Genomic DNA, 57,671 nt, shown 5'->3' with positions numbered 1-57,671 from the left:
ATCAGGCGCGCACAGGCGCAGCACGGGCGAACCGTTAGTGGTCAGCGCACTGGCCGTTGCGGTCGGCAGCAGCAGTAACGTTCCGGATTGCGCGTAGCGCGACACGGCGGCCTGCGCCGCATCCGACGACATATGGCCGATGACGATGCGCGCGCCGGCCCGCTCGAAATGCTCGGCCGCGCGCAACGCCCCTTCGCGCGTGCCGAGGTCGTCGGCAAACACAAAGCGCAACGCGGCGATCCGCGGATACTCGTTTCTCGCCAGCGCCAGCGTGCGAAAGAACGTGCGTGCATGCGGCGCAGCCTGCAAGTCGTAGCGAACGGCCACGCCGATCGTCGGCGAAACACGCTTCATCTAGACGCCCTCCGCCTGGCCGATCACGCGGATTGCCGAGAAACGGTCCGGCGCGAACGGTGCAAGCAAATCTGGGGGCGCCGAGATCCCGTGGCGAAGCCGCTGCGCGATCTGCTGCGCGATCAGCTGCGACAGCGACGATGCAAGCTTGTAGCCGATCCCGTTCATCGCAGTGGCCGCATAGCGCGTCGCGGCGGCATCGACGAACCCGACGATCGGTCGTCCATCAGGCGAGTAGCAATCGTGCCCACGCAGGATGTCGATCACGGGGCCACGCTCCCGCACGCCGGTCATGACGCTCAATCGATGCAGCGCGTCTTTCTTGATCGCATCGCCGAACCGCCATTGGAGCTGCTCAGGCAGGCGCGCGCCCTCCCTGACGCGCGAGCCGGCATGAATCAGACCGCCGCTCAACGGCACTGCGTAGCTGTCCGCGATCGCATCGATCACGGGCAGTTCGAGCGGCTTGGACGCAGCCACCCGCATCAGCGGAATCGAGCGCGCGGTCAACGGCAGATCGCCTAGCAACGAAGCCGACGACGCACCGCACGCAATCACCGCGACACGGGCAAACAGCGTCGCGCCGTCAGTTTCCACGCACACGCTGTCGCTGCTCGAGTGAACGCTGCTGACGCCGAGGTTTTCAAGCAACACGCCGTGATCCTTGACGTAGTTCGCAAGCCCTCCCGCAGCTGCCCGAACATTGCCGATTCCCGCATTCGGCTCATACAGTACGGCCTCGTCCGAACGCGGCTGCGGAAACGACGAGATCGCGGACACCTCACTTCGCGTCAGCAGCCGCATCGGATATTCCGCGCTCGCATGCGCCGCAATACAGCGGCGCAGCGACGGATCGGACTCGTTCAGGCCGAGATACAGCATGCCGGTCTTGCGGCGGGTCGCGGCAATCGTGCGCGCGACGACCGAATCGGCGCACCGGAATTCATGGGCCGCGAGCGAAGAGATAGCCGGATCGCGGTCGTAGATGCGCGAAATACCGCCGGAGTATCGGCTCGCGCCGTGGCTACCGGCACTGCCTTCATCGATCAGCGCGGTGTGAATGCCTTGCTCGACCAATGCGGCGGCAATCGCCGAACCGATGATGCCGGCCCCGAGCACAGCGGCTTCCACGCGCAACATGACGTCGTTCGCTTGCAATTGGCGGTCCTCGTTCAGGCTGTCAGATCGAATATTCGGCGGCCGTGCCGTCCACCAGATAGGCAGTCGCATCGCGCTCGCCAACCCCATAGGCGTCGAAAACCCGCGCGGCGAACTTCGGCATCAGCGGCTTGCCGAACGCGGCAATCGCGACGATCAGGTCGATGTCTAGACGATGCGCCGCATGCCGCTCACGCGCGACGGCAATCAAATCCAGCACGACGTGAGCGAGTTGCCGCATCGAGAACCGCTCGGACGATGTCGCACTCAGCCAGCGCTGCCGGAATCCGGCGATCAACAACGCAACGTCCGGTGGCGCGCTCGGCGTCCACAGCTCGGTCGCGCGTTCGGACGGCAGCGGCAACGTCTCGAGAAATTCCGTGAATACGGATTGCCGCCAATCCCGAAAGCCCTGCCGGCTGAAATCACCCTCGCCTTCCTCCGGCGAGATCGACGCGAGGTAGAGCCGCGCGCTGTCCGAGCACGATTCGGCGACCAAATCGCGCATCCAGATCGCGTGATTGCGGCTCGTCGACAAGTTCAGGCCGTCGAGCGTCAGAAATTGGTTCGGATAGAAGTGCTGACGAATCCGCAATTCCGGCATATTCGCAAGCAGCGTTGGATAAACGATCGCGTGGCTGAATGCGCAGTCGAAACCGAGAAAATGCACGAGGCGGCTGTCGTCCGAATGCCAGTACCGCTCGAACAAGCCGGGGTCGTGCTGATGAACTTCCGCGTATTCGCGAAATGCCGCCATGTATCCGGCCAGCCCCATGAACCACGTATGAACGCGGCGGCTGCCGTCGGCTGCCAAGTCGAGACCGCCATCCTCGGGACGCGTTACGCCCCAGTCGTGCAGCTTCGTGTCGATCGTGTCCGCGATCCAGTCGCCCATTGGGCGGCGCAACGGCATCTGTCGAAACGTCGAGCGCAAGAGCGACTGGAATTTCGGCAAGCGCAAAAAGACGCGCTCAACGGGCCGCCACGTGTGCTGGCCACCGCAGAGCTTGCAACGAAAGTTGGCCATCCGCTTCGAATCGGGCTCCTGCGCACAACTTTCGCATTGGCTTGCATCCGAATCCGCGCCGCAGTAGTTGCAATTTCCGCGCCCAAATGCTTCGTATCCCCAAACATTACATGACGGACAATAGGGTTCGTCCGAAACCCTGACGTCGAACGCCTGCTTGTCTTGCGCCGCCCGATAGACGCGGCGCACGGCTTCGGCGAAATACGCGTTCTCATAGGGCTGGTGCAAATGGTCGATCTGTACGTCCGCAGCCGCCAACGTCGCGTTGATCTTCTCGGTATTGGCGCGCGCCAGCGCAACCGGGTCGGTTGCCAGCTCGCGGCCCTTGCGCAGCATGTACGACTGGTAGTCGTCCGAATACGAGATCAGCACGCACTCGTGCCCGCGTTGGCGCTGCGCCCTCGCGAATACGTCGGCGGCCAAGAACGGGCCGGCGAGATGGCCGATGTGGAGATCGCCGTTCGGCGTCGGCGGCGTGATCGTGACGACGAATTTAGTCATTCAGGCACCCCGTCTCGTCATTGAGTTCGTTCATGTAGCGCTTGACATGTGCTTCGTCCCACCAGATCACGTAAAAATGAAAGTCTTCGTCCGAATCGTTGATCACGTAATGGTTTGTATGCTTAGGAATCACGACGATGTCGCCGATCTCGAACGGATAGGTCGTCTCGCCGATCACTACGGAACCTTTACCCTTGATCGCGATGAACAGTTCCTGGTCGATCTGCGTGTGCGGCTCGCTGATCGTATGGGGACGCACAACGCACCAACCGCCGCCGAACGGCATCGAATATCCGTCCCACGGCAACAGGCGTTGGCCGTCGAGCCCGTATTCGTGCACCAGTGCGTGCCATCTGATTTTTCGATAAAGATCGAATTTCGGCATGATGTTCATCCACCCTATTTGTGTTGAAGATGAGCTGCCGATTCTGAGCGGGCGCCTCTGCGCTAACAACCGATTGCGCTAATAACTCATTTCCAAGCATCAATGGAAATGCTTGATATGCCGGTTTTAATCGTGGGAATATGCAGGCACAACCTGATTTGGCGTGCTTATTACGCGTGAGCAAACCCGTTTTGTGCAGGGCGGGAATTCCTGATATGCTGCCCATCGCCTCAATGCCACATCCGACCCCGGCGATGCGTTACCCGGATCGCCAGGCACGCACGTTTTTTCAACACCTCGATAACAAAGGAGAAGCCGATGCTGGAACTCAGACCGGGATGTGAATGCTGCGACAAGGATCTGCCGCCGGATGCCGATGCGCGGATCTGTTCTTTCGAGTGTACGTTTTGCGCGGACTGCGCAACCAACGTGCTGAAAGGCAAATGCCCGAACTGCGGCGGCGAGTTGGTGGCCCGGCCGCGTCGTCCGGCGAACAAGCTGGCAAACAATCCGCCGTCGACCAAGCGAGTGTTCAATCCAGCGTGCGCTCAGCAGCAGCCTTGAGCGCACGCTTCGGTCAAACTCACGCGCGATGAGCCGCACGCATGCCCATGCAGCGGCTGCGGCGGCGAAACCACACCGCGCTCACGCCGCCAGTTCGATCACCTGACGCCGATAGGCCGACGTCTTGCGCAGCGTCGGCTTGTCGCAAATGAAATCCAGCACCGTGCGGGCCGCGTGGCTCAGCATCGAATAGGGTCGACTCAACACGACCAGTTCGCGTTCAATCAACTGCGGCAGCACGGCAATCCGGTACGTCTTCGGATTCTCCGGCAGTGCCAGTTGCGGCACGATCGAAAAACCCACCCCGTTCTCCACCATCGACAAAATGCTATCGACACTGGCAATCTTGTAGAAGCTTCGCAAATGCACGCCATAATTGCGCAGGCTCGCCACCGCCTGAATGCTATGCGGGTTGTTCTGCTGAATGAAGTTTAGTGACTGCAATTGATCCCAACGCAGCGTACCTTGCATTGCGATATCGGGTGGCAACACTGCGACGTATCGGTCCTTGACGAACGCGCGCGAGATGTACTTCTCTGCCTCCATGTTTGTGATGATCGCGATATCGGCACCAAGCTCGTTGAGCACATCGAGCACGGATTCCTCTCGCTCGGTGTCGTCGAGGATTTCCACCCGGATGTCCGCACGCACCTTACTCAAATCGGACATCAACTGCGCGAGCAATCCGGTTCCGACGCTGCGTAGCGTCGAAATGCGCACCGGCCGCGACGACAGCGTCTTACCAAGCATGTCGTTGACGATATCGAGCAAATTGCCCGTCTTGATGATTAGCTCCGCACCCGCGTCAGTCAGCACGCAACCAGCCCGGGAGCGCACGAACAGGCGCTCGCCGACGAATTTCTCGACTTCAGATATCGCATGACTGATATTGGATTGCGTACAGCCTAATTCAGCCGCCGCCGAACTGAAGCTGCCCGTTTCCGCTACTGCCCTGAACGCATTAAAATGACTTATTCTCATAAATTCGTCAAATCTCTGGCGTAATTTCTTAGATACTGGGGTTATTCGCACTGATTCTTACGCCCAGGAGAAACCGGGCTTTTTCGTAACCAGTACGAAAAGCCGTTTGCGACAGGAATCGGATGCGCGGTCACTTACGCAATCGAATTCCGTGTATCGCGATAGCCTCGCCTCGGCCCGGCGCAGGCATCAAAACATCCCTCGAACGATTTCCAAACGATGACGGAAAAAAGCGGTGCCGCCGGCCGGCGAGCGGAGCGCCGGCGCGGCCACGGACGGATCAGAGCACGCCGTCCAATGCGCAATCCAGCAATCGACGGTAATAGTCGGTCGACACCGCTACCGGATTCGTATTCGAACAACCGTCGGCCACGGCCATCCGGCAAATCAAATCGGCCTGCGAACCATCTATGCCCAGCGTGCGCAGCGTGTGCGGGATGCCGCCTTCGCGGCGCAGCGTCAGCACCCATTGCAGGATCGCCTCGAGCCCCGTGCCAGGCAGATCCAAATAACGGGCCAATCGCTCGAGCGGCTCCTGTGGCATCGCCGCATTCGCACGAAGCACATACGGCAGCAACACCGCATTGAGCAAACCGTGATGCGCGTCATACAACGCGCCCAACGTCTGCGCCAACGCATGCACTGCGCCCAGCCCTCGCTGGAACGATGCAGCGCCAAGCGCCGACGCAACCAGCATCTGCTGGCGCGCATGCACGTCGCCGCCATCGCTCAGCACCGCAGGTAGTGCATATCGAATCAGCCGCATGCCTTCGGCGGCAATGCCTTCGGCCATCGGGTGATACACCGGCGAGCACCACGCTTCGAGGCAGTGGGTCAACGCATCCATGCCAGTAGCGGCAGTCAGCCCGGGCGGCAAACCCAGTGTCAGTTCCGCATCCAGAATCGCGACGCGTGGCATCATCTTCAAGTGCAACATGGTGCGCTTCACGCGCGCCTGCTCGTCGGTGATGACCGCTGCGCGGCCCGTTTCCGAGCCCGTGCCCGCCGTGGTCGGAATCGCGATCATCGGCGCAATACCGGCGGCGTTGATCGTCGCCTCGGGATTGCCGACGTCCTCGTAGTCCCACAGCTGCCCCGTCTGCCCCGTCATCAATGCGATAGCCTTGGCGGCGTCAATCGGCGATCCGCCTCCGAGCGCAACCACGCCGTTGCGCTCACTACGCCGATATACGTCCAACCCTGCTGCGACGTTGCCCCCAGTAGGGTTGCCCTTGATCTGATCGAACAGTTGCACATCGATCCCGGCAACGCGAAATCTCTCGATCAGCGTGCCGGTATACGGCTGCTTCGCGATGAACGGGTCCGTCACCAGCAGCGGCCGGGTGATGCCGTGCTGAAGGCACCAGTGCGGGGTTTCGCGTATACGGCCTGGACCGACCTTGATTGCGGTGGGATAGTGCCAGTCGATACACGGTACTTCTTGATATGTCATGGTTCGCGCTCCTTGATTGCGACGACGAAATGGTCAGGCATGCAAATGAATCGGCAGCACGCTGACGAGACCCCAGATCAGCTTGACGCCGAATACCGCCAAGCATGCGGCGGTGATCTGATCGATACGTGTCTTTGCGAGGCGATAGACGTGCTGCACGCGGTTCACCGAGAACAGCGTCGCAAGCGTGACGAACCACGATGACGCCAGCACGGCGATCAATGCGATCGCGGCCGGCTTGGTCCATGGCGCGAGACCTGGAATCAACAGGCTGGTGAATACGCTGGTGTAGAAAACCAGTGCTTTCGGATTGGTCAGGTTGGTGGCCAGGCCGAAGCGATACGCCTTGAACAACGATTGATATGCAGACTTATCGACTTTCTTCTGCCCCAACGGCTGATGCGCGTTACGCCATATTTTCAGCCCCACATGCACGAGATAGGCTCCTCCCAATAATTGCAGCACTGGTTGAGTCAAAGGCCACCGCGCAAATACCAGACCGAGTCCGGCGGCTGCGGCGCTTGCCCATAGCACGCTGCCGGACGCGACGCCCAATCCTGTGCAAATCGCATGAAGGCGGGATTCATTAATAGCGATTTGGGTGATGACGAGAAAATTGGGTCCTGGGCTCGCAATGAGCACGAAAAATACTGCAGCAAGGCTGCATAACACCGCGATTTCCTGCATGACGACGAAGCTCCTTGGAAGAATGGTTTTGATAGAGCTGACGGCGTCAGCTCCGTTGCTCATGTTTGCCGCTCGTCAGCATCGCAACAACTCATTCCATGCATACTTTCTCGCCAGCTATCGATTCTTTTTATGTTGATTTCAGGTGCATAAATGCAGCCAAAAAAATGGTATCGCGCATGCAGCCGCTGACTTACGCATCCCTTTCATCAATTCGCATTGAGTCGCCAAAATCACGCACGGTGCCCTTTTGCACAAGTTCCAAACGCGGTGGCATGCGCCGTCGATACGCAACGGTTTTTGGGCACGTTTACCGCGCCATAGAGAAACCCGGAGGAAATGTTCGGTTCGGTTAGCAAGCGTTCGACGATTTCGCGTGCGCGCTCCGGCGCACGGCCGGATCAGCGCGTCCCCTCGCGATTCGAGCAAAGCGGATGACGGCTGGCCTCCTGCGCGCATATCCGGCACGATAGCCTGCGCACACCAGACGCCATGAGCCCATCTGTCGATCTCGATCGATCCACAGTGGTTTTCCCTATGTATCCGCCAACAAACACAGCTCGGCGCGGAGCCAGGCTCGGGATTGCCCGAGCGCTTGCGGCCTGCTTTTTTGCACATCAACCGAATGTGAATGGGCGCGCACGATCGTCGAATCGATCAAACTATTTCCGATTCCTTCGATTGCCCTCACAGGAAAATCAATTGATTCGTCAGTTAATTGTTTATTTAATGAATCTCAGAATTCGAGACCGTCTCCCCCAGAAATAGGGCACCGCGAATTCGAATCGGCTCATGCTACCGGCGTCAATTTTAATGAGCAAGCCGGTTCTTATTAAAAAATTAGAATGACTAAACGCTATCGCTCGCTAAAGCAAACAGCGGCAATACAAGCAGGTCCGCTAGGTGGGCGCGCTGATCGCGGCAGGCGATCAATCAGGTAAATATCCGATGATTCGTGGAGAGTCCGGCGGCGTCGCAAATAGGCACGGCGCCGTGTAAAGCGAGCAGCCTGCGATGAATAGCTTTTGATTCATCCGCGCCATGCGGTGAATATCGGGACCGAAGCCATATGTCCGCGGCGCCGGTCACCGAAACGATTCGGCATGCCGGCCGCCGCTGCGGACCGACGGCGCATCGGGCGCCGGCCCCACGGTTTCCCATGCGCCGGCGCCATTCCATATCATGATGGCTCGCGCTGCGGCAGCACAGCGCCGCCCGCGTTCGAACCGGCCGCCTGCGGCGTCGGCTTCACATAGCGATCGAACCAGTCCAGCATATCGGCAACCAACTGCTCGTTCGATTCGAACGCCGTATACCAGTGCGGCTCATGCGGCAACATCACTAGACGCGCCGTGCCGCCGTTGCCGCGAATAGCTTCGTACAGCAGCGTCGCCTGCAGCGGTGTCGTGCCAGGATTCGCGTCGTCCGCGCCATGCACGATCAGCAGCGGCGTTTTCAGCTTGTCCGCATAAAAGAACGGCGACACCTTCAGGTAAACATCCTGCGCCTGCCACACGGTTCGCCTTTCGTTTTGGAATCCAAACGGTGTCAGCGTTTTGTTGTACGAGCCGCTGGTCGCGGCGCCGGCGCGGAACAGATCGGAATGCGCGAGCAGGTTGACGGTCATCAGCGCGCCATGGCTGTGGCCGGTGACACCGATGCGCTGCGGATCGACTACGCCGAGCCGAACCGCCTCGTCGACGGCCGCCTTCGCATCGGCGACGAGCTGCTCGTTATAGGTGTCGTAGGCCCGCTTGGGATCGCCGATGATCGGGAACGACACGTTGTCGATCACGGCATAACCAGCAAGCAGCAGAAGCTGATAGCCATGCAGCCGCGTAAACGTTTCCTGCGAACCGCTGACCTGCCCGGCCGTCGCGGCGTCCGCATAATCGAGCGGATAGGCTGACAGCACCGCAGGCACTCGCGTACCTTCCCGATAGCCGGGCGGCGTGTATAGCGTAAACGAGAGCTCGAGTCCGTCGGCACGCTTGTATCGAACGAGACGTTTATGAATTTGCCGCACGATCGGCGTCGGATCGCTCAGATGTGTGACAGGCGTGCGGTTCGATGCATAGATCGCCTCGCCCGCGGGCGCGTCGATACGCTCGCCCAGCGAACGCAAAAACAGATTCGGCGGCTCGACCGACGACTGGCGCCAAGTCAGCAGTGTATGCAGATCATGCGGTGCGAATGCGACGAACCACTCGTATGCAGCTTTCTCGCTGCGGAACAAACGCTCCGTTTTCAGCGTGCCGAGGTCGAGCCGATCGAGAAACGGGCGGCTGCCGTCCGGCGACGCGCCCGCGCCACGCAGGAAAATCGCGCCGTCAGCGACGCGGGCAACGCGAAACCCGTTCGGCAACACGCGGCTGACCGGATTGCCGGGGTCCGCGTACCGCTCATTGACGGACATATCCCACAACAGGCGCGGCGCGGGACTCGGCGTATCGACATCGACGATGAAGCTGCGCTGCCATTGGCGGTTCTCGTCGTATTCAGTCAGCAGCGCGAGATCCGGCCGTTCGGTCCACGCGAAGCCCGCATAACGCTGCCGCAACCGCAGCACTTCACGCGGCGCACCATCGAACGGCGCTTTCAGCATCATCACCTTGTCGCGCTCGGGCACGTTGACGTTCCAATCGCCGCTGTCGAGCGCTTCCGCCCAGACCAACGTTGCCGGCTCGGTCGGTCGCCACGAGAAATCGCGCGGCCCGGTCGGCACGCCGCGAATCGGCACGCGGTCCGCGAGCGGGCGCGCCGCGATCCTGCGTGTCACGATCTTGGCGCGATCCGCGATATCCCAGACTGTATAGTCGTGCGGAAAGCGGCTGGCCGTCGTGATGTACGAATAGGGGCGGCGAATCGTCGACACCAGGAGGTGGCGACCATCCGGCGCCGAAGAAAGCCCGTCGTAAAGCGCCGGTTCGCCGAGCAGCGTGACCGCGCCGCTGCGCGCATCGACGAGTGCGAGTTGCGACGTGCCGTAATAATCGAACAGCGCCTCGTCGCGCGCGCTCTTCAGCGTGTCACGCGCTTCATACGTGCTGCTCTGGCCGGAGCGGCCGTCGGACTCCTGCACGCTCGGGCCGGCCAGCGCATCGCCGGCCGCTGGTGCGGGCCCCTGCCCCGGCGGCACGAGCTTGACGAGCAGCGTCTTTTGATCAGGCATCCAAAAGACGTCTCCACCGAACATCGGGTTGAGTTTGACGCCGCGAACCTGATGCACCGCGCCCGTCTCACCGTCGCCGATCCATAGCTCAACCGCGTTCGTCGTCACGTTCGAGAACGCGAACGATCGGCCGTTCGCATTCCATAACGGCTCGCTCGCGCAGCCGTTCGCCGGCAAGTTGACGGGACGCGAGTCCCCGCCGGGGATACGAGCAAGCGAATAAGCCGTCGCGCATTTCGGGATGCCATAGCCGCCTGGCGTATCGTGCCGACTGCGATTGCCCGGCTCGATGCGCACGCCCGCCAGCGGCAGGAACGGTGTTGCGACGCGCGTGATCGACGGATATTCCTGCACCGACACCAGCAACATCCGGTCGGTAGTCGGGCTGATCACGGGCACGGGCGGAAGCGGCGCGCGCATCACGTCCAGGATCGCCTTCGGCGGCTGCCGATAGCCGGACGGCGGCGATGCATTGCCGTTGGACTGAGGCGGAGTTTGCGCACACACCCATGCTGTCGCGAGCGACAGCACGCATCCGGCAAGCGCGGTGCGAATGGAGGGAACGTATCGGTTCATCGTCTGCAATCGCCAATAGTCAGAAAAAAACGGTCAGCCTGCGAGCCCGCGCGCGAGATCGCCGCGGATGTCCACCGGGTCCTCGAGGCCGACTGCAAGCCGGATCAGCCCTTCGGTGATGCCGGCCGCTTCGCGCGCTTGCGGCGTGATCCGGCTATGCGTGGTCGTCGCGGGATGCGTGATCGTCGTGCGAGTGTCGCCCAGGTTCGCGGTAATCGACACGATCGTCGTGCCGTCGATCACGCGCCAAGCGTTCGCGCGCTGCTGCTCGGGCGTGTCGCCCTTCAGTTCGAACGACACCACCGAGCCGCCGGATTTCTGCTGGCGTTTCGCGAGCGCATATTGCGGATGCGACTCGAGCCCCGGATAGAACACGCGCTTGACGGCAGGATGCGCTTCGAGCCATCGAGCAATGTCGAGTGCGTTTTCCGACTGCTTGTTCACACGCAGCGACAGCGTCTCCATTCCCTTGAGCAACACCCACGCATTGAACGCGGAAAGCGTCGGCCCCGCAGTGCGCACGAACGGAAACACTTTTTCCATGATGAACGCCTTCGAGCCGACAAGCGCGCCGCCGAGCACGCGGCCCTGACCATCGAGGAACTTGGTTGCCGAGTGCATCACGACGTCGGCGCCGAGCTTCAGCGGCTGTTGCAGCACCGGGCTGCAGAAGCAGTTGTCGACAACAAACAGCGCGCCCGCTTCCTTCGCGATCTTGCCGATCGCCTCGATGTCGGCGAGTTCGGTAAGCGGATTCGACGGCGTCTCGACGAACAACAGCTTCGTCTCGGGCCGCACGGCGGCGCGCCACGCGCCGAGATCGGCCGGATCGACGAAAGTCGTTTGGATACCGAACTTGCTGAAGATCTGCCCGAACAGGCCGAGCGTCGAGCCGAACAAGCTGCGCGAGCTGACGATGTGATCGCCCGCCTGCAATGCAGCCATGACGACCGACGTAATCGCCGCCATTCCGGAAGCCGTCGCAATGCACGCCTCGCCGCCTTCGAGCGCCGCAAGCCGCTCCTGAAACATCGTGACGGTCGGGTTCGTGAAGCGCGAATACGTGTAGTAGTCCTCGGAGTGTTTGAACCGCTCGGCCGCCTCGGCGGCGTTCGCGTAACAGAAGCTCGATGTCAGAAAGAGCGCTTCCGAATGCTCGTTGAATTCGCTGCGCAGCGTACCCGAGCGGACGGCCAGCGTATCGAAGTTCAGGGAGTCGTGCATGTTTCGTTTTCCGTTTTCGAGCGCATTTGCGTCGCGCGCCGCGCGCGGCGGGCAAAGACGAAATGCGCGGACCCAACAAAAAGCCCGCTAATGCGTCGGCATCAGCGGGCTTGGTGCGGTACGACAGCTTATCGACTCAGGCCGGCGGAATACTGCCGGCCTTCGCTTTAGCTGTTTCGGGTCGCCCCGCGTCCGCAAGCTGAAATCAAATCGACGCAAAGTGTCATCGTATCACGCCTTTCCGGTACGCGCGGCCAGCCGCTCATTGCGCCGATAATTGCAGGTTCATCTGCGAACGCGCACCGTCGCTGCTCGAATCGCGGTCGGCTTGCGACGCCGGTGTCAAACGCGCCCGCTCGATCGAATCGAGATACTCGGGAGTGACATCGCCGGTGATGTACACGCCGTCGAAGCACGACGCCTCGAAACTCTCGAGCTTCGGATTGATATCGCGCACCGCGCGGCGCAAATCGCCGACGTCCTGATAGATCAGATAATCCGCGCCGATGATCCGCGCGACTTCGTCGTCGCCGCGGCCATGCGCGACGAGTTCGCCACGCGTCGGCATATCGATCCCGTAGACGTTAGGAAACTTCACAGGCGGCGCGGCCGACGCGAAGATCACTGATTTCGCGCCCGCGTCGCGTGCCATCTGCACGATCTCGTGCGACGTGGTGCCGCGCACAATCGAATCGTCGACGATCAGCACATGCTTGTCCTTGAACTCGATGCTCATCGCGTTCAACTTCTGGCGCACCGATTTCTTGCGTACCGCCTGGCCCGGCATGATAAAGGTGCGGCCGACATAGCGGTTCTTGAAGAAGCCCTCGCGATACTCGACGCCGAGCTTCGCCGCCACCTGCATCGCGGCCGGCCGCGACGAGTCGGGGATCGGCATTACGACATCGATCGGCACGTTCGGCAACTCGCGCATGATCTTCTCCGCGAGATAGTCACCCATGCGCAGCCGCACGTTGTAGACGGGCACGCCGTCGAGGCACGAATCGGGCCGCGCGAGATACACGTACTCGAACATGCACGGGTTCAGGCTCGGGCGCTCCGCGCACTGACGGCTATGGAACTTGCCGTCGTTGTCGATGAACACTGCCTCGCCCGGCTGCACGTCGCGGACGAACTCGAAGCCGATACCTTCCACCGCGACCGATTCCGACGCGACCATCCATTCGGTGCCGCGCTCGCTCTCGAGCTTGCCGATGCAAAGCGGGCGGATGCCGAACGGATCGCGAACCGCGAGCAGCCCGTAGCCGGCAATCAGCGCGACGATCGCATACGAGCCGTGCGCGCGGCGGTGCACGCCCGCAACTGCCTTGAACAACGAATCCGGATCGAGTTCGAGGCCCGTCGTCGACAGTTGCAGCTCGTGCGCGAGCACGTTCAGCAGCACTTCGCTATCGGAATTCGTATTGATGTGCCGGCGATCGATCCGGAACATCTCGTCCTTCAACTGTTCCCAGTTCGTCAGGTTGCCGTTGTGCGACAGCACGATGCCGAACGGCGCGTTCACGTAGAACGGCTGCGCCTCAGCCTCACTCGACGCGGAACCCGCCGTCGGATAACGGACTTGACCGATCCCGGCCGTGCCGGGCAGGCTGCGCATGTTGCGCGTGCGGAACACGTCGCGCACCATGCCGTTCGCCTTGTACATATGGAAATTACTGCCGTCCGCCGTAGCGATGCCCGCCGCGTCCTGACCGCGATGCTGCAACAGCAGCAGGCTGTCATAAATGAGTTGGTTGACCGGAGACTGGGAGATAACGCCTACGATGCCGCACATGGCATGTCCTTCAAGGATACAAAAATCGGTTCGGCTTGCCGCGTATCAAACATGGATGTACGTGGCGAGCCCGTCGGGCAAGAACGGCTTCAGCTCTCGCACGCCTTGCTCGGCGTAGGGGCGCAACAACGCGTCGCGCCAGAAATCCTGTTTCGGCAATTCGGTCAGCCCGCCGGCGGCAACGAGCAGCAGTACCAGCAGCACGCCGCGCACGACGCCGAACATCATGCCGAGCGAGCGGTCGACGCCGCCCAGGCCCGTCGCCTGCGCAATGCGCGACAGCAGCGCATTCGCGACGCTCGCCACGAGCACGACCCCGATCACGATCAGCGCAAACGCGACGACCCATTGTGTCAACGCGCCACCCGGCCAGTTCGCCGGAATATACGGCACCACCGCGCCGACGAAGCGGCATGCGATCAAAAACGCGGCGATCCAGCCCACCAAGCCGAACACCTCGCCGACGAAGCCGCGCCAAGCGCCGCGCAACGCCGACAACGCAACCACCAGCAAAACAGCGTAATCGAAAGCGGTCAGCATCGTCCCGTCGTCCGTGACTGCCGGCCGTTACTGCGTCAAGCCCGCGTCGCGGACCTTGGCGATCGCGGCGGATGCGGCTGCGCGATCGGCGAACGGCCCCGCGCGCAACAGTGTAGCCGTACTGCCGTCGGCCTGCTTGCGATGCTCGACGTAGGCGGGCACGCCCGCGGCCTTGAGCTTTGTCGCCCAGTCACGGGCGGCCGTATCGTCGCGGAATGTGCCGAGCTGCACCGCGAAGCGCGCACCAGATGCCGGCGTGGACGGCTTGGACTCGCCGTTCGCGTCCGCGCTCGCGCGCGCTGCCGGCTCGGCGGGCTTCGGCGCAGCGGCCGGCGCGTTGACGGCGGCATCGGCCTGCTTCGCGGCAGGTTTCGCTGATTTCGCCTTCGCGGGGGCAGCCGGCGCCGGCGCGGCTTCCGCAGGCGCGATTGTCTCGGACGCCGCAGGCTCGTCCTGCGCGACGCCGGACTGCGCGTCGGACGCGTCTTCGTCGTTCGCGGCGGCCGCCTGATGCGACGGGCGATTCGGGATATCGATCGCGACATCGTCGGTCACGGGCTTCGGGTGCGAGTCGAGCACCAAAGGCAGCACGACCACCGCGGCGATCACCAGCGCGATCGCGCCGACGAGCCGCCGGCGCGCGCGCTGTTTTTCAGGGAGGGTCGGATCGAGCATCAGCGCATCGGTGTCGGGCCGCTCGGTGCGGCGCGCACGACGCTCGACGCGTTCGACACGTTCACTGCGAACGCTCCGAGAGCCGGTTCGCGAGCCGCGCCGTTGCGGCGCGTCATCATCCTTCTTGCCGAACGAGAAAATTCCCATGAATGGCTGAATCCGAAACGACGACCCGTGCGTCAAGCCGGGTCATGGCGGCGGTCCACGACGGGCATCACACCCGCTACCGTGTAGAAGCTGCCGAAAACCACGATTCTATCATTGTCGGATGCACTTTTTAGCGCGCCGACGAACGCTTCGGCCGGCGTCGCGTAGCGCTTGACGCGGTGCTGCTCGCCGTCGTCGATGCCCGCGCCGTGCAGCACGCGTTCGAGCACGTCGGCCGCTGCCGCGCGCGGCAGCGGCAGGTCGGTCAGGTGCCAGTGATCGATCACGCCTTTCAGGCGTGCGACGATGCCCGGCAGATCCTTGTCGGCCATCGCGCCGAACACCGCATGCGTGTATGGGTAGTAGCCCATGCTGTCGAGGTTTTGCGCGAGCACAGCGGCCGCATGCGGGTTGTGCGCGACGTCGAGCAGCACGAGCGGCTTGCCGGCCAAAACCTGGAAACGCCCCGGCAGCTCGACGTTCGCGAGCCCGAGCCGGATATCCTGCGCGGACACCGGCAGCACCCCGCGCAGCGCCTCGAGCGCGGCAAGCGCAGCCGACGCGTTGAGCAGCTGGTTCGCGCCGCGCAGCGCCGGGTAAGCGAGCGACGGATAGCGTCTGTCGCGCCCGACGTAAGACCATTGCTGACGCTCGCTGCCGGGCTGCGTGACGAAGCGGAAGTCGCGCCCGACGAGCCACAGGTCTGCGCCGATCGCCTGCGCATGATCGACGAGCGTGGACGGCACGGCCGGATCGCCGCAGATCGCGGGCTTGCCCGGCCGGAAAATGCCCGCTTTCTCGAACGCGATTTGCTCGCGGGTGCCGCCGAGATATTCGATGTGGTCGATATCGATGCTCGTGACGATCGCGCAATCGGTGTCGATCACGTTCACCGCATCCAGACGGCCGCCGAGCCCGACTTCGAGGATGACCGCGTCGAGCCCGCGCGACGCGAACAGGTGCATGATCGCCAGCGTCGTGAATTCGAAGTATGTGAGCGACACCGGCTCCGGCAGGCTCGCGCGCGCGGCCTCGACCGCATTGAAGTGCGGCAGCAGTTCATCGTCCTCGACGATCCTGCCGTCGATCCGCACGCGCTCGTTGAAGCGCAACAGATGCGGCGACGTATGGCAGCCAACCTTGTAGCCCGCGCGCACGAGAATCGTCTCGAGAAACGCGCAGGTCGAACCCTTGCCGTTGGTGCCGCCGACCGTGATCACCGGGCACGCGAACGCGAGTTTCAGCGCGTCCTTTACCTTGCCGATGCGGGTCAGGCCCATGTCGATGCCGACGGGATGCGCGCTTTCGAGATGCGAAAGCCACGCGTCTAGGGTGGGAAAAGTGCTCATCGTTTCAGCCGGGAATCAGAGTGGCATCGCGGGCGGCGGCAACAAGCTCGAGCGCGACCACGTTGAGAAGAACGCGCACTGCGCCCGTGTCGGCGCAGCGGCAGCCAAACCGCGCCGCCGCCGGGAACCGGTCCGGCGCGCACGCGCCAAAAGCAAACGCGCCGCCCGGCGCGAACCGGGCGGCGCGCGAGCGCCGTCGCGTCATGCGCGACGGCATTTGCGTCACGCAAGCGCGTCGGCTGGCTGACGCTGCAGCAGCGCGAGCAACTGCGCGATCTCGTCGCGCATCTTGCGGCGATCGACGATCATGTCGATCGCGCCCGATTTCAGCAGGAATTCGGCGCGCTGGAAGCCTTCCGGCAGCTTCTCGCGAACCGTCTGCTCGATCACGCGCGGGCCGGCGAAACCAATCAGCGCCTTCGGCTCGGCGATCACGACATCGCCCAGAAATGCGAAGCTGGCGGACACTCCCCCCATCGTCGGATCGGTCAGCACCGAGATGAAAGGCAGTTTCGCGTCGGCGAGCTTGGTCAGCATCGCGGTGGTCTTGGCCATCTGCATCAGCGACAGCAGGCTTTCCTGCATCCGCGCGCCGCCCGAAGCGGCAAAGCAGATGAACGGCACCTGCTGCTCGAGCGCGTTCTGCACGCCGCGCACGAAACGCTCGCCGACGACCGAGCCCATCGAGCCGCCCATGAACGAAAACTCGAAACACGCAGCCACGACGGGCAGCGTATGAATCGCGCCGCCCATCACGACGAGCGCGTCGGTCTCGCCCGTGTCGTCCATCGCTTCCTTCAGACGATCCGGATACTTGCGGCTGTCCTTGAACTTCAGCGTGTCGACTGGGAGGATTTCCTGGCCGATCTCGTAGCGGCCTTCCGGATCGAGCAACGAATCGAGACGCTCGCGCGCGCCGATGCGCATGTGATGATCGCACTTCGGGCACACGTGCTGATTCGCGTCGACATCGTTGCGGTACAGCACCGCCTCGCACGACGGGCATTTGACCCACAAGCCCTCGGGAATCCCCTTGCGGCTTTTCGGATCGGTCTGCTTGATCTTCGGCGGCAACAGTTTGTCGAGCCAGCTCATCGTATGGTTTCCTGTTCGGTGACGGGCCGGACGAACGGCGTCCGGGCCCGCGATTCTTTTGCTATCGGTTGGCGCCGCGCACACGCCGCGCCGTTCGCCGCGACTACGCGGCCGGCGTGTCCGCACGGTCGAGCGCCGCACGCACGCTGGCGATGAACGCCTTCAGCTCGCCGGCGGCGCGCGCCGGCTCGGCCTGCTCGAGCAACTGGACGAGGCGGCTGCCGATCACGACGGCATCCGCGACGCCCGCCACCGCCCGCGCGGTTTCGGCATCGCGAATTCCGAAACCGACCCCAACCGGCAGCGGCACGCGCGACTTGATGGCCGGGATTTTACCCGCAATGCTGGAAACATCCAGATTTGCGGCGCCCGTCACCCCTTTGAGCGATACGTAATAGACATAGCCGCTTGCCACCTTGCCGAGCGCGGCGATCCGCTCGTCGGTCGATGTAGGCGCGAGCAGGAAGATCGGATCGATGCCCGCCGCGCGCATCGACGCGGCGAAATCGGCCGATTCCTCAGGCGGATAGTCGACGACCAGCACGCCATCGACGCCTGCGTCGCGCGCGGCGGCGGCGAATGCCGCCGAGCCCATCCGCTCGATCGGATTCGCATAGCCCATCAGCACGACGGGCGTGTTCGCATCGCGCTCGCGAAAGCGCTTCACGTCGGCAAGCACGCTGCGCAGCGTCACGCCCTTCGCGAGCGCACGCTCGGACGAACGCTGGATCACGGGGCCGTCGGCCATCGGATCGGAAAACGGCACGCCAAGCTCGATCAAGTCGGCGCCGCCGTCGGCCAGCGCGTGCATCAGCTCGACCGTCAGCGCTGGATCGGGATCGCCCGCGGTGATGAACGGAATCAGCCCTTTGCGGCCTTGGGCGGCGAGTGCGGCGAAGGTGTTCTGAATACGGGACATGAAAAGTTCCTGTGTCGATTCGGAGCGAGCGCGCCAGCGCGCCGCGCTCACATGCAAAGCGATCGTGCGCGCGTTTCGCACGGCGCATCGCCGCTCATGCGCCTACCGGCGCGACAAGCGACGCGACGCGCGCGCGCGCGATCTCGCAATAGCTTTCGTTGATCTCATAGCCGATGAAGTCGCGCCGCTGCCGTGCGCAGGCCACCGCGGTCGTGCCGCTGCCCATGAACGGATCGAGCACGCGGCCGCCCGGCGGGCAGCTCGCGAGCACCATTCGCTCGATGATTTCCAGCGGCTTTTGGGTCGGATGATCGACACGCTCGGCATGCTGCCGGTGCAGGCGCGAAACCGACCAGACGTCCTTCGGGTTGTAGCCCAGCTCGAGCCACTTGCTACCTTCAAACAGCTTGCGCGAGCGCGCCTTCTTCGTTTCGGCGTCGTATGGGATGCGGACCGGATCGAGATCGAAATAATAGCTTTTCGATACCGCGAAAAAACCTATGTTGTCGTGCACCGACGTGAAGCGGCGCGTCGTGCCGCCCATGCTCGGCACGCGCCGGTCCCAAATGATCTCGTTGACCATCGTGAGCTTCGTCTTCAGGAAGCTGAAGATCTCCGGCGCGTACTGCCATGTGCAGAACACGTACAGCGACCCGCTCGGCTTGAGCTTCGGAATCGCCAGCCCCAGCCACTCGCGGGTCCACGCAAGATGCGCGTCGGCCGAGCGCTTGTCGGAGTCGTTGCCGTAGTCCTTGCCGAGCCCGTATGGCGGATCGGCAACAATCAGGTCGATCGACGCGTCCGGCAGCCGCGCGGCATCGGTTAGGAAATCGCAGTTGTAAAGTTCGATGCCGGCGGGCAGCACGCGCTCGGACATGGCGGCAAGCGTCGCCTGCGCTTCGCTCACCGCGCCGCCAGCCGGGTCTTCGATCAGATCACGCATCGTTCGGATTCAGCTCAAAGCGCGATGCCCGATCGCTCGGCGACCGTGTGCATGTCCTTGTCGCCACGCCCGGACAAGTTCACCAGCAGAATCTTGTCCTTCGGCAGCGTCGGCGCGAGCTTGGTCGCATACGCGAGTGCGTGGCTCGATTCGAGCGCCGGGATGATTCCTTCGATATGGCAGCAGTCGTGGAACGCCTTGAGCGCCTCGTCGTCGGTGATGCTCACGTACTGCGCGCGGCCGCTGTCCTTCAGCCACGCGTGCTCGGGGCCGACGCCCGGATAATCGAGGCCCGCCGACACCGAGTGCGTCTCGATGATCTGGCCGTTCTCGTCCTGCAGCAGATACGTGCGGTTGCCATGCAGCACGCCCGGCGAGCCCGCGAGCAGCGACGCCGAATGGCGGCCGGTATCGATCCCGTCGCCGGCAGCCTCGACGCCGATCAGCCGGACCGATTCGTCCTCGATATACGGATAGAAAATTCCCATCGCATTCGAACCGCCGCCGATGCACGCGATCACCGCGTCCGGCTGGCGGCCGACCAGCTCGGGCATCTGCACGCGGCACTCGTCGCCGATCACGCGCTGGAAGTCGCGCACCATCATCGGATACGGATGCGGGCCCGCGACCGTGCCGATGATGTAGAACGTGTTCTCGATGTTCGTGACCCAGTCGCGCATCGCTTCGTTCAGCGCGTCCTTCAACGTGCGCGAGCCGGATTCGACCGGCACGACGGTCGCGCCGAGCAGCTTCATCCGGTATACGTTTGCCGCCTGCCGGCGCACGTCCTCGGCGCCCATATAGACGACGCACTCCATCCCGAAGCGCGCGCAGATCGTCGCGGTCGCAACGCCGTGCTGGCCCGCGCCTGTCTCCGCGATCACGCGCGGCTTGCCCATGCGTTTCGCGAGCAGCGCCTGGCCGATCACGTTGTTCACCTTGTGCGCGCCGGTGTGGTTCAGATCCTCGCGTTTCAGGTAGATCTGCGCGCCGCCGAGCTGCTCGCTCCAGCGCTGCGCGTGATAGACCGGCGACGGCCGGCCGACGAAATGCTTCAGCTCACGGTTATATTCGGCGACGAACTCGGGGTCGCCCTTGAACTTCTCGTAGGCAGCGCGCAGCTCGTCGAGCGCGTGAATCAGCGTTTCGGCGACGAACACGCCGCCATAAGGGCCGAAATGGCCTCGGTCATCAGGAAGGTTGTACATGACGTCATTCTCGTTCAGCGCGCGGCAACCGGCCGGATTCCGGCTTCCGGCGTGCCGCGCGAGCTGGGATCACTTGGCGTCCGCTTCGCGCACCGCGCGCACGAACGCCGCCATCCGGGCGCGATCCTTCACGCCCTTCGCGCCCGGCGTTTCGATGCCGCTCGAGACATCGACCGCAAACGGACGCACCTGATGAATCGCGTCACCGACGTTTTGCGCGTTCAACCCACCACTCAAAACGGCCCGACGCGCGAGCTCTGCTGGAATAAGTGACCAATCGAAGACTTTGCCGCTGCCGCCATAGTGTTCGACGAGCGTGTCGAACAACAGGCCGCGGGCTGCCGAATAGTGAAGTGCCGATTCTACCAAATCGGCCGGACGCGCCGACGCGCCGACGCGCAGCGCGCGCAGCCACGGCAGCCGCGCTGCGGCGGCCAACGCCGCGCATTGCGCCGGCGTTTCGTCGCCGTGGAATTGCAGCAGCGACAGCGGCACGGCTTGCGCGATACGCGCCACCTCGTCGGCGCTCGAATTGACGAACAATCCGACGACGGACACGAACGGCGGCACCCGCTTCGCCAATTCGGCCGCCTGCTCGAGTGTCACCGCGCGCGGGCTCTTCTCATAGAACACCAAGCCGATCGCATCGGCGCCGAGTTCGACTGCCCATTCGACGTCGCCCGGCTGCGACAGCCCGCAGAGCTTGATGCGCGTGCGGCGCGACAGTCCGGCGGCACCCGTCAGGCCGGCGTCGGACTCGGCTTTGGCCGCGGCTGCCGCTCCGGTGCCGGCACGCGCGGGCGGGCAATGACGGACGGACGGCGTCGAATCCGGCGTCGGCCCGCCCTGCGGCGCTTCGTTTGGCGCTTCGTCGCTTAGCGCGCCGTTTAGTACGCCGTTTAGCGCCCCGTTCGGCGCGCGTCGCCGCGCGTCTTGCGCAACGCTGTCCGCCGCGCTGCGTGCCGGGCCGGCGCGGTCAATCGCGTCGTGCATCGCAGCGCGTGTGCCATGTTTCGTATCCGAGTCGCTCATCATGGTCGTCCGTCAAGATCAGCCCACACGCCGCTCCACGGCACGCTGCCGAGTTGCGCGGGGGGCACGGCGAATTCCGCAGGATAGCCGACCTGCGCCAGGTACAGCCCATCGGGCATGAAAGTCGGCGCAGCGCAATTACGGTCACGGCTTTCGAGCACCTCGGCCAGCCACGACGGCGGATAGCGGCCGCGCCCCACCGCGACGAGGCAGCCCATCAGGTTGCGCACCATATGATGCAGGAATGCGTTCGCGCGAAAGCGGAAATGGATGAAATCGCCGTCGGGCCGGATGCCGATCTGATACAGATGTTTGACGGGCGACTTCGCCTGGCATTCGGACGAGCGGAAAGCCGAAAAATCGTGCTCGCCGACGAGGCAAGCCGCCGCTTCGCGCATGGCGTCGACATTGAGCGGCGCATGCACCCAGCCCGCACGCGCGGCGAGCATCGGCGAGCGCACCGGGTGAACGTACAACGCGTAGTAATAGGTGCGCTCGAATGCGGCAAAACGCGCGTGGAACGTATCCGGCATCGGCTTGGCCCATTGCACGGCGACCGTCGAAGGCAGAAACGCATTCGTGCCGCGCACCCACGAAAAATCCGCGCGATCGAGGTCCGTATCGAAATGGACGACTTGGCCGAGCCCGTGCACGCCCGTATCGGTGCGGCCCGCGACCGTCGTGGCGAGCGCCGTCTGCGCGAATTCGGCAAGCGCGCGTTCGAGCGTGTCCTGCACCGTCTTGCCGTGCGGCTGCGATTGCCAGCCGCAAAACGCTGCGCCGTCGTACTGGATACCGAGCGCGATCCTCATCGCGACAGTTCGTCCAGCTTCGCGAGCATCGCCCGCGCTTCGTCGCGCGTGCCGGCGTGATTCGCTTCGATCACTTCCTGCAGCAACGTGCGCGCGCCCGCCAGATCGCCCAACTCGACATATTCGGCCGCAAGTTCGAGTTTGTTGCGCGCGATTTTCGCGAGCGCCTCCGGCGTGAACGCCGGCAACGACGCGCTTGGGCCAGCCGGCAGTTCGAGGTCGAAATCGAGGTTCAGCGGGCCGAACTGCGCGACGCCGAGCGACGCGGGAGCCGGTGACGGCGCGGGCGGTTCAGGCTTCGGTGCGGGGGCCGGTTCGGGGCTCGGTTCGGACGGCTCAATCGGCAAAGCCGACGCCATCGTGCTGGCCGACATCACGCCGGATTGCGGTGTGAGCCGATGCGGGAGCGCACCGGTATCAACCGGCGCAGCCGGGGCCGAAGGTGCCGCCTGCGCCTGCCCGACCGCCGATCCGGCGTCGGATTCGCGCCGCTCGCCGCCGTTGGGCATTTCGACGGGCCGCGACGGCAGGTTCGCATCAGGCACTGCCTGCCGCAGCGCCGTCGGCGACGGCTGCGCGCCAGATTCTCCATCGGACGCCAGCGACGGGCCGCGCCGATGCGATTCGCCCCTTTGCGCCCCCCCCGGTTGCCCCGCCTCTTGCCGCCCTGCTGCTCGTTGCGGCTGTGACTCATGCGGGCCGGCCGTGCCAGTTGGCTGAGGTGCGGCGGGTTGACCGTTAGTTGCATTTTGATGAATCAGAGAAAGACTCGGATCGACGGGTTTCGATTGCGACACATGATTCGCATCGGCCGCAGCAGACATGCGCGGCGGCAACGGCATATCAAGGCTATCGAGCGCTGCGATCGCATCACGCGGAAACACTGGTCGCCATGCATGCGCCGGCTGCTGCGCCGCGTCCGGGGACGCGCCGGAATGTTCGTTGTGGGCGTCGGGCGCGAGCGCCCCGCCGCCTTGCTCGTTCGGCTCCGGCGTAACTAGGCGCGCCGCAGCGAGCGGCGGCGCATCGTGCGATTCGCGCGCCGCTGTGGCCTCCGGCTCGGACGCCGCATGCGCGGCGGACGTCCCGACGGCCCACTCCCGGCGGGCCGCGACCGAATCGTTACCGGCTTTTTCCGCTCCGCGTGCGCTGCCGGCAGCATCCGGCACGGCAGCAGATTCCGGGGCCAGCGCGGAAGCGGGCTTCAAGACGCTCGGCCCGGCAGCCTCATCGGCCGACAAACGCTTGCCACGCCGGCGCAGCGCAAGACCGACAATTAGCGCAAGCGCGGCAGCGCCGGCAGCCGCGGCAACGCCAATATCGAACGGCAGTCGATGCACCACGGCCGCCCGCGGCGGCGCCGCGGGCGCGGGCGCAACGGTCGGCGGCGCGGATGCATCGCTCGACGCCGACGCCAGCGTCGCCGTCGCCGCACCGGAACTCGCGACCGCGGACGCTGCCGCCGGACCAACCGTGTCCCGCGCCGGCTTGCGAGCGCCGTCGGCATCGGCCATCGCCGCCGGCTCCACATCCCCCGGCTTGCCGATCCCGTGCTTTTGCAGTTCCATCAGCACGCGATTCTTCAACGCGAGCAGTTGCTGCAAACTCGATGGACGCGTCTGCGACGCGCCCACGGCAGCCGAACCGGCGAGCGGCGGATTTGCCGCAACCACCCCGTCCGCGCCGGCCGCCGAAGTGCCGTTCGGCGCGGGCGTTGGTTGAATCGAACCGTTCCACACATGCGGGCCGCTCGCGTCGGGCGAAGACGAAACTGCGGCAACGGCCGGCGTGGCCGGCTGCGCGTGCGGCGGCACGGCTTCAGCCGCCGACACCCCGCTCGCGCCCACTGCCGGGAGTGCGGAAGAAACCGAAGAAGCCGCATAAGCGCCATGAGCCGCGGCAGCGCCCGTCACAACGGCATGCGACACGCCCGCCGGCCCTCCCGCCGAGGAAGCTCCCGCGCTACCGGCCGACGCAGCCGCCCCCACCGCGCTCTGCGCACCGCCGCTCGCCGCTGCGCCGCCGGACGCCGCATGCGCATCGAGCGCCGCACCTGTTGCATCGAGTGCCGGCACCGTGAGCTGCGCGCCGATTTTGAGCCGGCTCGGATCGCGCTTCATGAAGGCTTGCGGATTCGCATCGAACAGCGCGCGGCCCGCACGGGCCAACACCGCCGGATCACGCGATTGCGTGACGGCAATCGCGATATCGTTGAGCGACTGCCCAGGATGCACGGTGATTGCGAGCGGTGCGGCTTGCTCGGCCGCAGTGGCCGGGGCGGCCGCGCTCGCCGCCGCGTCGGTCTGCGCATGCGCGCCGCTTACGCTGGCCAGCGCGAGCACGGCAATCGCAACGGCGTGCCGCACGGACAGAGATTCGCCGCCCATTGCCGCCGGAGTCTGTAGGAATTGAAGCGTCATCGGCTTACTCGCCGCGGCAGCGCGCGGCCTGGTTTCGCGTTTGGAATAAGACAAAATCGAACCGCAAATAAAAAAGCGTCGCGTGAAACGCGACGCTTTCGGGTTGTATACGCGTCGTAACCGCGTAGTCTACTTTACTTGTCGAGCAGAATGCGCAGCATCCGGCGCAGCGGCTCCGCTGCGCCCCAAAGCAACTGATCGCCGACCGTGAATGCCGACAGATATTCGCCGCCCATCGCCAGCTTGCGCAGCCGGCCGACCGGCACCGACAGCGTGCCCGTGACGACTGACGGCGACAGATCGCGTATCGACGCTTCGCGCTCGTTCGGCACGACCTTCACCCAATCGTTCGCCGACGCAAGGATGCCGTTGATCTCGTCGAGCGGCACGTCCTTCTTCAGCTTGATCGTGAGCGCCTGCGAGTGGCAGCGCATCGCACCGATCCGCACACACAGTCCATCGACAGGAATCGACCCCGCCTCGCCCATCGCCGGCTTGCCGAGAATCTTGTTGGTTTCCGCGCCGCCCTTCCACTCTTCCTTCGACATTCCGTTGCCGAGATCCTTGTCGATCCACGGAATCAGCGAGCCGGCGAGCGGCACGCCGAACTGGCTCGTCGGCATTGCGTCGCTCGTCATCGCGGCCAGCACGCGGCGGTCGATGTCGAGGATCGCCGACGCCGAATCGCCGAGCTGCGCCGTCACCGCGCCGTGCAACGTGCCCATCTGCGCGAGCAGCTCGCGCATGTTCTGCGCGCCCGCGCCCGATGCGGCCTGGTACGTCATCGCCGTGATCCAGTCGACGAGGTTCTCGCGGAACAGGCCGCCCAACGCCATCAGCATCAGGCTGACCGTGCAATTGCCACCAATGAAATTCTTCGTGCCCTTGACGAGCGCATCCTTGATCACGTTCTTGTTCACCGGATCGAGAATGATGACCGCATCGTCGTTCATCCGCAGCGCCGACGCCGCGTCGATCCAGTAGCCGTTCCAGCCGGCCGCGCGCAGCTTCGGGAACACGTCGTTCGTGTAGTCGCCGCCCTGACACGTGATGACGACGTCACACTTTTTCAGGTCGTCGATGCTCGCCGCATCCTTGAGCGTGGTCTCGTTTTTCGCGAGCGACGGCGCTTGGCCGCCCGCGTTGCTGGTGCTGAAAAACACCGGCTCGATCAGATCGAAATCGCCTTCTTCCTGCATGCGCTGCATCAGCACGCTGCCAACCATGCCGCGCCAACCTACGAGACCTACGTTCATGACTCACCCTTTGCTGGAGCTTCCCCGCCTTTTCCGCCCCCGGCGCGACCGCGCGGGGAAACAGGCGGGCACGACGGACGACGATCAGGTTTTCGTGATCGTTTTCGTGATGATGATTTTGCCGGCGACAACGGCAATGGCGCGCGCACCCGCACGGGCTTGTTTGCCGTGGAGTGTCAGGACCGGGGAGATCGGGGAAATTAGCGCCATTGTTCGAGTCTACACAAACCTGGCGGGCCACACAACGGCTAATGCCGCACCGCACATGGGGCATGAACGCGCCGCCTGTGGCACGCGTTCATGCCCTCTTGCCGAAATATTCGAGCCCGCGATTCGAATCGCGTCGCGTCAGAGCGCGGCCACAACCGCGTCGCCCATCTGCGCGGTGCCAATCGTGCTGGCGCCCGGCGTCGCGATATCGGCGGTACGGCAGCCCTGCTCGAACACCTTCCCGACCGCGCGCTCCACCCGGTCCGCCTGCTCGGCGCGATTCAGCGAGTAGCGCAGCATCATCGCGGCCGACAAGATCGTCGCGAGCGGATTCGCGACGCCCTTGCCCGCGATGTCCGGCGCGGAGCCGTGCGACGGCTCGTACAGCCCCTTGTTGTTCTTGTCGAGCGACGCGGACGGCAGCATGCCGATCGAGCCCGTCAGCATCGACGCCTCGTCGGACAAAATATCGCCGAACATGTTGCCGGTCACGATCACGTCGAATTGCTTCGGCGCCTTCGCAAGCTGCATCGCCGCGTTGTCGACGTACATGTGCGACAGTTCGACGTCCGCGTATTCCTTCGACACGTCGATCATGATGTCGCGCCAGAACTGCGACGTTTCCAGCACGTTCGCTTTGTCGACCGACAGCAGTTTCTTCTGCCGCTTTTGCGCGGCCTGAAACGCGACGTGCGCGATGCGCCGCACTTCGGGCTCCGAATAACGCATTGTGTCGAAGCCTTCGCGCGCGCCCGCGAACGGACCGTCCGGCGCCTGGCGGATGCCGCGCGGCTGACCGAAATAGATGTCGCCGTTCAGCTCGCGCACGATCAGGATATCGAGGCCCGCGATCAGTTCGGCCTTGAGCGGCGAAGCGTCGACGAGCTGCGCATAGCAGATCGCCGGACGAAAGTTCGCGAACAGCTCCAGATGCTTGCGCAGGCCGAGAATCGCCTGCTCGGGGCGCAGCGCGCGCTCGAGCGAATCGTATTTCCAATCGCCGACCGCGCCGAACAGGATCGCGTCCGCTTCCTTCGCGAGCTTGAGGGTCGCATCCGGCAGCGGATGGCCGCTCGCCTCGTAACCCGCGCCGCCGACGGGCGCGGTTTCCAGTTCGAATTTCTCGTCGAGCGCGTTCAGCACCTTCACGGCTTCGTTGACGATTTCCGGACCAATACCGTCGCCGGGCAACACTGCAATCTTCATGCGGAATTCCTGATAAAAACGGATGATGACCGTGGAGATTCGAGCAAAAGGCGCGCGGTGCGCGCCTTCGCGATGGAAACGGCTCAGTTGATCAGCCGATCAGCTTGTTGTCGAGCCACGGCTGCTTCGCGAGCCGCTGCGCCTCGAACTGGCGAATCTCGTTCGCATGACGCAGCGTGAGGCCGATATCGTCGAAACCGTTCAGCAGGCAGTACTTGCGAAACGCGGTGATCTCGAACGGATATTCGCGGCCATCCGGCGCGCGCACGACCTGCGCGTCGAGATCGACACTCAACTGATAGCCGTTGAACGCATACGTTTCATTGAACAGATGATCGACCTGCTGCTCGGTCAGCACGATCGGCAACAGGCCGTTCTTGTAGCAATTGTTGAAAAAAATGTCGGCGAAGCTCGGTGCGACGATCGCGCGAAAACCGTACTGCTGCAGCGCCCATGGCGCATGTTCGCGCGAGCTGCCGCAACCGAAATTCTTGCGCGCAAGCAGGATCGACGCGCCCTGATAGCGCGCCTGGTTCAGCACGAAATCCGGGTTCAGCGGACGCTTCGAGTTGTCCTGGCCCGGCTCGCCGTGATCGAGATAGCGCCATTCGTCGAACGCGTTCGGGCCGAAGCCCGTGCGCTTGATCGACTTCAGGAACTGCTTCGGAATGATCGCGTCAGTGTCGACGTTCTCGCGATCGAGCGGCGCGACGACGCCGGTATGCACTGTGAATTTTTCCATGATCGGTCAACCAGATTGGAGGCCGGCCGCCGCCAACACGGCGTTCCGGCGAAATCGAATCGCGGGCCGCGGCCTAACCGCGCGCCCGCATGCCGTCACTGCGCGGCCTTCTTGATCGCATGGCCGGCGGCATCGATGTCCTGCCCCATGCCCGCGACGGTGTTGCAGCCGGCGGCCGCCCACGCGAAGCCCGCGAGCGCGAGCCACGCGACGATCCGTTTCAGCTTATGTGCGTTCATCGGCTCACCCCAGCTTGCGAATGTCGACGAAATGGCCTTCGATCGCCGCCGCCGCGGCCATCGCCGGGCTGACGAGATGCGTGCGGCCGCCCTGCCCCTGGCGTCCTTCGAAATTGCGGTTCGACGTCGACGCGCAGCGCTCGCCCGGCTCGAGCCGGTCGGCATTCATCGCGAGGCACATCGAGCAGCCCGGCTCGCGCCATTCGAAACCGGCGCCGGTCAATATCTTGTCGAGCCCCTCGCGCTCGGCCTGCGCCTTCACGAGCCCCGAGCCCGGCACGACCATCGCGAGCCGCACGTTCGGCGCGACACGGCGATTGAGCTGCTTCACGACATACGCGGCCGCGCGGATATCCTCGATCCGCGCGTTCGTGCACGAGCCGATGAAGACCTTGTCGATCTTGATCGATTCGATTGGCGTGTTCGGTTCGAGCGCCATGTACGTGAGCGCGCGCGCCATCGCATCGCGCTTGACCGGATCCTTCTCACGCTCGGGATCGGGCACGCGGCCGTCGATCGACGTGACCATCTCCGGCGACGTGCCCCACGTGACCTGCGGAACGATCTCGGCCGCGTTCAGCTCGACGACGCGGTCGAAATGCGCGCCGTCGTCCGACTTGAACGTCTTCCAGTACGCCACCGCCTGATCCCATTGCGCGCCCGTCGGCACGAACGGGCGGCCCTTCAGGTAGTCGATCGTCGTGTCGTCGACGGCGACCATGCCGGCGCGCGCGCCGGCCTCGATCGCCATGTTGCAGACCGTCATGCGCCCCTCCATCGACAGCGCGCGGATCGCCGAGCCGCCGAATTCGATCGCGTAGCCGGTACCGCCCGCCGTGCCGATCTTGCCGATGATCGCAAGCACGATGTCCTTCGCGGTGCAGCCGCGCGGCAATTGACCGTCGACTTTCACCAGCATGTTCTTGCTCTTTTTCTGCAACAGCGTCTGCGTGGCAAGCACGTGCTCGACTTCGGACGTGCCGATGCCATGCGCGAGCGCGCCGAATGCGCCGTGCGTCGACGTATGCGAATCGCCGCAAACGATCGTCATGCCCGGCAGCGTCGCGCCCTGCTCCGGCCCGATGATGTGGACGATGCCCTGGCGCACGTCGTTCATCTTGAACTGCGTGATGCCGAACGCATCGCAATTCGCGTCGAGCGTGTCGACCTGCAGCTTCGACACCGGATCAGCGATGCCGTGGCTGCGGTCCGTCGTCGGCACGTTGTGGTCCGACACGGCGAGATTCGCGCTGATCCGCCATACCGGGCGCTCGGCGAACTTCAACCCTTCGAACGCCTGCGGACTCGTGACTTCATGCAGCAGGTGCCGATCGATATAGAGCAACGCGGTGCCGTCCTCCTCGGTGCGCACGACGTGCGAATTCCACAATTTGTCGTAGAGGGTCTGTGTCATGGGGTCTTCGATATGCGGGGATGATGTCTACGTACAAGCCGTCAGGATAGAGCCGATTATGCCACGCGACGCGCTCGCCATTGCGCTCATAAATCGAAAAAAACCATAAAAAACAGCGAGTTGAGTGGTAGCACAAGTACCTGTATCAGCACTACCCGGCACACGGGCCGCGCGTTGCCGCCACGCTCATCGCCGCAGCCGATGCCGCAACGGCGAACGTGTGTGCCGCTCATGACAATCGTCGGATATCTCGCAAAATATTCATATTTATCGACTATTCAATCCATCTTCCGCCATACAATAGAAAAACAATCAAATAATTCACCATCGAATCGCGGCAATTGCACCGCGATTCGCCTGCATCACACATCACGGGGTTGTTCCGATGAAGATTCGTTGTACCGCCGTCCTCGCACGCGCCGCGGCCACCGTCAGCGCAAGCGCATGCGTCACTGTCTCGTTCGCCGCGTTGCAACCGACCGACGAGGCCCCCGTCTCGCAACGCGTGGACCAAACCTGCCGAATCCGGCCCGATACCGGCACCGATTGCACGACCGTGCGGCGCTTGACGATCTTGCGGCCGGTCGGTCGCGACCTGCTGTCCCGCCTCGACTTCGACTATCGCGAGCAGGACCGCTTCGAGCTCAAGGACGCCGCGGTAATCGGCCCGGACGGGCAGCGCACGCCGGTATCCGGCGCGCAAATCGACACGCGCACCGCGCCGAACCCCGTCGCCGGCTTCATGCGCAACAAGCAGACGTCGATCGCGTTTCCCGGCTTGCGGGTTGGCAGCACCGTGGTTTTCACGACACTCGAGCACACCGCGCCGCTGCCGCTCGCGCGGCAGTTCCACGAAGCCATATCGTGGCGGCCGATGCCGATCCGCAACGATGCGTATCGCATCGAATACACGGCCGAGCGGCCGATCCTCTGGCGCGCCAAGCAGATCGACGAGTTTCGCGTTGCGTCGTCGGACGGCGGCAAGCGGCTCGTCATCGAGCAAAAGCAGCCGCGCTACGTCAACGTCGTCGACGAGGACAGCACGACTTTGCGCCGCGTGCCGCGCATCGAGCTGGCGAGCAGCCTGAGCGCGCAGGATCACTTCGGCGCCTATGCGAAGCGCTACAACGAAATTCTCGCCGCGCCGCTGCCCAGCGCCGCGGCGGCCGCGGTTCGTGACGCCCGGCCGTTGCCCGCCGCCGCGCGCGTGGCCGAGCTGATGAAACACATCGATACGCATTACCGCTATCTCGGCGATTGGCGCGCGAGCGAGCGCGGCTATGTGCCGTTCGAACTCGCGCAGATCGAGGCGAACGGCTACGGCGACTGCAAGGACCTCGCGGTCCTGCTCGCGGCGATGCTGAACGCGAGCGGCATCGCCGCGCGCCCCGCATGGGTATACGCGGGCTCGTTCGCGCCGCCACTGCTGATTCCCGGCGCGCAGGCGCCCAATCACGCGATCGTGCGCGCGGCCGTCGACGGCGAGACCTGGTGGCTCGACCCGACCCAGCCGGTCCGCCTCCCCGGCCGCACGCCGGCGGCGCTCCAGGACCGCTGGGCGCTCGTCGTCGATGCGAGCGGCGGCGTGCGCAACGAACACATCGGCGCCGAAGCGCCGATCGTGAGCATCGATGCGACGCTGGACAGCCGCCCGAAGCCCGGCGGCAGCGCGCAAGTCACGGGGCACGCGTATTTCGGCGGCGAGGATCGGCTGGAGCTGATGGACCTCGACCGCGACCGTGGCACGAGCGCCGGCGACCAGGCGCTATGCAAGAAATGGCTCAACGAACCACGCGCGTGCGAGATCAAGCGAATGCGCAGCGACGACGCGCCTGGTGCGCGCTACCGCGTCGAAATCGACGGCGTCGACAACCGCGCGCTTGAGCAGCTCTCGGGCCAGTACGTGTACGACGGCGGCAAGCTGCGGCAATTGTGGGAACACTATGCGGACTACCGGCAGACCGGCAAGGTCGGCGATGTGTTCTTGCACGACGCGTCGATCATGACCGTCCGTGTGCGGCTTGACGGCGTGAAGCCCGTGCGGCCGCTCGCCGCATGCGCCGCGCGCTCGCCGTGGTATGACCTCGACGTGACGCCGCAAGCCGCGAGCGGCGGCATCGCGTACCACTACCGCCTCGCGCAAAAAACGCGCTGGCTGAATCACGACGATTTGACGAGCGACGCGTTCGGCCGCTTCCTCGACGACGCCCGGGGCTGCACGGATACGCTGCGTCAAAGCATATCCTTCTGACGAGCACGGGCACGCGGCGCAAGCCACGCTCCACGCGCCGCCCGCGCACGCCGTTCGCGTTCTCGTCCACCTGCGCCCACGCTCACGTTTATACGCGGCTGCCCATCTGTTCGCGGCCCAGCGCGGTCAGATCGTCCGGCCACGCCCGCCCGGCAAAATCCGTCTCGAAATGATCGGCCGGAAAATCCGGCGGGCTTTCACCCCGCACGAAGCTCGTCCATTGCCGCCGTAGATACGCATCGTTTTTCGCGCAAGCGGGCGCGGCCGCGATATACATCACGTTGCTGTGACCGGTGCCGCGGTGCGTATCCTCGACCGCGTGCACCACGTCGCCATGCCAAAACACCGCATCGCCCGGCTGCATCGGCGGAATCGGCACGAGCGCGTCGAGCAGCAACGCATGCCATTCGGGCAGGATCGACAGCGCGCGCCCAGGGCGGGCGCCGCACAGATCGTCGTCCGGCACGTCGTCCTGTAACGCGCGCAGCATCACATAGGCCATCGCGTTCGCGATCGGAATCAATTGCAGCGTGCCGTCGCCTGGCCCTTGCGGCGTCAGCGCAGTCCAGCCCTGGAACGTGCGGAACATCGAACACACCGCCGGCGACGCAATCTCCTCGACGTCCGGCCGGAACGCGCCGTCGAACGGATCGTACTCGCGCCAATGGCCGGCAAGCACGTGCCGATACACGCGGCGGAAATTCGGGCCGAGCCAGCGCTCGACCGAACCGCCGTCGACATGCGGCGACAAGCCCAGCGACGACGAGCCCGGCGGCCGGCGGCGGATGCGGTCCGCATACGCAGGCACGCGATCGGGATCGAAATGGGTGCGCCCGTCGCTTTGCACACGCCATAGGCGGTTCAAGAACACGCGCACGCGCGTAAGCTCCGGCGACTGGCGCGCATCGACCTGCGGCCGCGACCAGTAAATCCCGTAGATCTGCGGCCGGCTCGACGCCAGCGTGCCGAAATATTTGTCATCCGCGCGGCGCGGCAGCTTGCCGTCGAGCCGGTTCGATTCGACGTAACGCGTGATTTCGTCGTTCCAGTCGCTCGCGCGCCGCGCATCGAACACGCCCCGGATCACGCACGCGCCGCGCGTGCGCAGCGCCGCGACGGCCGCGGGATCGACGCGCTGCGCCGCGATATCCGAGTAGCGCAGCACGGGAATCGTGTCGGCGCCGCGGTCACGATCGCCGCGAATCGCATCGACTTGGCGCGCGATCTCGCCTTCCAGCTCGCGAAACACCCGTGCCCGGCCGGGCAGCGTGGCGCGCAATGCGGTTTTCGCCGTGCGGATCACGCGCGGCAGATCGTCGTCGATAACAAACGGCATCGGATGTCTCCTTCGTTGGGCTGAGTGCGTGCCGTGAGCTTAGGTCGCGCGGCGCAACGAAAGCGATAGAATTACGACGTATTTAGATACGATTACGTCAACGGCGAGATCAGCAGATTAGCCGTGTATCAAGCGTGCTCGTGGCAGTAGATACACACCGCTTATTGCCGTCGGGATCGCGAAAATGCGCGCCGTAGTAATCCGGGTGGTAATGCGGCCGCAACCCTGGCCAACCTTCGCTGGTTTCATCCGCCCGCAGCGCAAGCTGCATGGCAACGCTCGACGATCGGCCGATCGGGCGCAAGAAACGCGGCCATTTGCCCGTTTCCTGGCGACGCAGGCCCGCCATCGTGCGGTTGGCCGATCAGAAACAACGGCCGCGATGCGCCGCCCGACATTCACGCCGCCCAAGTTGCCGGATCGCGAAACTTGAGCCGACGACCGAGCGCGTCCATCAGCGGTGCTTAAAACGCGTATGCGCGGCCGAAATCGCTTACGCCGATGCAGATATGTGCAGCATCCGATCCTTCCTTTTAAGGGCCGGCATGCGTGGCCCTGTTACAGAGAGCTTTCGATGAAACCGCAGTACGAACGTGTCACGATCCCCACCGGCTGCTCGATCCGTGTCTACCATCGCCGACTCGTCGCGATCCCGTTCGAATGGCACCATCATCCGGAATACGAACTGACGCTCACGCTGAACAGCCGCGGCCGCCGCTTCATCGGCGATCACACCGCCGAATACGATGGCGACGATCTCGCCCTCGTGCCGCCGAATCTGCCGCATACATGGGCGTCGGAAGAACGCATCGATCCCGATGCGCCGCAAGTCGCGCTCGTCGTCTGGTTCACCGGCGACTGGGCGCGCCGCGTCGCCGACTGCTGCCCCGAATTCGGCAAGCTGCACTCGCTGCTGCGGCGCGCCGCGCCAGGACTGGCGTTCGGCCAGCAGGCCGCCGCCGCGATGCGCGCGCGGCTGCCGGCACTGCTTGATGCATCGCCGCGCGCAAGGCTGGCCGCGGTGCTCGACGCGCTCGCGGAACTCGCCGAAACCGCCGCGCAACCGCTCGCGACCGCGGCCGCATACAGCGCGAAAGCGGCTGGCGCAACGGCAAGCAAAGGGCAAGCGCGGGCGGCACGGTCCGCTACCGGCCAACTGTGGGCCGAGCCTGCGGCGGCCGAGCCACGCCTGACTGAGGGCGGAGTGGCTTCGCGCGGAATCGGGTCGCGCGAAACAAGCCCGACCCTGACCGTGTTGACCGAATCTATTCCGACCAACTTGAACTGCACGCCAAGCTCAGCCGCAACGGCCGGCACCGTCGCGACGAGCCCCATCCCCGAAGCCGAGCGCCTGGACCGCGTGCTCGACCTGCTCGAGCGCCGCTTTCACGAGCCGCTGCGCATCGCTGAACTCGCCGCGGCCGCGCATCTGTCCGAGCGTTCGCTGCAACGCCGGTTCGCGCAGCACGTCGGCGAAAGTATCGGCCGTTACCTGCAACGCGCGCGGATCGCTTACGCGTCGCGCCAACTCACGGCAACCGATTGGCCCATTGCCGTCATTGCCGCTCGCTCGGGTTTTTCGAATCTCTCAAACTTCAACCGGCAATTCCGCGCAGTGCGCAACATGACACCGCGCGAATACCGGCAGTGGTTCGCCGCGCATGGTCACGCAGCCGATTCGCCCGAGCCGGCCGCGCTGAACGTGCGCTCGCCGTCGCTCGAACGCCGCTCCTCTCGGCAAACGCGTCGCTGAAAGCCGCTGCGCCGAAACGCCGGACGAACGCCTGCGCAACTAGATCGCGCCTATGCCCGCCGCGCAAAAAAGAAAACGCCTCGACGGCGAAACCGTCGAGGCGCGAACCAAACATCGCGCGCGGCGCAGCGCGCGCACGCAACTCCTGCCGCTTAGCGCTGCGCGATCGGCTTCGCGGTGCGCTGCGTTTCGCCGATGAAGAGCTGGCGCGGACGGCCGATCTTCTGCTCGGGATCGGCGATCATCTCGTTCCACTGCGCGATCCAGCCAACCGTGCGAGCCATCGCGAAGATGCAGGTGAACATCGACGTCGGGATGCCGAGCGCGCGCTGAACAATGCCCGAATAGAAATCGACGTTCGGATACAGCTTGCGCGACACGAAGTATTCGTCTTCGAGCGCGATCTTCTCGAGCTGCATCGCGAGCTTAAACAGCGGATCGTCGTGCAGACCCAGTTCGTTCAACACTTCATGGCAAGTCTCGCGCATCAGCTTCGCACGCGGATCGTAGTTCTTGTACACGCGGTGGCCGAAGCCCATCAGCTTCACGCCCGAATTCTTGTCCTTCACTTGCTTGATGAATTCGGGGATGTTATCCGGCGAGCCGATCTGCTCAAGCATATTCAGCGCGGCTTCGTTCGCGCCACCGTGCGCCGGACCCCACAGACATGCGATACCAGCCGCGATACACGCAAACGGATTCGCGCCCGACGAACCCGCAAGGCGAACCGTCGACGTCGATGCGTTCTGCTCGTGATCGGCATGCAGAATCAGGATGCGGTCAAGCGCACGCACCAGCACGTCGTTAACCTGATATTCCTCGCACGGGTTCGCGAACATCATCCGCATGAAATTCGCGCTGTACGACAGATTGTTTTGCGGATAAACGAACGGCTGGCCGATGCTGTATTTGTAAGCCATCGCGACGAGCGTCGGCAGCTTCGCGATCATGCGGATCGCCGACACCTCGCGGTGACGCGGATCGTTGATATCGAGCGAATCGTGATAGAACGCCGACAGCGCACCGACTGCGGCAACCAGGATCGCCATCGGGTGCGCGTCGCGGCGAAAGCCGCGGAAGAAGAACTGCATCTGCTCGTGCACCATCGTGTGCTTCGTGACGGTGGCGACGAATTCCTTCTTTTGCGCCGCGTTCGGCAGTTCGCCCTTCAACAGCAGGTAGCAGGTTTCGAGGAAATCCGCGTTCTCGGCGAGATTGTCGATCGGGTAGCCACGATACAGCAACTCGCCCTTGTCGCCGTCGATGTACGTGATGGCCGAGTTGCACGACGCTGTCGACATGAAGCCCGGGTCATACGTGAACTTGCCTGTCTGGCCGTACAGCTTGCGGATGTCGATCACATCCGGGCCCAGCGTACCCTGGTAAATCGGCAGTTCGACGCTCGGCGAATTATCGCTGAACGATAGCGTGGCTTTAACATCAGACGGGGTCATGGCACATCCTCAATCGAAAAAAGAAATGGTTTTCGATAACGGGCACAACGCTCTCAAACGCTGCGCAGCATCTCCAGCAGCCTGGACATTTCCGGGCTGGCAAGGTCGCCTTCCGGTTCCTTGCGCGCAAGCAGCAAGTCCATCAGGTCGTTGTCGCTCAGATCCAGCAGGCGCGACAGTGCGCTCACGTCGGCGTCGCTGAGGTCATGCTCGTGTCTTTCGAAGAAACGCTCGAAAATGAGATCGTTCTCCAGCAGACCGCGCCGGGCGCGCCAGCGAAGACGCGCGCGGCGGTGCGGATCGGATTGATGCGACTCGCTCATGGCAGTACGCGTCGCGCCGCGCCACGCCGGGCCGCGCCGAACGCGGCCGTGCCGAACGAACGCGCGGGCGCCCAGCAGGCGGCGGACGAAGCGAGCAAAGATTGTTTCATATTAAACCGCACGGCGAACCATCAGTTCCTTGATCTTGCCAATCGCCTTCGTCGGGTTCAGGCCCTTCGGGCACACATCGACGCAGTTCATGATCGTATGGCAACGGAACAAGCGGTACGGATCGTTGAGATTGTCGAGGCGCTCGCCCGTCGCGCGATCACGGCTGTCCGCGATGAAGCGGTATGCCTGCAGCAGGCCGGCCGGGCCGACGAATTTGTCCGGATTCCACCAGAAGCTCGGGCATGACGTCGAGCAGCTCGCGCACAGAATGCACTCGTACAGGCCGTCCAGCTCGTCGCGCTCCTCTGGCGACTGCAGACGCTCCTTCTCGGGCGGCGGCTCGCCGTTGATCAGGTACGGGCGGATCGAGTGATACTGGTTGAAGAACTGCGTGAAGTCGCAAATCAGGTCGCGCACGACGGGCAAGCCCGGCAGCGGACGCAGCACGATCTTCTGCGGCAAGTCGTTCAAGTTCGTCAGACATGCAAGGCCGTTCTTGCCGTTGATGTTCATCGCGTCCGACCCGCACACGCCCTCGCGGCACGAACGGCGGAACGACAACGTCTCGTCGAGCGCCTTCAGCTTGACGAGCGCGTCGAGCAGCATCCGCTCGTGCTGAATCTCCAGCTCGTAAGTCTGCATGCGCGGCGCGGCGTCCTTATCCGGATCGTAGCGGTAGATTTCGAAAATGCGTTTGGCCATTTCAGATTCCTTTGCGCTGGCTTAGAACGTGCGCGCCTTCGGCGGCACGGACTCGACCGTCAGCGGCTTCATATGGACGGGCTTGTAGTCGAGGCGATCGTTTTCGCTAAACCACAGGGTGTGGCGCAGCCAGTTCTCGTCGTCGCGGTGCTCGTAGTCGCTGTGCGCGTGCGCGCCGCGGCTTTCCTTGCGCGCCTCGGCCGATACCATCGTCGCGCGCGCAACCTCGATCAGGTTCGCCAGTTCGAGCGCCTCGACGCGCGCGGTGTTGAACACCTTAGACTTGTCCTTCAGGTGCACGTTGGCGACGCGCTCCTGCAACTCGGCCATCTTGCCGACGCCCTCGGACAACAGCGCCGACGTGCGGAACACGCCCGCATGCTTTTGCATCGTCGAGCGGATGTCGTTCGCGACGTCCTGTGTATATTCGCCCGACGACGATTTCTCGAGCTTCGCGAGACGCTCGAGCGAAAAATCGCCCGCGTCCGCCGGCAGCGGCTTGTGATCGCGCTGATTCTTCACGTGCTCGACAATATGGTTGCCGGCCGCGCGGCCAAACACCACGAGATCGAGCAGCGAATTCGTGCCGAGACGGTTCGCACCGTGTACCGACACGCACGAGCATTCGCCGACCGCGTAGAAGCCGTTGATCGGCTCCTCGTGACCGCGCGCCGTGCCGACCACCTGGCCGTGAATGTTGGTCGGAATGCCGCCCATTTGATAATGGATCGTCGGCACGACCGGAATCGGCTCCTTGATGCAATCGACGTTCGCGAACTTCAGCGCGATTTCGCGGATCGACGGCAGACGCTTCATGATCGTCTCAGCGCCGATGTGCGACAGATCGAGCAGCACGTGATCCTTGTTCGGGCCAACGCCGCGGCCTTCCTTGATTTCCTGGTCCATCGAGCGCGACACGAAATCGCGCGGCGCCAGATCCTTCAGCGTCGGCGCATAGCGCTCCATGAAGCGCTCGCCGTTCGCGTTGCGCAGGATGCCGCCCTCGCCGCGCACGCCTTCGGTGATCAGCACGCCCGCGCCCGCGACGCCCGTCGGGTGGAACTGCCAGAACTCCATGTCCTGCAGCGCGATGCCCGAACGCGCGGCCATCCCGAGGCCGTCGCCCGTGTTGATGAACGCGTTGGTCGACGCAGCGAAGATGCGGCCCGCGCCGCCCGTTGCGAAGAGCGTCGTCTTGCCTTCGAGGATGTAGACATCGCCCGTTTCCATTTCGAGGGCCGTCACGCCGAGCACGTCGCCGTCCGCGTCGCGGATCAGATCGAGCGCCATCCATTCGACGAAAAATTGCGTCTTCGCGGCGACGTTCTGCTGGTACAGCGTGTGCAGCAGCGCGTGGCCGGTGCGGTCGGCCGCCGCGCATGCGCGCTGCACCGGCTTCTCGCCGTAGTTCGCGGTGTGGCCGCCGAACGGACGCTGGTAGATCGTGCCATCCGCGTTGCGGTCGAACGGCATGCCGAAGTGTTCCAGCTCGTAGACCGCGTTCGGCGCTTCACGGCACATGAATTCGATCGCGTCCTGGTCGCCGAGCCAGTCGGAGCCCTTGATCGTGTCGTAGAAGTGATAGTGCCAGTTGTCTTCGCTCATGTTGCCGAGCGACGCGCCGATCCCGCCTTGCGCGGCGACCGTGTGCGAACGCGTCGGGAACACTTTCGACAGCACGCAGACGGAAAGGCCCGCGCGCGACAGTTGCAGCGACGCGCGCATCCCCGAGCCGCCCGCGCCGACGATCACCACGTCGAACTTGCGACGCGGCAGGGAATTTTTGATTGCAGCCATTCTTTACACTCTCCAGAGAATCTGCGCAGCGTAACCCGCACTCGCGAGCAGCCAGACGATCGTCAACGATTGCAGCGCGATACGCACGCCGACGGGCTTCACGTAGTCCATCCAGATATCGCGCACGCCAACCCATGCGTGATAGAAGAGCGAAAGCAGCGTGACGAAGGTGGCGAGCTTCATCCATTGCGTGGCGAAGATCGATGCCCAGCCTTCATACGAGAAATCGCGCGCGGTAAAGAACCACACGAGCAGGATCACCGTGTAGATCGCCATGATCGTCGCGGTGATGCGTTGCGCGAGCCAGTCGCGCAGACCATAGTGAGCGCCGACGACGAGACGCTTCGAGCCGATACGATTGTGGGCTGCCATTTTTAGAATGCTCCGAACAGTTTGAGCGCGACGGCGATCGTGAGAAGCGTCGACACGGCGAATACGACAACCGACGTGCGCTTGCCGCGCTCCTTGGACACCGCATCGTGATTCATGTCCATCAGCAGATGGCGCACTCCCGCGCAAAAGTGGAACAGGAACGCCCACGACAGCGCGAGAACGATCAGCTTGACGACGATATTGGAGAGAAACGCCTTGAAGACTTCGAAGCTGAGTTCGGAGGTCAGGCTTTGATCGAAGAGATAAAGCAGGAAAGGAAGAAACAGGAACAGCAGCGCACCGCTGACCCGGTGCAGGATCGAAACCTTGGCCGCGAGCGGCAGACGGTACTTCAGCGTGATATCGCCAAATCCGATGTTCCGATACTCCGGCCTCGGCTTTCTAACTGCTTCAGTCATGCTAGACCCCTACGATGTTGTGACACTAACCCGAGATTTTAGCGCCTTTTTATTTCGCGCTGCAGCGAAAGTCAGCGCTGAAGCGTTGCATTTCACAGCGGTAAACAAGGCGCGAAACATGCTTGACGCGTGGGGCGCGCAATCACCTATCGTTTTGCCTTACGCTGATTCAGGCTCAGCCTGAGTTGCCGTCGATCTTCAGTTCAACTGTTCAACTTTCAACTCAAGTCGTTCTGATAGTAATACCCGGTTGTGACATACCATCCGCGCCGCACCTCGACGGGGCGATCGCCATACGTATATGACACGCGCTCGACCGCCAGCAACGGAAAGCCCACCGGCACGCCGCTTGCGTCGGCAACCGCGGGCTCGGCCGCCACCGCGCGGACCTTCTCGGTCGCACGAATCATCCGCGTGCCGAACTCGCTTTCGAACATCGCGTAAAGCGGACCCTTGTAGTCGCTCAGGCGCTCGAACGTCAGCCCGCGAAATATCGCACCCGGCAACCAGATCTCGTCGAGCACCGTCACCGCGCCGTCGAACTCCAGGACGCGCCGCACCTGAACGACCGGATCGGCCGGCTTCAGATCGAGCTGGCGCGCGATCTCGGCCGGTGCCCGCATGCGCCGGCACTCGAGCAGCCGGCTCACGTGCGGATGCTCGACGCCGTCGTCGGCCAAAAGCCGCAGGAAACGGAACTGCGCGCGCTCCTCGCTATGGGTCGCGACGAACGTGCCCTTGCCCTGGCGGCGCACGAGCAAATTGTCGGCCGCCAGTTCGTCGATCGCCTTGCGCACCGTGCCCTGGCTGACCTTGTAGCGCGCCGCGAGCTCGACCTCGCTCGGAATGATCTCGCCCGGCTTCCATTCGCCGGCCTCGAGACTCTGCGTGATCAGCGCCTTTATTTGCTGATAGAGAGGGCTGAAAGTCGGCGAAGGCGCGGCCGGCGCTTCGCCGCCGGGCTGCGAAGCGCCGGCCGCGCCATTCGGATGGGGTGCGCTCGCCTGATTGGAAGTCATGGCGCGCATTTCAACATAAACCCCGCTTTTCCGTCTAGATTTTTCCTGTAAAACATCTGTCTTATATAAGACATAAGATAGGGTTTGACTTTGCCTGCCGTGACTCCTAAACTCCGGGGCGAGCAAGGGTTCGCGGGTTGCCGCACGCATGCCGGCTGCGCGCCGAAATCGGGCCGGCTCACGCTAATCACGGGCTTGCCCGGCGGCCTGCCCGCGAACAGATTTTTGGGATCAGGGGAACGTGCGTTGCCCGTCATTAGCGTGAGCCGGCCCCGGCGCTCCCGTCTGTTTTCAGGCAGCATCGCGCCTGCAACCGCGAATCCTCCCTGCTACAACGCAACGCTTCGCATAACGCGCATAAAATGGCGTTTTTCCTAGCGTTCCACGCTCATCGTCCTGGAGATTTCAATGGCTAAGCCCGCAAAGCGCGTCGCCGTCACCGGCGCCGCAGGTCAAATCGGTTACTCCCTGCTATTTCGCATCGCCAACGGCGATCTGCTCGGCAAGGACCAGCCGGTCATCCTGCAATTGCTCGATCTGCCGCAAGCGCAAGCGGCCGTCAAAGGCGTCGTGATGGAGCTGGAAGACTGCGCGTTCCCGCTGCTCGCGGGCGTCGTGGTGACAGACGACCCGAAGGTCGCATTCAAGGATGCCGATGTCGCGCTGCTGGTCGGCGCCCGTCCGCGCTCGAAAGGCATGGAGCGCAAGGATTTGCTGTCGGCGAACGCCGAAATCTTCACGGTTCAAGGCCGCGCGCTCAATGAAGTCGCGAGCCGCGACGTGAAGGTGCTGGTCGTCGGCAACCCGGCGAACACGAATGCATACATCGCGATGAAGTCGGCGCCGGATCTGCCGAAAAAGAACTTCACCGCGATGCTGCGCCTGGACCACAACCGCGCGCTGTCGCAGCTCGCGGCGAAGTCCGGCAAGCCGGTCGCGTCGATCGAGAAGCTCGCGGTATGGGGCAACCACTCGCCGACGATGTACCCCGACTTCCGCTTCGCGACGGCCGAAGGCGAATCGCTGCTGAAGCTGATCAACGACGACGACTGGAACCGCAACACGTTCATCCCGACCGTCGGCAAACGCGGCGCGGCGATCATCGAGGCGCGCGGGCTGTCGTCGGCGGCGTCGGCGGCGAACGCGGCGATCGACCACGTCCGCGACTGGGTGCTCGGCACAAACGGTAAGTGGGTCACGATGGGCATCCCGTCGGACGGCTCGTACGGCATTCCCGAAGACATCATCTACGGCGTGCCCGTCACCACGGAAAACGGCGAATACAAGCGTGTCGAGGGCCTGGAGATCGATGCGTTCTCGCGCGAGAAGATGGACGCGACGCTCGCCGAGCTGCTCGAAGAGCGCGATGGCGTCGCTCACCTGCTGAAGTAAAGCACGTGCGACGCACCGGGCCTGCCGCGCCGAAGTCTTGCGGGGCGGCCCGGCAACCGGCCGGCCGGGCATCTCGCCCGGTTGGGTCCGGTGATCGCGAGCCCCGCGATCCGATCCGCACGGCTTCTGCGCTCAACGCCGCCCCGCGCCGGTAGAGCCCGTTCGAATCGGATTTTCCCAGTTGGCCCAGATCCTGACGACCTGACGCAGAAAAGATGTCCGCGCTTACCCCCGCAGAAGTGCTGTACGAAGGCGTTACCCCTCCGGCGATCCTGCCTTGCTGCGATCACTATGCAGGCAGCGAAAAGCTGATGCTGAAGTCGCTTGCGCTGCAAGCGGAACTCGGGCCGGTATTCGACGTCACGCTCGATTGCGAGGACGGCGCGCGCGTGGGGCACGAGGCCGAGCATGCGGAACTCGTCGCGGCACTCGTCGGCGGCGAGGCGAACCGCTTCGGACGCGTCGGCGCGCGCATCCACGATATTTCCCATCCGCACTGGCGCGACGACGTGCGCATCATCCTGCGCGCGGCGCGTCCGCCTGCGTACCTGACGCTGCCGAAGGTCGGCAGCGCGGCCGACGCGGCCGAAATGTGCGCGTTCATCGAGGCGTCGCGCCGCGAACTCGGGATTGCGCAGCCGATTCCCGTCGACGTGCTGATCGAAACCCACGGCGCGCTCGCCGATGCGGCAAAGATCGCCGCGCTGCCGAGCGTCGCGACGCTGAGCTTCGGCCTGATGGACTTCGTTTCTGCTCACCACGGCGCGATTGCCGACGCGGCGATGCGCACGCCCGGCCAGTTCGATCATCCGCTCGTGCGCCGCGCGAAGCTGGAAATCGCCGCCGCATGCCATGCGCATGGCAAAACGCCGTCGCATAACGTGACAACCGAGGTCCGCGACATGCAGGTGGTCGCCAGAGATGCGCAGCGCGCGCGCGACGAATTCGGCTACACGCGGATGTGGAGCATCCATCCCGCGCAGATCCGCGAGATCGTCGCTGCCTTCGCGCCGCGCGCCGGCGAAATCGCGCGCGCAAGCGAGATCCTGCTCGCCGCGCAGTCGGCCGGCTGGGGGCCGACGCGCCATGATGATGCGCTGCACGATCGCGCGAGCTACCGCTACTACTGGTCGGTGCTGCGCCGCGCGCAAGCCACCGGCCAGCCGCTGCCGGCGGATGCCGCGCAGCTCTTTCGCGGCGCGGACGAACCGGCGCCAACGATGGGAAACGTCAAAATATGAACCGTGCAGGATCGCGCAAAAGCTGATTTTGCACGGCTAAATAGGTGAAAATAGCGGCCGCTGTACGTTCCGGGGCGCGTGCAGTTCAACCCGGTGGACGTGCGTGTGTCCGCCGTTGCTAACTGATTAACATAAGGCTTTGATTCCATGAAGAAACTGCTGATCGCCACTGTCATTGGCGCGCTATCCGCCTCGATGCTGGCCGCGGCGCCTAGCGCAGTCGCGCAAACTTCATCGTCCACCGCCAAGAAGGCCACGCCGAAGCGCCCCGCGCCGAAGCGGCGTCTGATTCCGCGCAGCAAGAAGGCGCAAGCGGCCGCGGCAGCCAAGGTGGATCCGGTGCCGGAAGGGTCGGTCAAGTGGTCGTGCAAGGAAGGCCTGTCGTATGAACTCGCCGGCGACATGAAACGCGACCAGATCGTCACGGTTCACTGGGCGAGCAAGAACTACAAGCTGCCCCGCCAGCAAACGACGACGGGCGCAGACGTGTTCTACGATCCGGCAAGCGGCATGAAGCTCGTCGTGATCCCGACCAAGGGGATGCTGTTCAGTGACAAGGACGACAGCCGCCTCGCCGACGAATGCAAGACGGCCGAAATGGCTGCGGCCGGCACGGCCGCGCCGACCCAGTCGAACGAACTGAAGACCGGCAACTGAGGTCGCGCTCGGCAGTCGAGCTATCTTGCATGGGACCGGAATAAGCGCGAAAACGCCGACTCCGGCCGACCGCCGCAGGACGGGACTAGGCGCTGAAGCGCCAATTCCCGTCAACCGCGGCATGGGACCGGAGTAGGCGCTGAAATGTCGACTCCGGCCGACCGCCGCAGGACGGGACTAGGCGCTGAAGCGCCAATTCCCGTCAACTGCGGCATGGGACCGGAGTAGGCGCTGAAGCGCCAACTCCGGCCGACAGGAGCCTAGATGTCCGCCCCGATTCCGAACGTCCGGCCCGCGCCGGATCCAGTGCTGGTCGATATCGCCGACTATGTGCTGAACCATCGCATCGACAGTGCGCGCGCGCTCGATACCGCGCGCCACTGCCTGATCGATACGCTCGGTTGTGGGCTCGAAGCACTCTCGTATCCGGCTTGCACGAAACTGCTCGGGCCGATCGTGCCGGGCACCATCGTGCCGAACGGCGCGAAAGTGCCCGGCACGTCGCTTCAGCTCGATCCGGTGCAGGCCGCATTCAACATCGGCACGGCAATCCGCTGGCTCGACTTCAACGACACCTGGCTCGCCGCCGAATGGGGCCATCCGTCCGACAATCTCGGCGGCATCCTCGCCACGGCCGATTGGCTGTCGCGCACCGCAATCTCGGCGGGCAAGCGGCCGCTCGCGATGAAAGACGTGCTCGTCGCGATGATCCAAGCACACGAGATCCAGGGCTGTATCGCGCTCGAAAATTCGTTCAACCAAGTCGGCCTCGATCACGTATTGCTCGTGAAGGTTGCATCGACAGCAACCGTCGGCCGCCTGCTCGGCCTGAGCCGCGATGAATTGATCAATGCGCTGTCGCTTGCGTTCGTCGATGGCCATCCGCTGCGCACATACCGCCAAGCGCCGAACACGGGCTCGCGCAAGTCATGGGCGGCCGGCGACGCGACGTCGCGCGGGGTGCGTCTCGCGCTGATCGCGAAAACCGGCGAGATGGGCTATCCGTCCGCGCTGAGCGCGCCGACCTGGGGCTTCTACGACGTGCTGTTCGGCGGCAAGCCGTTCACGTTCCAGCGCTCATACGGCACCTATGTGATGGAAAACGTGCTGTTCAAAATTTCCTACCCGGCCGAGTTCCATGCGCAAACGGCCGTCGAGGCAGCGATCGCGCTGCACGCGCAATTGGCCGCCGCTGGCCGCACGGCGGACGAAATCCGCCGCGTGACGGTGCGCACGCATGCGGCCGCGATGCGGATCATCGACAAGCAAGGCCCGCTCGCGAACCCGGCCGACCGCGACCACTGCATCCAGTACATGATCGCCGTGCCACTCCTCCACGGCCGCCTGACGGCCGCCGACTACGAGGACGGCGTCGCCGCCGATCCACGCATCGACGCGTTGCGTGCGAAGATCGCATGCGTCGAGGACCCGCAGTTCACGAAGGATTACCACGATCCGGACAAGCGTTCGATCGCCAATGCGCTGACGATTGAATTCGACGACGGATCGAGGCTCACCGAGGTGGCGGTCGACTATCCGATCGGCCATATGCGGCGCCGCGCCGAAGGCATTGCGCTCTTGATCGACAAGTTCAAGACGAATCTCGCGCGCCGCTTCCCGGCCAAGCAGCAACAAGCGATTCTCGACGTGTCGCTGGATCAGGCAAAGCTCGAGGCGATGCCGGTCAATGAATACGTCGATCTGTATGTGATCTAGCCGTCAAATACAGAATTCTTTCCTAGCCTCAAACCCAGGAAGACACCATGGCCCACAATCTCCACAAGACTCTCAAGGAATTCGACACCGGTTCCGGCAAAGAAGGCAAATTCTATTCGCTACCGAAGCTCGGCCGCGAACTGAAGACGAAGATCGAGCGGCTGCCCGTCTCGATCCGGATCGTGCTCGAATCCGTGCTGCGCAACTACGACGGCAAGAAGATCACCGAAGAGCATATCGAGCAGCTCGCTAACTGGAAGCCGAATGCGAAGCGCGTCGACGAAATTCCGTTCGTCGTCTCGCGCGTCGTGCTGCAGGACTTCACCGGCGTACCGCTGCTCGCCGACATCGCCGCGATGCGCGGCGTCGCGAAGCGCGCGGGCAAGAATCCGAAGAAGATCGAACCGCTCGTGCCGGTCGATCTCGTCGTCGACCACTCCGTGCAGATCGACTACTTCCGCCAGAAAGACGCGCTCGATCTGAACATGAAGCTGGAGTTCCAGCGCAACAACGAGCGCTACCAGTTCATGAAGTGGGGCATGCAGGCATTCGACACGTTCAAGGTCGTGCCGCCAGGCGTTGGCATCGTCCACCAGGTGAACCTCGAATACCTGGCGCGCGGCGTTCATAAGAAGAAGGACGGCGACGATACGGTCTACTACCCCGACACCCTCGTCGGCACCGACAGCCACACGACGATGATCAACGGCATCGGCGTGGTCGGCTGGGGCGTGGGCGGCATCGAGGCCGAAGCGGGCATGCTCGGCCAGCCGGTGTACTTCCTGACGCCGGACGTGGTCGGCGTGGAGCTGAAGGGCAAGCTGCGCGAAGGCGTGACGGCCACCGACCTGGTGTTGACGATCACCGAAATGCTGCGCAAGGAAAAGGTCGTCGGCAAGTTCGTCGAATTCTTCGGCGAGGGCACCGCGTCGCTCGCGCTGCCGGACCGCGCGACGATCGCCAACATGGCGCCCGAATACGGCGCGACGATGGGCTTCTTCCCGGTTGACGAGAAGACCATCGACTACTTCAAGGGCACGGGCCGCACCAAGGCGGAAATCGCCGCGTTCGAAAACTACTTCAAAGCGCAAGATCTGTTCGGCATTCCGAAGGCAGGCGACATCGACTATACGAAGGTGCTGACGCTCGATCTGGCCACTGTCGCGCCGTCGCTCGCAGGCCCGAAGCGCCCGCAGGACCGCATCGAAATTGGCAACGTGAAATCGACGTTCACCGAGCTGTTCTCGAAGCCGGTCGCGGAAAACGGCTTCGCGAAGAAGGCCGCCGACCTGACGGCCGACTACAAGACGTCGAACGGCGTCAACGTCAAGAACGGCGACGTGCTGATCGCCGCGATCACGTCGTGCACGAACACGTCGAACCCGAGCGTGCTGCTCGCCGCCGGCCTGCTCGCGAAGAAGGCCGTCGAAGCGGGCCTCACCGTCGCGCCGCACATCAAGACGTCGCTCGCGCCGGGATCGCGGATCGTCACTGAATACCTGACGAAGACGGGCCTGCTGCCGTACCTCGCGAAGCTCGGCTTCGAAGTGGCCGCCTACGGCTGCACGACCTGCATCGGCAACGCGGGCGACCTCACGCCGGAGCTGAACGAAGCGATCACGAAGAACGATATCGTCGCGGCGGCCGTGCTGTCGGGCAACCGTAACTTCGAGGCGCGCATTCACCCGAACATCCGTGCGAACTTCCTCGCTTCGCCGCCGCTCGTCGTCGCATATGCGATCGCCGGCAACATCACGAAGGATCTGATGACCGAGCCGGTCGGCCAGGGCAAGGGCGGCAAGGATATCTACCTCGGCGACATCTGGCCGTCGAGCGACGAAGTCCATGCGCTGCTCAAGTACGCGCTCGATCCGAAAAAGTTCGAGGAAAACTACGCGCAGCTCACGAAGAAGGGCGACCTCTGGAGCAAGATCGAAGGCGAAACCGGCCAGGTGTACGACTGGCCGAAGTCGACCTACATCGCGGAGCCGCCGTTCTTCGGCAAGGACTTCTCGATGGAGCCGGCCGCATCGATCGCTGCCGTCAAGGGCGCGCGCGCGCTCGGCATCTTCGGTGATTCGGTGACGACCGACCACATCAGCCCGGCAGGCTCGATCAAGGAAGACTCCCCGGCCGGCAAATGGCTGAAGGAGAACGGCGTGCAGAAGGCCGACTTCAACAGCTACGGCTCACGCCGCGGCAACCATGACGTGATGATGCGCGGCACGTTCGCAAACGTCCGGATCAAGAACCTGATGATCCCGGCGAAGGCAGACGGCACGCGCGTCGAAGGCGGTCTGACGATCCACCAGCCGAGCGGCGAGCAACTGTCGATCTACGACGCCGCGATGAAGTACATCGATGCCGGCACGCCGACCGTCGTATTCGCAGGCGAGGAATACGGCACGGGCTCGTCGCGCGACTGGGCGGCAAAAGGCACGCAATTGCTCGGCGTGAAGGCGGTGATCGCGCGCAGCTTCGAGCGGATCCACCGCTCGAACCTCGTCGGCATGGGCGTACTGCCGCTGCAATTCAAGGGCTCGGACAGCGTGCAATCGCTCGGCATCACCGGCGATGAAACTTACGACATCGAGGGCCTCGGCGACAACTTCAAGCCGCAGCAGGACGTCACGCTCGTGATCCATCGCAAGAACGGCGAAACGAAACGCGTGCCGGTGCTGCTGCGCATCGATACGCCGATCGAAGTCGACTACTACAAGCACGGCGGGATCCTGCCGTTCGTGCTGCGCTCGCTGCTGGCCGCATAAGCCAAGCTGCTTGCATGGCAAGGCCGCAGCCCGCAGCGACGCGGGCGCGCGGCCGATCATCAAAAGCCCGGCCTCGGCCGGGCTTTGGTTTTTCCGGCGCTTTCCGCGCATTCCCGCGCCCGGTTGCAGGCTGGCGGTTACGCCGATTCGTACTTCTGGCCGAACCGCGACGATGCGCGATGCGCGGGCGTAACCAAGCACGCCAGCACATCGTGCATGCCGTCACACAGCCCGGCATTGGCCGCGTTCAGCGCGGCCAATGCCTGCGCGAAACGACGGCAAAGCTGATGGCGATCGCCCCAGTCGCCGTGCGCGGCGGCATGTCGGGTATCGCATCGCCAAAGCGTCGGCGGCCACGCCGGTGCGACGAGCCGGCATCAAATGCCGAAGGCGTTTGTGGTGCGTCGCAGCAGGCCGGAGCTTCGGGCGAATCGGCGCATACCTGCATCGCGCGGGGCAGGCAACCGGTCGAGCTTCGAATAGACATGGCGGAAGATGGTTTCAAGAAGAGCGTCTGCGTATTGAACGCGTTACGAATCGATCAGTAAAATGAATGTTTTGATCGATATAATCGCCTTTTGGAATGGAATTGAAACTGCTGAGAGCCTTCCTGACGGTGGCCGAACTGCGCCATTTCAGCCGCGCGGCCGATGCGCTGCACATCAGCCAGCCCGCGCTCAGCAAGCAGATCGGCATGCTGGAGGCGAGCGTCGGCGGTAAGCTGTTCGAGCGCGGGCGGCACGGCGCGGTGCTCACTTCGTTCGGCGAAACGTTTCTGCCCGATGCGCAAATGCTCGTGCGCGACGCAGACGAGATTCTGTCGCGCGCGCGGGAATCGAGCAGCGGCCGGCGCGGCCATTTGCGCATTGGCATCTGTATGTCCGTCCTGACGATCGTGCCACGGCTCATCGCCGATTTCCGCGCCAGGCATCCGGGCGTCGCAATCACACTAAGCGACCTTTCCTCCGCCGAGCAAACGCGCCGCCTACTCGCGGGCAAGCTGGACGCCGGCTTCATGCGTCTGCCGCCCGCGGACGGACTGTCATCGTTCAAGGTCATTGACGAGGGGCTGGCACTGGCGCTGCCGTCGCACCTTCGCCATACACGGGTGCCGGCCGGCCTTGGCGTGCTCAATGAAATCGGCTTCATCGCTTTGCAGCGTGCGCGCGGGCCCGGACTCGCCGCGCAGATCGACCGGTGGTGCGTCGAGCACCGGTTCGTACCGAATGTCACGCAGCACGCCGAAGACGTTCAGTCAGTGCTCGCGTCGGTCGCCGCCGGCGTTGGCGCCGCATTCGTTCCTTCGAGCGCGCGGCATCTGCTGCGCGACGCGACGATCTTGCAGCTTCCCGGCAAGAACGCGAGGTGGCGCGTGGGGCTGGCTTGGCCCGCCACGCGGGACGATGCCGTGACGAAGCATTTCGTCGTGTTCATGCGTGCCGCGCTGAAAAATGCTTGATCGATATTGCGGTTTCAGTCTGCCGGACGCCTGATGTTTCAGCCGCTGATGCGGCTAAATCGAGTCGCGCGTCCGCGCATGCGGCCGCCGTTGCGCAGCCTGCCCACGATAGCGTTTGACCAGCGTGCGCCTGAGCTGTTCGCACCGCGTTCACGCACGCCGCTCGGTGCGGAAAACGCCCAGGCCGCCGCGCTGCGCCCGGCTTAAGCATCGCCCCTACTCCCGCTTCGCCTCTGGCGCGACGCCCGCGCCTGCGCGATGCGACGGCACCAGCAGCCGCAGCCCGCTCGCCAAGCTCGCCGCGCCTGCGAAAAATGCACCCAGCGTCAGCGCAAGCGTCGGCCCATGCGAGCCCGCGACGCCAAAGCACAAAGCGACGAGCGCCGCGCCGGTGGCCTGTCCGATCAAACGCGCGGTCGCGATAATGCCGCTCGCGCCACCGCTGCGCTCAGGCGGCGCGCTTGCCATCAGCGCTTTCAGATTCGGCGATTGGAAAAAACCGAAACCCGCGCCGCACAACATCATCCGCCAGCCGATATCGACCACATGCGGATAAGGCGGCAACGCCGCAAGCCACACCATTCCCGCACTCAACAACGCCAACCCGAACGCGCCGAGCAACCCCGGCGGATAGCGGTCGGACAACCGGCCGGCAACCGGCGCGGCCAGCGCGACGACGGCCGACCATGGCGTCATCAGAAACCCCGTCTCGACAGGGCTTCGGTGCAGCACACTCTCGAAGTAAAACGGTAGCGAGACGAACGCGAGCCCTTGTGCGGCAAACGCGCACACAGCAGTCACCGCCGACAGCGCGAACACCGGCCGGCGGAACAGATCGACGGGCAGCATCGGCGCGGCCCGCCCCGCCTCGCGCCGAATCAGCAGCGTGCCGAAACCGAGCGCGACGGCCGCCGCAATCAGCACGGCATGCGCGGAACCGCGCTGGGCCGCCTCGCCGAGCGCGAAGATCAAGGCCGCAAACGTCACGACATTGAAGCCCGCGGCCAGCGGATCAAAACCCCGCGCACTGCGCTGCGTCCGCGGCAATGACGGAATCGCCACCGCGAGCGCAAGCACGCCGAGCGGCACATTCACCGCGAACAACCACGGCCACGCGGCTACCGACAGAATCAGCGACGCCACCGTCGGCCCGACCGCGAACGACACGCCGACGATCAGCGCATTCAGCCCAACACCGCGTCCGAGCCGATGCGGCGGGTACAGATAGCGAATCAACGCGGTATTGACGCTCATGATCGCACTCGCGCCGAGCCCCTGCACGATCCGCGCGACGATCAGCATCGGCAACGTCGACACGAGCGAGCAAGCGAGCGATGCGAGCGTGAACACGAACAGCCCGCCGACATAGACACGCTTATGACCGACGATATCGCCGAGCGCGGCGAACGGCAGCAGCGTCGCAACCATCGCAAGCTGATACGCATTGATGATCCAGACCGACGCGGCAGGCGCGGTATGCAGATCGGAGGCGATCGCGGGCAGCGCGGTATTGGCGATCGCGGTATCGAGCGTGGCGAGCGCGACGGCAAGCATGATCGCGGCCATTGCACGCCAATTGAACACCGGCTGCACGGCACCGGCGGCAAAAGCGGTTTCGGACAAGATTGAACTCGGCAGACAGGCGACGCGCCGCTGCATCGCAAATCGAGCGGCAACACGGCATTGAATCGTGCCGCGCCCTACATTGTTGCAGAGGCGTCCGGATTCTGCAGACGAACATCCGAACCGATTGGAAAACCGAAAGCTTGATAAGCGTCGGGTAGCCGTGCACAAACGGGCAATCGGCCCGCCGCCTGCTCGGCGCGAATCCGCCGATGGCAGCGTGCCTGCCGCTCACGCTGACAAAAACAAGGGAAAACCCTATAATAGCGGCCGCGCGAATCCCATCCGATGTTGGGCGAACGCTATCGAGCTCCCCCGCAGCTCATGCTGGCCGGGCGATTCCGCCATCCCTCCATCATGAAACGAATCGGCATATTTTTCGTCGCAAGTTGGACAGCCGCCACGATACTTTATCTCGGGCGGCACTCGGTGCCGATGATCGCGCTAAGCGGCGTAGTCGCGCTTGCGGGCTTAGACCTGCTTCGCCCATGAAGCCTGACAGCTTCGGCACGCAGGCCGCCCACGCGGGCGCTTGCGGCGATATGTCGAAAAGAAAGCTGTCGCATTCGCGCGTCACTTTCTTTCATTAGCCATCCCGATCATTTTCATCTTCCCTTCCTTTTCCTTCCTTCTTCGTTCACGCACCAGATAGTGAACAGGCTCCCCATTTTTCCTCTGTTGAAACTAGCAGTTATCTGAAACAAGGCGCTCGCATACGCTTGGCGCGCTCACGTCCCCACAAGGGCCGTCGGGCCCAATAACGTCGCACTTTCTCAAAAGGACACACCCGATGAAAAAGAACGCCTGTTTCGCCCTCCCCTTTTCGTCGTCGTGCAAGCGCCTTGCGTGTGGTTGGCCGCTCGCGCTGATCGCCGGCGTCGCATACGGCGCAACGGATTGGGTCGACACGCACACACATGCATTCCTGAACCACGCGCAGACCGAAGCGCTCGCGCGCAGCGCAAACCCCGCATCGCTCGAGTTCGTCCCCGGCGAAGCCGTGCGCATCATGGTCAGTCTGAAGCTGCGCCATGCCGAGCAATTGAAAACGATCGCACGCAACGTCAACAATCCGCATAGTTCGCAGTACCGGCAATTCATCACGAGCCGGCAATTCCTGGCGGATTACGCGCCGACCGACGCGCAGGTCGAGCAAGCCGTCGATTATCTGCGCAAGAACGGCTTCGTCGATATCGCCATCGCGCCTAACCGGCTGCTCGTCTCCGCACGCGGTACGGCCGGTGCGGTCAAGCGCGCGTTCAATACGCCGCTTGTCCACTATCAATTCGCTGGCCGATCCGGCTACGCGAATACGGCCGCCGCCCAGGTGCCAAGCGCGCTCGGCAGTATCGTCGATGCCGTGCTCGGGCTGCAAAACGTCGCACGCGCGCGGCCGCTGCTGAAAATCGGCACGATCGCGAAGCCGCAAGCGGCCGCAGCCGGCACCGCGACCGGCCACTACCCGTCCGAATTCCCCGCGCTATACGACGCATCGGACGTGCCGACGGCAGCGAACGCGACAGTCGGCATCGTGACGATCGGCGGCGTTTCGCAAGCGATTCAGGATCTGCGGCAGTTCGCAAGCGCGAACGGCTACCCGGCGGTCAACACGCAGACTGTACAGACAAACGGCGCCGGCACGAGCGGCAGCTACAGCGATGATCAGGAAGGCCAGGGCGAATGGAATCTCGACAGCCAATCGATCGTCGGCGCGGCGGGCGGCCGGGTCGGTCAACTGGTGTTCTACATGGCCGACCTCAACGCGCCCGGCAATACCGGGCTCACGCAGGCATTCAATCGGGTGGTATCGGACAACGTCGCGAAGATCATCAACGTCTCGCTCGGCTGGTGCGAAAGCGATGCAAATGCGGACGGCTCGCTCAGCGCCGAGGAACAGATCTTCACGCAAGCAGCCGCACAAGGACAAACGTTCTCGGTATCGTCGGGCGACGAAGGCGTTTATGAATGCAACAACCGCGGCTATCCGGACGGCGCGAATTACTCGGTATCGTGGCCCGCTTCATCGCCGCACGTGCTCGCGATCGGCGGCACGACGCTCTACACGACGTCATCCGGTGCGTTCTCGAGCGAGACGGTGTGGAACGAGGGGCTCGATAGCGCCGGCAAGCTATGGGCGACGGGCGGCGGCGTCAGCTCGATCCTGCCGAACCCGTCGTGGCAAACAGGCAGCAACCGTCAGTTGCCCGACGTCTCGTTCGACGCTGCGCAAAGCACCGGCACATACATCTACAACTATGGGCAGATTCAGCAGATCGGCGGCACGAGCCTCGCCGCCCCGCTTTTCTCCGGCTTCTGGGCTCGCCTGCTGTCCGCGAACGGCGCGGACCTCGGCTTTCCCGCAGCGAACCTGTACAACTCGATTCCGTCGAATCCGTCACTCGTGCGGTATGACGTCGTGTCCGGCAACAACGGCTACGACGGCTATGGCTACAACGCCGGCCGGGGTTGGGATTACGCGACCGGCTGGGGCAGTCTCGATATCGCGAATCTGAATCGACTGATTCAGTCAGGCGGTTTCAGATAGGCGCCGGTCACGAGCGGCGCTTCATGCGCCGCCTGCGATGAGGCGCCGATACGCCATAAAGATCAATCCTCTTAAAGCAGATCAAAATTTAGCCGTGCGGAGCATCATGCCAATACCTGCTTCCTTCATCTGCAATGCACGACCTCACGGAACCCGTTCGGCGCACGGCGGCTCGCTCGAGCCGCTGCCCACCCAATTTCCCGCTATCGCGCGCTCGACGACGCGCCGCCACGATCAAACGATGCAGCGCGCATCGCTTCGCCCGGTTCCGTGAAATAGCGTTGCCGCAATTGGGCGATCTGTGCGTCGCGATCCTGTGGCGACAAATTCTGCGCCTCGATCTGCGCACGCTGCGCCGCATACTCGTTGTACTTCGCACGCCACGCGTTATCCGCCTGCTGCATCTTGGCGACCCGCTCGGCGGCCTCCGGCCCGAGCGTCTGCGTAAGCTGCGCGCGCATCTCGTCGGGTGTCGCGTTCGATTTCTGCAATTTGTCGATTTGCGCGATCGCGTTGTTTTGCTGCTTCTGACGCTCCAGTTCGGCGCGTTGATCGGCCGGCAACTGCTGCTCGAGCGCAGCAAGGCGCGCTGCCTTCTGATCCTCGTTCAACGACCGGTCGCGAACGATCTTCAAGCGAGCGAGATCGTAGCGCTGCCGCTCCTGCTCCACACCGAAGAATGGCGCGTTCCAGTCGCCGAGCGTGCGGCTCGCGATCGTCGCGCGCTGATCGAGCGCGAGTTGCAGTGCAGCGAGATCGTCCTTGTTGTCGACCGAGCCACCGCCCGGCAGCTTCGCGAGTTCGGCGAGATATGCGCGATAGCGCTTCCAGACGTCGAGCGCTTCGCCTTGCGCAACCGTGCCGTCAAGCTGCGCGGCGATCTCGCGGACGACGAGCGCATCGAGCGCCGCAGCGCTCACCTGGTTTTGCGCGATCAAAAAATAGTCGAAGAAGTCACGCACGGCCACCGCCTTCGAGAGATGGCCCCGCGCATCGAGCGGCAGACGCGGCGGGGTCGAACCGGCCAGCGCAGGCGGCAAGCCGCCTGCGCCGGAACCCGCATCGGCGCTCGCCGCCACGACGCTCGCCGATGCGGCCAATGCGGCGGATGCAGCGCTCGGCGCGCCGGCATCGCCGGCCTTCCGGGAACCAACTCCGTACCAGACTGCACCGACCGCGACGGCGGCGGCCACCCCGTAAAGCGCGACGCGCCGCGCGACGCCGCTCTGACTACCTGTCATCGATTACACGCCTTGAGTTTTCAGCCGGTTCGCATGGGCACGGATCGCCGCCACCGGATCTTCGGCAAACGCGCCACGCACACCGAGCAATTGGTTGATTTCGTCTATGTGATTCCAATGATAGCTCGTGCTGAGCACCTGACCATACAGCGCGCTGCAACGCGACACCAGCCCGTCATTGGCGCCTGAAGCGCGATTGATCATCACCGTGCCAGTGGAGAACAACGAGAGCGTCGAAAGGTCAAGCACGTTAGCCGGGTCGACGACCGGAATCGTGCTCGTGTCGGACGCGCCGGTCACGCCCAGCAGCGATATCGTCGGCTGAATCGCCGTTCCCGTCCACGAATAGAGCAGATGTTTGTTGCCATTGACCGTCTCCGTCGCCGCGCCCGTCTTACATGCGGCCATCGACGCACCAAGGCCAGCGCTCGGATAGTTTTGATTGAAAACCGCAGCCTGCGACGTCTCGAGCGTCTTCAGCGCAGCAAGCGCATCCTGATTCGTGTTGAGATTGCTGCTCGTCAGCGTTCCGAACACATTGGCAAACGCGGCAATCGCGCCCTGCAGCAAGCCGGTGGGATCGACGCTCGTTACTTGCTGCACGAAGTCCGCGAAATGCGAGCCCCAGTGCGGCGTGCCGATCGTCGTCACCGAGGCGACGAGCTCCGGCGCAACCGCCGCGACATAACGCGACGTCAAACCGCCTTGGCTATGGCCGATCAGATTCACTTTCGTTGCGCCCGTGGCCGCCATCACCTGCTTCACATATGCAAGCAATTGTTCGCCGCGGCCGTCCGCGCCGTCGTCGCTCTGGAAGCCGGACAGATTCGCAACGTAGACCTTCGCGCCGTGCGCCTGCAGGTCTTGCTGAATCCCATACCAATACTCGAGAACGTTTGCGTACTTATCAGTGCCAGTCAGGCCATGCACCAGAATGATCGGGTATTGGGTAGCCGCGTAATTGTCGACCGCGGTTGTCGCAGCGGATGCCGATTGTGCCCCCGCGAGCGACAAGAACGTGCCGACGCTTGCCGCAGGCGCGGCGCTCATTGCGAATGCGGCGGCTGCCGCCATTACTTTGGATCGAATCGGCTTGGCCATAACTGTCTCCGGATTGTGGATTATTGGTCAATAATATTGAGAAGCAACGAGCCAAGTCAGTTGGCTCGCACACATTTCTCGGGGCCGCATCGCAGCTCGCGTACCTACGTAAACATGCAGCTGACGGCCCGAACATAGACACATCTATGTTCGGGCATACATTTAACATGAGAACATAGGTATGTCTATGTATTGAAGCATGCCTAACTAAATTTGACCAACCGGGGATGGGGGATGCGGCTATTTTCTTGGACTGGTTTACGCCGTTAGCCCCAGGCTTTCACGGTACTCGATGGGGCTGAGATAG

Annotated in this window: 47 protein-coding genes and 1 pseudogene (1 of these 48 running past the window's edge); 10 read left to right on the top strand and 38 right to left on the bottom strand. The window is 63.8% G+C overall.

The genetic code is table 11. The features are described from left to right. The 4 genes in view from WS68_RS21835 to WS68_RS21820 are tightly spaced (at most 22 nt apart) and all read right to left on the bottom strand, a layout consistent with a single transcriptional unit that may run on beyond the window. Window positions 1-354, bottom strand: partial view of an ABC transporter substrate-binding protein gene (locus WS68_RS21835; protein WP_059572734.1) — the start only. The gene continues 639 nt to the left of window position 1, outside the view; only the first 354 of its 993 coding nucleotides appear in the window; it begins with the start codon at window positions 352-354; its stop codon lies beyond the left edge, outside the window. Then, complete coding sequence (locus WS68_RS21830; protein ID WP_059572733.1) at window positions 355-1,512, bottom strand: NAD(P)/FAD-dependent oxidoreductase; 1,158 nt, start codon at window positions 1,510-1,512, stop codon at window positions 355-357. It lies immediately after the preceding gene. 22 nt (window positions 1,513-1,534) lie between these two features. Further along, window positions 1,535-3,040 (bottom strand): methionine--tRNA ligase, encoded by a 1,506-nt coding sequence (locus WS68_RS21825; protein ID WP_059572732.1) that lies wholly within the window; start codon window positions 3,038-3,040, stop codon window positions 1,535-1,537. Beyond that, window positions 3,033-3,425: a cupin domain-containing protein gene (locus WS68_RS21820; RefSeq protein WP_059573073.1), complete on the bottom strand. Its 393-nt coding sequence runs from the start codon at window positions 3,423-3,425 to the stop codon at window positions 3,033-3,035. The genes WS68_RS21825 and WS68_RS21820 overlap by 8 nt, the downstream gene beginning before the upstream one ends. 318 nt (window positions 3,426-3,743) lie before the next feature. On the opposite strand from WS68_RS21820, the gene WS68_RS21815 reads away from it, so the two are divergent. Then, window positions 3,744-3,989: a DUF1272 domain-containing protein gene (locus WS68_RS21815; protein ID WP_059514903.1), complete on the top strand. Its 246-nt coding sequence runs from the start codon at window positions 3,744-3,746 to the stop codon at window positions 3,987-3,989. Between the two features lie 81 nt (window positions 3,990-4,070). Here the strand turns inward: WS68_RS21815 and WS68_RS21810 are convergent, their stop codons facing one another. The 22 genes from WS68_RS21810 to leuC all read right to left on the bottom strand — a co-directional run bounded on the left by WS68_RS21810 (window position 4,071) and on the right by leuC (window position 30,084). Beyond that, window positions 4,071-5,021, bottom strand: coding sequence for a LysR family transcriptional regulator (locus tag WS68_RS21810; RefSeq protein ID WP_156429608.1), 951 nt, complete (start codon window positions 5,019-5,021; stop codon window positions 4,071-4,073). Window positions 5,022-5,250: 229 nt separating this feature from the next. After that, the gene (locus tag WS68_RS21805) at window positions 5,251-6,423 is read right to left on the bottom strand and encodes an iron-containing alcohol dehydrogenase (protein WP_059572730.1); all 1,173 of its coding nucleotides are present in this window, start codon (window positions 6,421-6,423) and stop codon (window positions 5,251-5,253) included. Between the two features lie 33 nt (window positions 6,424-6,456). Continuing rightward, on the bottom strand, window positions 6,457-7,173 hold the full coding sequence (locus WS68_RS21800) for a LysE family translocator (RefSeq protein ID WP_197419654.1): 717 nt from the start codon (window positions 7,171-7,173) through the stop codon (window positions 6,457-6,459). A 1,117-nt stretch (window positions 7,174-8,290) separates the two neighbouring features. Then, window positions 8,291-10,858, bottom strand: a complete 2,568-nt coding sequence (locus tag WS68_RS21795) for an alpha/beta hydrolase family protein (RefSeq protein ID WP_082710247.1) — start codon at window positions 10,856-10,858, stop codon at window positions 8,291-8,293. Between the two features lie 33 nt (window positions 10,859-10,891). After that, a complete protein-coding gene (locus WS68_RS21790) occupies window positions 10,892-12,082 on the bottom strand; it encodes an O-succinylhomoserine sulfhydrylase (protein ID WP_059572728.1) in 1,191 nt (396 codons plus the stop codon). A gap of 262 nt (window positions 12,083-12,344) precedes the next feature. Next, window positions 12,345-13,877 carry an amidophosphoribosyltransferase gene (gene purF, locus WS68_RS21785; RefSeq protein WP_059572727.1) on the bottom strand — a complete coding sequence of 511 codons (1,533 nt, stop codon included), beginning with the start codon at window positions 13,875-13,877 and terminating at the stop codon, window positions 12,345-12,347. A gap of 45 nt (window positions 13,878-13,922) precedes the next feature. Then, the gene (locus WS68_RS21780) at window positions 13,923-14,417 is read right to left on the bottom strand and encodes a CvpA family protein (RefSeq protein ID WP_059572726.1); all 495 of its coding nucleotides are present in this window, start codon (window positions 14,415-14,417) and stop codon (window positions 13,923-13,925) included. Between the two features lie 27 nt (window positions 14,418-14,444). Next, the gene (locus tag WS68_RS21775) at window positions 14,445-15,239 is read right to left on the bottom strand and encodes an SPOR domain-containing protein (RefSeq protein ID WP_059572725.1); all 795 of its coding nucleotides are present in this window, start codon (window positions 15,237-15,239) and stop codon (window positions 14,445-14,447) included. A gap of 32 nt (window positions 15,240-15,271) precedes the next feature. After that, window positions 15,272-16,588 (bottom strand): bifunctional tetrahydrofolate synthase/dihydrofolate synthase, encoded by a 1,317-nt coding sequence (gene folC, locus WS68_RS21770; protein WP_059572724.1) that lies wholly within the window; start codon window positions 16,586-16,588, stop codon window positions 15,272-15,274. Window positions 16,589-16,592: 4 nt separating this feature from the next. Continuing rightward, window positions 16,593-16,805 (bottom strand): hypothetical protein, encoded by a 213-nt coding sequence (locus WS68_RS21765; protein WP_156429607.1) that lies wholly within the window; start codon window positions 16,803-16,805, stop codon window positions 16,593-16,595. 5 nt (window positions 16,806-16,810) lie between these two features. Beyond that, window positions 16,811-17,683, bottom strand: coding sequence for an acetyl-CoA carboxylase, carboxyltransferase subunit beta (gene accD, locus WS68_RS21760; protein ID WP_059572722.1), 873 nt, complete (start codon window positions 17,681-17,683; stop codon window positions 16,811-16,813). Window positions 17,684-17,786: 103 nt separating this feature from the next. After that, window positions 17,787-18,602 carry a tryptophan synthase subunit alpha gene (gene trpA, locus WS68_RS21755; protein ID WP_059573072.1) on the bottom strand — a complete coding sequence of 272 codons (816 nt, stop codon included), beginning with the start codon at window positions 18,600-18,602 and terminating at the stop codon, window positions 17,787-17,789. 94 nt (window positions 18,603-18,696) lie between these two features. Next, window positions 18,697-19,545 carry a DNA-methyltransferase gene (locus tag WS68_RS21750; protein WP_059572721.1) on the bottom strand — a complete coding sequence of 283 codons (849 nt, stop codon included), beginning with the start codon at window positions 19,543-19,545 and terminating at the stop codon, window positions 18,697-18,699. Between the two features lie 14 nt (window positions 19,546-19,559). After that, window positions 19,560-20,753, bottom strand: a complete 1,194-nt coding sequence (gene trpB / locus WS68_RS21745) for a tryptophan synthase subunit beta (RefSeq protein ID WP_059572720.1) — start codon at window positions 20,751-20,753, stop codon at window positions 19,560-19,562. A gap of 69 nt (window positions 20,754-20,822) precedes the next feature. Continuing rightward, window positions 20,823-21,497 (bottom strand): phosphoribosylanthranilate isomerase, encoded by a 675-nt coding sequence (locus tag WS68_RS21740; RefSeq protein ID WP_059573070.1) that lies wholly within the window; start codon window positions 21,495-21,497, stop codon window positions 20,823-20,825. A gap of 287 nt (window positions 21,498-21,784) precedes the next feature. Next, window positions 21,785-22,597 carry a tRNA pseudouridine(38-40) synthase TruA gene (truA, locus tag WS68_RS21735; protein WP_059572719.1) on the bottom strand — a complete coding sequence of 271 codons (813 nt, stop codon included), beginning with the start codon at window positions 22,595-22,597 and terminating at the stop codon, window positions 21,785-21,787. Beyond that, window positions 22,594-25,017 carry a FimV/HubP family polar landmark protein gene (locus WS68_RS21730; RefSeq protein WP_059573069.1) on the bottom strand — a complete coding sequence of 808 codons (2,424 nt, stop codon included), beginning with the start codon at window positions 25,015-25,017 and terminating at the stop codon, window positions 22,594-22,596. The genes truA and WS68_RS21730 overlap by 4 nt, the downstream gene beginning before the upstream one ends. A gap of 134 nt (window positions 25,018-25,151) precedes the next feature. Further along, entirely contained in the window at window positions 25,152-26,273 is a 1,122-nt protein-coding gene (gene asd, locus WS68_RS21725; protein ID WP_059572718.1) for an aspartate-semialdehyde dehydrogenase, read from the bottom strand. A gap of 348 nt (window positions 26,274-26,621) precedes the next feature. Then, window positions 26,622-27,689 (bottom strand): 3-isopropylmalate dehydrogenase, encoded by a 1,068-nt coding sequence (gene leuB, locus WS68_RS21715; RefSeq protein WP_059572716.1) that lies wholly within the window; start codon window positions 27,687-27,689, stop codon window positions 26,622-26,624. 91 nt (window positions 27,690-27,780) lie between these two features. Further along, window positions 27,781-28,431, bottom strand: a complete 651-nt coding sequence (gene leuD / locus WS68_RS21710; RefSeq protein ID WP_059572715.1) for a 3-isopropylmalate dehydratase small subunit — start codon at window positions 28,429-28,431, stop codon at window positions 27,781-27,783. Window positions 28,432-28,526: 95 nt separating this feature from the next. After that, window positions 28,527-28,670, bottom strand: a complete 144-nt coding sequence (locus tag WS68_RS21705; protein WP_059572714.1) for an entericidin A/B family lipoprotein — start codon at window positions 28,668-28,670, stop codon at window positions 28,527-28,529. Between the two features lie 4 nt (window positions 28,671-28,674). Next, a complete protein-coding gene (leuC, locus tag WS68_RS21700; protein ID WP_059572713.1) occupies window positions 28,675-30,084 on the bottom strand; it encodes a 3-isopropylmalate dehydratase large subunit in 1,410 nt (469 codons plus the stop codon). Between the two features lie 385 nt (window positions 30,085-30,469). Here leuC and WS68_RS21695 point away from each other — a divergent pair, with 385 nt between their 5' ends. After that, window positions 30,470-32,335 (top strand): DUF3857 domain-containing transglutaminase family protein, encoded by a 1,866-nt coding sequence (locus tag WS68_RS21695; protein WP_059572712.1) that lies wholly within the window; start codon window positions 30,470-30,472, stop codon window positions 32,333-32,335. A gap of 88 nt (window positions 32,336-32,423) precedes the next feature. Here WS68_RS21695 and WS68_RS21690 read toward each other — a convergent pair whose 3' ends face one another. Continuing rightward, a complete protein-coding gene (locus WS68_RS21690) occupies window positions 32,424-33,671 on the bottom strand; it encodes a DUF1479 domain-containing protein (protein ID WP_059572711.1) in 1,248 nt (415 codons plus the stop codon). Between the two features lie 128 nt (window positions 33,672-33,799). Beyond that, window positions 33,800-34,126: pseudogene (locus WS68_RS29080) on the bottom strand (VOC family protein). A 119-nt stretch (window positions 34,127-34,245) separates the two neighbouring features. Here WS68_RS29080 and WS68_RS21680 point away from each other — a divergent pair. Continuing rightward, window positions 34,246-35,424: a helix-turn-helix domain-containing protein gene (locus WS68_RS21680; protein WP_059572710.1), complete on the top strand. Its 1,179-nt coding sequence runs from the start codon at window positions 34,246-34,248 to the stop codon at window positions 35,422-35,424. Window positions 35,425-35,576: 152 nt separating this feature from the next. On the opposite strand, the gene gltA is transcribed toward WS68_RS21680, so the two are convergent. The 7 genes from gltA to WS68_RS21645 form a co-directional block, all read right to left on the bottom strand. Beyond that, complete coding sequence (gene gltA, locus WS68_RS21675) at window positions 35,577-36,878, bottom strand: citrate synthase (RefSeq protein ID WP_059572709.1); 1,302 nt, start codon at window positions 36,876-36,878, stop codon at window positions 35,577-35,579. Between the two features lie 53 nt (window positions 36,879-36,931). After that, on the bottom strand, window positions 36,932-37,201 hold the full coding sequence (locus WS68_RS21670; protein WP_059572708.1) for an FAD assembly factor SdhE: 270 nt from the start codon (window positions 37,199-37,201) through the stop codon (window positions 36,932-36,934). A gap of 111 nt (window positions 37,202-37,312) precedes the next feature. Then, window positions 37,313-38,014: a succinate dehydrogenase iron-sulfur subunit gene (locus tag WS68_RS21665; RefSeq protein WP_059572707.1), complete on the bottom strand. Its 702-nt coding sequence runs from the start codon at window positions 38,012-38,014 to the stop codon at window positions 37,313-37,315. A 21-nt stretch (window positions 38,015-38,035) separates the two neighbouring features. Beyond that, window positions 38,036-39,811: a succinate dehydrogenase flavoprotein subunit gene (gene sdhA / locus WS68_RS21660; RefSeq protein ID WP_059572706.1), complete on the bottom strand. Its 1,776-nt coding sequence runs from the start codon at window positions 39,809-39,811 to the stop codon at window positions 38,036-38,038. A gap of 3 nt (window positions 39,812-39,814) precedes the next feature. Next, window positions 39,815-40,183: a succinate dehydrogenase, hydrophobic membrane anchor protein gene (gene sdhD / locus WS68_RS21655; protein WP_059572705.1), complete on the bottom strand. Its 369-nt coding sequence runs from the start codon at window positions 40,181-40,183 to the stop codon at window positions 39,815-39,817. 2 nt (window positions 40,184-40,185) lie between these two features. Beyond that, window positions 40,186-40,602, bottom strand: a complete 417-nt coding sequence (gene sdhC / locus WS68_RS21650) for a succinate dehydrogenase, cytochrome b556 subunit (protein WP_059572704.1) — start codon at window positions 40,600-40,602, stop codon at window positions 40,186-40,188. Window positions 40,603-40,820: 218 nt separating this feature from the next. Beyond that, window positions 40,821-41,621: a GntR family transcriptional regulator gene (locus WS68_RS21645; RefSeq protein WP_082710246.1), complete on the bottom strand. Its 801-nt coding sequence runs from the start codon at window positions 41,619-41,621 to the stop codon at window positions 40,821-40,823. Between the two features lie 408 nt (window positions 41,622-42,029). Here WS68_RS21645 and WS68_RS21640 point away from each other — a divergent pair, with 408 nt between their 5' ends. The 6 genes from WS68_RS21640 (at window position 42,030) to WS68_RS21610 (ending at window position 50,854) form a co-directional block, all read left to right on the top strand. After that, complete coding sequence (locus WS68_RS21640) at window positions 42,030-43,013, top strand: malate dehydrogenase (RefSeq protein ID WP_059572702.1); 984 nt, start codon at window positions 42,030-42,032, stop codon at window positions 43,011-43,013. Window positions 43,014-43,228: 215 nt separating this feature from the next. Next, window positions 43,229-44,254 (top strand): HpcH/HpaI aldolase/citrate lyase family protein, encoded by a 1,026-nt coding sequence (locus WS68_RS21635; RefSeq protein WP_059572701.1) that lies wholly within the window; start codon window positions 43,229-43,231, stop codon window positions 44,252-44,254. Between the two features lie 147 nt (window positions 44,255-44,401). After that, the gene (locus WS68_RS21630) at window positions 44,402-44,911 is read left to right on the top strand and encodes a hypothetical protein (protein WP_059572700.1); all 510 of its coding nucleotides are present in this window, start codon (window positions 44,402-44,404) and stop codon (window positions 44,909-44,911) included. A gap of 264 nt (window positions 44,912-45,175) precedes the next feature. Beyond that, the gene (locus WS68_RS21625) at window positions 45,176-46,627 is read left to right on the top strand and encodes a bifunctional 2-methylcitrate dehydratase/aconitate hydratase (protein ID WP_059572699.1); all 1,452 of its coding nucleotides are present in this window, start codon (window positions 45,176-45,178) and stop codon (window positions 46,625-46,627) included. A gap of 47 nt (window positions 46,628-46,674) precedes the next feature. Further along, entirely contained in the window at window positions 46,675-49,395 is a 2,721-nt protein-coding gene (acnA, locus tag WS68_RS21620) for an aconitate hydratase AcnA (RefSeq protein WP_059572698.1), read from the top strand. A 583-nt stretch (window positions 49,396-49,978) separates the two neighbouring features. After that, window positions 49,979-50,854 (top strand): LysR substrate-binding domain-containing protein, encoded by an 876-nt coding sequence (locus WS68_RS21610; RefSeq protein WP_059572696.1) that lies wholly within the window; start codon window positions 49,979-49,981, stop codon window positions 50,852-50,854. A gap of 216 nt (window positions 50,855-51,070) precedes the next feature. On the opposite strand, the gene WS68_RS21605 is transcribed toward WS68_RS21610, so the two are convergent. Then, window positions 51,071-52,477, bottom strand: a complete 1,407-nt coding sequence (locus tag WS68_RS21605) for an MFS transporter (protein WP_059573067.1) — start codon at window positions 52,475-52,477, stop codon at window positions 51,071-51,073. Window positions 52,478-53,267: 790 nt separating this feature from the next. Between WS68_RS21605 and WS68_RS21600 the strand changes: the two genes are divergently transcribed. Beyond that, on the top strand, window positions 53,268-55,022 hold the full coding sequence (locus WS68_RS21600; protein ID WP_059572695.1) for a S53 family peptidase: 1,755 nt from the start codon (window positions 53,268-53,270) through the stop codon (window positions 55,020-55,022). A 203-nt stretch (window positions 55,023-55,225) separates the two neighbouring features. Here WS68_RS21600 and WS68_RS21595 read toward each other — a convergent pair whose 3' ends face one another. Continuing rightward, complete coding sequence (locus tag WS68_RS21595; protein WP_059572694.1) at window positions 55,226-56,263, bottom strand: lipase secretion chaperone; 1,038 nt, start codon at window positions 56,261-56,263, stop codon at window positions 55,226-55,228. A gap of 3 nt (window positions 56,264-56,266) precedes the next feature. Further along, window positions 56,267-57,364, bottom strand: a complete 1,098-nt coding sequence (locus tag WS68_RS21590; RefSeq protein ID WP_059572693.1) for a triacylglycerol lipase — start codon at window positions 57,362-57,364, stop codon at window positions 56,267-56,269. Between the last annotated feature and the right edge of the window lie 307 nt (window positions 57,365-57,671).

It is taken from the genome of Burkholderia sp. TSV86, from assembly GCF_001522865.1.
GTDB lineage: Bacteria > Pseudomonadota > Gammaproteobacteria > Burkholderiales > Burkholderiaceae > Burkholderia.
The sequence above is the reverse complement of the archived record's forward strand: the minus strand, read 5'-3'. Positions and strand labels throughout refer to the sequence as shown.

Bases quoted from the DNA above. Each gene is read 5' to 3' on its own strand.
- WS68_RS21665 (WP_059572707.1), bottom strand. From the start codon at position 38,014: ATGGCCAAACGCATTTTCGAAATCTACCGCTACGATCCGGATAAGGAC.
- truA (WP_059572719.1), bottom strand. From the start codon at position 22,597: ATGAGGATCGCGCTCGGTATCCAGTACGACGGCGCAGCGTTTTGCGGC.
- WS68_RS21805 (WP_059572730.1), bottom strand. From the start codon at position 6,423: ATGACATATCAAGAAGTACCGTGTATCGACTGGCACTATCCCACCGCA.
- WS68_RS21825 (WP_059572732.1), bottom strand. From the start codon at position 3,040: ATGACTAAATTCGTCGTCACGATCACGCCGCCGACGCCGAACGGCGAT.
- WS68_RS21680 (WP_059572710.1), top strand. From the start codon at position 34,246: ATGAAACCGCAGTACGAACGTGTCACGATCCCCACCGGCTGCTCGATC.
- WS68_RS21780 (WP_059572726.1), bottom strand. From the start codon at position 14,417: ATGCTGACCGCTTTCGATTACGCTGTTTTGCTGGTGGTTGCGTTGTCG.
- leuD (WP_059572715.1), bottom strand. From the start codon at position 28,431: ATGGAAAAATTCACAGTGCATACCGGCGTCGTCGCGCCGCTCGATCGC.
- WS68_RS21765 (WP_156429607.1), bottom strand. From the start codon at position 16,805: ATGCCGTCGCGCATGACGCGACGGCGCTCGCGCGCCGCCCGGTTCGCG.
- gltA (WP_059572709.1), bottom strand. From the start codon at position 36,878: ATGACCCCGTCTGATGTTAAAGCCACGCTATCGTTCAGCGATAATTCG.
- WS68_RS21670 (WP_059572708.1), bottom strand. From the start codon at position 37,201: ATGAGCGAGTCGCATCAATCCGATCCGCACCGCCGCGCGCGTCTTCGC.
- acnA (WP_059572698.1), top strand. From the start codon at position 46,675: ATGGCCCACAATCTCCACAAGACTCTCAAGGAATTCGACACCGGTTCC.
- WS68_RS21705 (WP_059572714.1), bottom strand. From the start codon at position 28,670: ATGAACGCACATAAGCTGAAACGGATCGTCGCGTGGCTCGCGCTCGCG.
- sdhA (WP_059572706.1), bottom strand. From the start codon at position 39,811: ATGGCTGCAATCAAAAATTCCCTGCCGCGTCGCAAGTTCGACGTGGTG.
- leuB (WP_059572716.1), bottom strand. From the start codon at position 27,689: ATGAAGATTGCAGTGTTGCCCGGCGACGGTATTGGTCCGGAAATCGTC.
- WS68_RS21625 (WP_059572699.1), top strand. From the start codon at position 45,176: ATGTCCGCCCCGATTCCGAACGTCCGGCCCGCGCCGGATCCAGTGCTG.
- WS68_RS21600 (WP_059572695.1), top strand. From the start codon at position 53,268: ATGAAAAAGAACGCCTGTTTCGCCCTCCCCTTTTCGTCGTCGTGCAAG.
- WS68_RS21750 (WP_059572721.1), bottom strand. From the start codon at position 19,545: ATGCGTGATCTGATCGAAGACCCGGCTGGCGGCGCGGTGAGCGAAGCG.
- WS68_RS21645 (WP_082710246.1), bottom strand. From the start codon at position 41,621: ATGACTTCCAATCAGGCGAGCGCACCCCATCCGAATGGCGCGGCCGGC.
- WS68_RS21640 (WP_059572702.1), top strand. From the start codon at position 42,030: ATGGCTAAGCCCGCAAAGCGCGTCGCCGTCACCGGCGCCGCAGGTCAA.
- WS68_RS21695 (WP_059572712.1), top strand. From the start codon at position 30,470: ATGAAGATTCGTTGTACCGCCGTCCTCGCACGCGCCGCGGCCACCGTC.
- WS68_RS21630 (WP_059572700.1), top strand. From the start codon at position 44,402: ATGAAGAAACTGCTGATCGCCACTGTCATTGGCGCGCTATCCGCCTCG.
- WS68_RS21610 (WP_059572696.1), top strand. From the start codon at position 49,979: ATGGAATTGAAACTGCTGAGAGCCTTCCTGACGGTGGCCGAACTGCGC.
- trpA (WP_059573072.1), bottom strand. From the start codon at position 18,602: ATGTCCCGTATTCAGAACACCTTCGCCGCACTCGCCGCCCAAGGCCGC.
- WS68_RS21815 (WP_059514903.1), top strand. From the start codon at position 3,744: ATGCTGGAACTCAGACCGGGATGTGAATGCTGCGACAAGGATCTGCCG.
- folC (WP_059572724.1), bottom strand. From the start codon at position 16,588: ATGAGCACTTTTCCCACCCTAGACGCGTGGCTTTCGCATCTCGAAAGC.
- leuC (WP_059572713.1), bottom strand. From the start codon at position 30,084: ATGACACAGACCCTCTACGACAAATTGTGGAATTCGCACGTCGTGCGC.
- accD (WP_059572722.1), bottom strand. From the start codon at position 17,683: ATGAGCTGGCTCGACAAACTGTTGCCGCCGAAGATCAAGCAGACCGAT.
- WS68_RS21820 (WP_059573073.1), bottom strand. From the start codon at position 3,425: ATGCCGAAATTCGATCTTTATCGAAAAATCAGATGGCACGCACTGGTG.
- asd (WP_059572718.1), bottom strand. From the start codon at position 26,273: ATGAACGTAGGTCTCGTAGGTTGGCGCGGCATGGTTGGCAGCGTGCTG.
- WS68_RS21595 (WP_059572694.1), bottom strand. From the start codon at position 56,263: ATGACAGGTAGTCAGAGCGGCGTCGCGCGGCGCGTCGCGCTTTACGGG.
- WS68_RS21730 (WP_059573069.1), bottom strand. From the start codon at position 25,017: ATGACGCTTCAATTCCTACAGACTCCGGCGGCAATGGGCGGCGAATCT.
- WS68_RS21790 (WP_059572728.1), bottom strand. From the start codon at position 12,082: ATGCACGACTCCCTGAACTTCGATACGCTGGCCGTCCGCTCGGGTACG.
- purF (WP_059572727.1), bottom strand. From the start codon at position 13,877: ATGTGCGGCATCGTAGGCGTTATCTCCCAGTCTCCGGTCAACCAACTC.
- sdhC (WP_059572704.1), bottom strand. From the start codon at position 40,602: ATGACTGAAGCAGTTAGAAAGCCGAGGCCGGAGTATCGGAACATCGGA.
- WS68_RS21590 (WP_059572693.1), bottom strand. From the start codon at position 57,364: ATGGCCAAGCCGATTCGATCCAAAGTAATGGCGGCAGCCGCCGCATTC.
- WS68_RS21795 (WP_082710247.1), bottom strand. From the start codon at position 10,858: ATGAACCGATACGTTCCCTCCATTCGCACCGCGCTTGCCGGATGCGTG.
- trpB (WP_059572720.1), bottom strand. From the start codon at position 20,753: ATGTACAACCTTCCTGATGACCGAGGCCATTTCGGCCCTTATGGCGGC.
- WS68_RS21690 (WP_059572711.1), bottom strand. From the start codon at position 33,671: ATGCCGTTTGTTATCGACGACGATCTGCCGCGCGTGATCCGCACGGCG.
- sdhD (WP_059572705.1), bottom strand. From the start codon at position 40,183: ATGGCAGCCCACAATCGTATCGGCTCGAAGCGTCTCGTCGTCGGCGCT.
- WS68_RS21775 (WP_059572725.1), bottom strand. From the start codon at position 15,239: ATGGGAATTTTCTCGTTCGGCAAGAAGGATGATGACGCGCCGCAACGG.
- WS68_RS21635 (WP_059572701.1), top strand. From the start codon at position 43,229: ATGTCCGCGCTTACCCCCGCAGAAGTGCTGTACGAAGGCGTTACCCCT.
- WS68_RS21800 (WP_197419654.1), bottom strand. From the start codon at position 7,173: ATGAGCAACGGAGCTGACGCCGTCAGCTCTATCAAAACCATTCTTCCA.